This window comes from Microbulbifer sp. ALW1, assembly GCF_009903625.1.
Taxonomy (GTDB): domain Bacteria; phylum Pseudomonadota; class Gammaproteobacteria; order Pseudomonadales; family Cellvibrionaceae; genus Microbulbifer.
This window is the reverse complement of record NZ_CP047569.1, coordinates 962,501-1,020,171: the sequence shown is the minus strand read 5'-3', so window position 1 is coordinate 1,020,171 and position 57,671 is coordinate 962,501. Positions and strand designations below refer to the sequence as shown.

The following is a 57,671-nucleotide window of genomic DNA, read 5'->3' as shown; positions in this document are numbered from 1 at the left end:
AGGCCGGCGACTTGCACGCCGTGTCTCTGCTCGACATTGCCCACGGCGCTACCGAGCGCGGCCTCGGCATGCCATTGCTGGTGCGTTTCGAGAATCTGCTCGACGCCCAGGTTGCGCGCATTAACAACTCCTTCCGCAGCGCCATCGAGAGCAGTGGCTACCGCAACAAATTCCGCGGCGTTTTCCCGATCAAGGTGAACCAGCAGTGCCAGGTGATCGAGGAGATCGCCAAGGCCGGTCGCCAGTTCGGTCACGGCCTGGAAGCGGGCAGCAAGGCAGAGCTGATTGCGGCACTGTCGATCCTCGACAATACCGACGCGCTGATTGTGTGCAACGGCTACAAGGACGAAGAGTTCATCAACCTGGGCCTTCAGGCACAGCGCCTTGGCGTACAGGTATTCTTCGTGGTGGAAACCCCCTCCGAGGTGGACACCATCATCCGCTGTGCCGAGCGCGAAAAGGTAGAGCCGAACATCGGTGTAAGGGTCAAACTTGCCAGCAAAGTGGGCGGCTACTGGAATGCCACCAGTGGCGACCGCAGTATTTTCGGTCTCGGCAGTAACGACCTGATCGCGATGGTGGACAAACTGCGCGACCACGACATGCTGCACTGCCTGAAGCTGCTGCACTACCATCTGGGATCGCAGGTACCGAACATCCGCGACATCCGCACCGGCGTGCTGGAAGCCTGCCGCTACTACGCCGACCTGGTGGAAGAAGGTGCAGCCATGGGCTACCTGGACCTGGGTGGCGGCCTGGCGGTGGACTACGATGGATCCAAGACCAACTACACCCACTCCAAGAACTACTCCCTGGACGAGTACTGCGTGGACGTGGTGGAAGCCATCATGGGCACCCTGGACAGCGAGGGCGTGGAACACCCGGTGATCATTACCGAATCGGGTCGCGCCACGGTAGCCTACTCGTCGGTGCTGCTGTTCAATATTCTGGACACCACCAGCTTCGAACCCATCGAGCTGGAAGAAGACCGCATCGGTGAAGACGCGCACCCGATGCTGAAGAATCTGCAGCACGCGCTGCAGAGTGTGACACCGAAGAATTTGCAGGAAAGTTACAACGACGGGCTCTACTACCGCGATGAAATCCGCGCTCTCTATCTGCACGGCCAGGTAAGCCTGCGGGATCGTGCGCTGGCGGAAAACCTGTTCCTGCAGTGCGCGCAGAAAATTCGCAAACTGCTGGACGAAGTGGAGCAGGTACCGATAGACCTGCAGGCACTGCCCGAGGTGCTGTCCGACATTTATTACGCGAATGTGAGCGTGTTCCAGTCGCTGCCGGATATCTGGGCGATTGATCAGCTGTTCCCGCTGGTGCCGGTACACCGCCTGAATGAGGCGCCGACCCGTTCGGCAATCATTGCGGATATTACCTGCGACTGCGACGGCAAGATCGACCGCTTTATCGATCGCCAGGATGTGCGCAAGACATTGCCGCTGCATCCATTGAGGGAAGGCGAAGAATATATTCTGGGAACTTTCCTGGTAGGTGCGTATCAGGAAACACTGGGTGACCTGCACAACCTGTTTGGTGATACCAATGTGGTGAGCGTGCGGATCGACGAGGACGGCCATGTGGATTACAGCCGTGAGATCCAGGGTGACAGCATCGCCGATGTACTCAGCTATGTAGAGTACTCGCCGCAGGATCTGTTCGAGCGTTTCCGCAAACTGGCGGAAAAAGCGGTAAAAGAGAAGCGTATCACCGCGCAGCAGCGTAAGGATATTTTGCATACTTACACGGCAAGCATGAGCGGTTACACCTACTTCGAGAAATAATCTATTGGTTTCCCCAATAAAAGGAACAGGGAGAAAAAAATGGCCAATGTTCTGATTGTCGGCGCCGGCGGCGTCGGTCAGGTGGTTGCACACAAGTGCGCGCAGGTGGAAGAGGTGTTCGAGAACATCACCCTCGCCAGCCGCACCAAATCCAAATGCGACAAGATCGCCGATATGCTGCCGCGCAAGATCAACACTGCGGAAGTAGACGCCGATAACGTCGGGGAAATGGTCGCGCTGATCGAAAAGGTCAAACCGGACATGGTCATCAACGTGGCCCTGCCCTACCAGGACCTGCACATCATGGATGCCTGCCTGGAAACCGGCGTGCACTACCTGGACACCGCCAACTACGAGCCGCCGGAAGAGGCCAAGTTCGAGTACAGCTGGCAGTGGGCCTACCAGGACAAGTTCGAAAAAGCCGGCCTGATGGCACTGCTGGGCAGTGGTTTTGACCCCGGCGTAACCAGCGTGTTTACCGCCTATGCCAAGAAGCACCACTTCGACCGCATCAAGACCCTAGACATCCTGGACTGTAACGCCGGCGATCACGGCCTGCCGTTTGCCACCAACTTCAACCCGGAAATCAACATTCGCGAAATCACCGCGAATGGCCGCTACTGGGAAGACGGCAAATGGATCACCACCAAGCCGATGGAAGAAAAGCGGGTGTTCGAATTCCCCGAAGGTATTGGCGAAAAAGACCTCTACCTGCTGTACCACGAAGAGCTGGAATCCCTTTCCAAGCACTTCCCGGAAATCGAGCGCGCGCGCTTCTGGATGACCTTTGGTGCCAGCTACCTGAAGCACCTGGAAGTGCTGCAGAATGTGGGCATGACCAGCATCGAGCCGATTGAATTCCAGGGCCAGCAAATTGTACCGATTCAGTTCCTGAAAGCGCTGCTGCCGGATCCGGCGAGCCTGGGTCCGCTGACCAAGGGTAAAACCTGTATCGGCAACATCATCAAGGGTACCCCACAGGGCGGTGGCGAAGACAAGATTTACTACGTCTACAACATCTGCGATCACCAGGAGTGCTTCAAGGAAGTCCAGTCCCAGGCGATTTCCTACACCACCGGCGTACCGGCGATGATTGGCGCCAAGATGATGATGGAAGGCAAGTGGATGAAGCCCGGCGTGTGGAACATGGAACAGCTGGACCCGGATCCCTTTATGGCCGACCTCAACAAGTACGGCCTGCCTTGGCAGGAAACCTGGCTGGACAAGCCTTTCGTGTAAAAACCATCAATCCCGGATCGCGAGATCCGGGATTTTTGCAATAGCCAGAAGCGAAACGAACTCTATGGATCTGACGCCCCGCAAAGACTACTTTGGCGAATTCGACCCCAGCCGTGTGCCTACCCCCTGTTTCGTGGTGGATGAAATCGCCCTGCGCGACAACCTCGAAGTGCTGGCCGACGTGCAAAAACGCAGCGGCGCCAAGGTACTCGCGGCATTGAAAGCCTTTTCCATGTTCAGCATCGGCCATATCGTTGCTGAATACCTAAGTGGCACCTGTGCCAGCGGCATCAATGAAGCAAAACTGGGCTTTGAAGAGTACGGCGGCAGGGATCTCGGAAAAGAGGTACACGTATTCAGTGCCGGCTACAAAGAGCAGGAATTAAAAGAAATTCTGGGCTTTGCCCACCACGTAATATTCAATTCTTTTTCCCAGTGGAAGCGCTACAAAGACATATGCTTGGAAGCGCAAAAACAGCGCCCGGAATTGCAGTTCGGATTACGGATCAATCCGGAGCATTCGGAAGGCCACACGCCGATTTACGATCCCTGTGCGCCCTGTTCGCGCCTCGGCATCGTGCGTTCACTGTTTGAAGGGGAAGACCTGACCGGCATCAGCGGCCTGCATTTCCACACTTTGTGTGAGCAGGATTTCAAACCGCTGGAGCGCACCATCAAAGCGGTGGAAGAAAAGTTTGGCGACCTGATTCCGCAGATGCAGTGGATCAATTTTGGTGGCGGCCACCATATCACCCGCTGCGATTATCAGGTAGAAGAGCTGATCAGCGCGGTGAAAGCGTTTTCCGAAAAACACAAGGTGCAGGTTTACCTGGAACCCGGTGAAGCGGTCGCGCTTTTCTGTGGCGTACTGGTGGGTGAAGTGGTCGACCTGACCTGGAATGGCAAGAACCAGGCAATCCTCGATGTTTCCGCCACCTGCCATATGCCGGATGTGATCGAGATGCCTTACCGCCCGGAAATTACCGGTGCCTGCCTGCCGGAAGAGCTTCCCCACGCCTATCAGTTAGGCGGACAGAGTTGCCTAGCGGGCGATCGCATTGGCGAGTACAGTTTTGCCGAGCCGCTTAACATTGGTGACCGGATTGTGTTTGAAGAGATGGCCTATTACACCATGGTCAAAACCAACACGTTCAATGGCATACCACTGCCTTCCATTGCCTTATGGAATTCGGATACCGATGAATTGCGCGTGATCAAAGAATTTGGATACGAGGACTTCAAGAACCGTCTGTCCTAATCCCGGCATATTTTCTTAAGCACAGAAACAAAATGCGAAGGCAGAGCACCGGGTACAGGTTTTCAGGATCGTCGGCAACAGGGACGTTGCCGACGAAGCGTACAGGGATGTATTCCCAGGGGGACGCCTAGTTCGGTCCTGAAAACCTGTACCCGGTGCTCTGCCGCCACCAAAGGTGAATCAAAACCCATGCACCAAGAAGACCCCAATATTTTCCTCGGCTCTGAAATCGAGCAGCCTAAGCCGGAAGATGCCCTGTTCCATATCCTGCCGATTCCGTATGAAGAAACCGTCTCCTACGGCGGCGGCACCGGTAAAGGGCCCTCATCCATCATCGAAGCGTCCCACCAGCTGGAGACCTACGACAACTTCTCCTATCCCTGCGAGCTGGGCATCTACACCCGCGACGCCGTGGATGTCAGCGGCTCCGCAGAGCAGGTAATGGAAAACATCGCCAGCGCCACCAGCGAAATCCTGAAGCTCGGCAAAATGCCCGTGGGAATTGGCGGTGAACACTCGGTCACCTGGGGCATCATCAAAGGCTACCTGGACGCCGGCATCACCGACTTCGGCGTGGTACAGATCGACGCCCACGCCGACCTTCGCGATCGCTACGAGGGACACAAGCACAGTCACGCCAGCGTCATGCGCCTGGTGTGCGAGGCGGGGATCCCGCTGTACCAGCTGGGCATCCGCGCCTACTGCGAAGAAGAGATGGAAGCGCGTAAACAGTACGGCGTGCACTATCTCGACGCCCACCAGTTGGTGCCGACCCAGGTGCAGTCCATCGAGCTGCCACAAGACTTCCCCAGCAAGGTGTTCTTCACCCTGGATATCGACGGCATGGATCCATCGGTCTTCCCGTCCACCGGCACCCCGGTACCCGGCGGTCTCGGCTGGTACCAGACCCTGAACCTGTTCGAGTCCGTGGCCAAACAGCGCGAGATTATCGGCTTCGACCTGCTGGAATTCGCCCCCATCGAAGGTTTCCACGCCTATGAGTTCGGCGCGGCTCAGCTACTCTACAAGCTGATGGGGATAGTCCAGCGCAACCGCACCTGACCGCCGGGAGAGATTGCCCAATACTCCTGCCGGACGGCCATTGCAGGCTGGCTCCCCTATCACGTATTGATGGCCGGGGAGTCACCTGCTCCGGGCGCGGCGGGCTGACAATTCTTAACGATCAGCCGCCAGCCACCCGTAGCGCAGCGCCCCGATAGCGGTTATTATTTGTTCAATAGTAAGTGCTCGCTTCGCGGGGGATTTAATGAAAAAAGCGGTAAAAATTCTATTGTTCAGCGCAGGCCTGGTGACGCTTCTGTCGTTCGCCTTTGCCGCACCTGCCGATGCACGGGGCTACCATGGTCACGGCCACGGTCACGGATATGGACACCGGCACGGCTACTGGGGACCGCGCTACCGCGGCCCGCGCATCGGCTTTGGTATTGGCGTGACGGTACCGGTATTGCCCGGCGGCTTCGTCAACCTGGCGGTAGGTGGCAACCCCTATTACTACGGCGCTGGCCGCTTCTATCGCCCGGGGCCCGGTGGCTATGTCGTGGTCGCAGCGCCGCTGGGTGCGTCGGTGCTGACCCTGCCCGGCAGCGCGGTGCAGGTACAAATTGGCGGCTTTACCTACTACCAGTACGGTGGCGCCTATTACCAGTGGCAACCGCCGATCAATCGCTATGTGGTGGTTCCGCCGCCGGCTGGCGTGACAACCACGACCACCACCGTCACCACCACAACTGGCCCGGCACCCGGCGGCGCCATGTTCAACCCGGGACAGGTGGTTGAGACATTGCCCACTGGCTACACCGCGGAAGTCATCAACGGCGTGCAGTACTACCGCTATGGCGGCCACTACTTCATGCCCACCCAACGGGATGGCCGCGAGGTCTACGTCGTCGTTCAGGTGTGACCGCTGCGCGAACGCGCAGATAAACCTAGGGGCCCTCGGCGGCCAGCCCGTGATAGCGGGCGAAATCGCCGAGGGCCTTGTTGAATCCGGCCAATAGCCCACTCTTCGGTGTCTCGCACCAGTGCAGCGCCTTGATCCGCAGTATTCCCGCCTCGCGATCCGCCTTCAGGTCCACCACGCCGGCAAACCCGTCCCGATACAGAATTGGCAGACAGAAGTAACCAAACTTTCGCCTGGCCGCTGGCACGTAGCATTCCAGCTGATAGTCGAAATTGAACAGGCGCTTGAGCCGCTTTCTCTGCAAGACCAGAGGGTCGAAAGGTGACAGCAGGCGCACCTTGCGCGGCACCGGCGGCGGTTCACACTCCAGGTCTTCCACCAGAACCAGTTCCTCACCCAGCCTGGCCAGCTCACCGCTTGCCAGCATCTCCTCGACCGCTCCCGCCACCAGCGGCTTGTCGTGTTTGCGCAGGTATCCAATCTCGCCGGTACGCCCTATTCCCTGGGCACGCAAATAGGTTCGCACCAGGTAGCGTCCGTATTCTGCCGGGCTGGCCGCCGCGGTTTCCACAGTTGCGGGCAACAGTCTCTCAGGCAGGTCGAACACCTTCTGGAAACCCTCGCGATGGCTCACCATCAATTCGCCCTCGTGGAACAATTGCTCCAACGCCTTCTTTTCTTCACTCCAGGTCCACCAGCCACCCTTGGTGCGCACGAAATCGCTGGCCCTGAGCGGCCCCTCGGCGCGAATCCGGTCCAGTACAAAACGGCACAGTTTGGCGTTTTTCTCGAACCAGTGTTTCTGTCCCTCGCGAATACTGTCCATGCGCAGGCGCGCAAACCGGTAGTCCTCCATGGGCAGGTAGGCAGCGGCGTGGGACCAGTACTCAAAAATATGCCGTTGCCGCTCTGCATCGGCCAGTGCCCGGATTATCCCGGCTTCGCGCAGCCTCGGCAGCCGGGTGTGCAGCTGGTGCAGATGCGCACGTGTGATCACCTGTATGGCATCCAGCTGCAGCGCCCCGAGATGGCCGATCAAGCCGCCCACATCGTCGGGCCAGGGGTTGTATACATACTGGCGCGCCAACACCAGTGCGCGGGCGCGATCCGCTGGCAGTGGTGGCACTTTGGTATAGGCTTTCAAGAATCACCGCTCTCGTATCTGGCTCAGCCGAAATTGGGATATTACAGAGAATAAACAAGGAGCATCGTATGAACCACCGACAAGGTTCACTGGCGTTACTGGGTATCCTCAGCTGCCTGCCGGGCTATCTGACGGCCGCAGCCTGGACGGAAGGGAAATGGATCGACCTTTCCCACGACTTCGCCAAAGACACACTCTACTGGCCCACGGCGGACAAATTTGCCAAGAGCACGGTATTCGCCGGGGAAACCGACAAGGGCTATTACTACTCCGCCTACAATGTGGCTGCCGCAGAGCACGGCGGCACCCATGTGGATGCGCCGGTCCATTTTGCGCGCGATCATATCAGCGTGGACAAAATTCCCCTGGAGCAATTGATCGGCCCAGGTATTGTGATCCGCGTAGAGGATCAGATCGGCAAGCGGGATAAGTCGGACCGAAACTATCTGATTTCCATCGCCGATATCGAGCGCTGGGAAAAGCAGCACGGCACTATCGAGAGTGGCAGCATCGTCTTGTTCGATACCGGCAGTGCCCAGTACTGGCCGGATGCAGAAAAATATATGGGTACGGCAGAGCGCGGCGAAGCGGCAGTGGATAAGCTGAACTTCCCGGGACTATCGCCGGAAGCCGCGATCTTTCTGGCAGAGAAGCGAGGCGTGAAAGCGGTGGGCCTGGATACCCCGAGTATCGACTACGGCGCCTCGCGCTTGTTCAAAACCCATCGGGAATTATTCAAACGGAATATTCCCGCACTGGAAAATGTCGCCAACCTGAAGGCATTGCCGGACAAGGGCTTCACCCTGATTGCACTGCCAATGAAAATTCGTGGCGGCAGTGGCGGACCAACCCGGGTGGTTGCCTTTCTGCCGGCACGCTGAATGTCCGGCACACTGATTGTCCGGCGCGTTGAATTTTCAGGAGCGTGCCGCTGCGGAGGGTAATACCGCCGCCGCGGACTGTTGCCGGACCAACTGCAGATACAGCACCTGATAGGTTGCCGGCAGGCCTGCCGCAGTGCGCTGGTGCTCGTAGGCTTCGGTCAGCCTGCGCAGTTTTTCCCGGCTCAGCAGTCCCTTGCCGGCCCCGTGATTTACATTGTGAGCGCCAATACTTTTCAGCTCACGCATCAGGGTTTTGACGTTGTCGAAATGCAACGCACGCTGCTCCCTGGTCACCACGCATTTCAGCTGATTGTTCACGCAGGCGCTGTGCCAGTCTTCTGCTGGCAGGAAGCGATTCACATGCACATTCCTGTCTACTGCCGCCCAGCTGGTTTCGAGTTCCTGCAGGGTTCCCGGCAGCAGAGTGGAAATCAGTGCATTCCCCTCGGGTGACATTACCCGACGAATTTCCGCAAACAACGGCGGCAAGCGATAACACCACTGCAGGGCAAAACTGGAAAATACCAGATCGATACAGTTGTCCGCCAACGGCAACTGCTCTGCGTCCGCAGCCACATAGCCGTTACTGACCGGGCGATGTTCGCGGGCATAACCCAGCATCTCCGGGGCCAGATCCAGCGCGATAATGTGTGCATCCGGGAAGCGCTTGCGCAACAGCTCACTGCCGTAACCGGTACCGCTACCCAGATCGAGAATACGTTTTGGCGCCCAGCCGTCGCCGGCGCGGCTGATTAATTCGCGGCACACCGCCCGCTGCAGGTAGGCAGCGGCATCATAACTCTGGGCAGCGCGGCCAAAGGCGCGGGCCACGGAGGATTTTTCCAGCGGCGCAGAATGCAATTCCTGCGCGACAAAACTTTCGATCAGCGCGGCTAAGGTTGCGGGCTGGCTCAGATGCGGGCAGTGACCCGCCCCGGCGATCACTTTTACCTGCGCGCTTGGGATTTTGGTTTCCGGGACTTCGATTTTGTGTACCGCCGCCGGCGGTACCAGCGCATCGCCTTCACCGAAAATATGCAGGGCGGGAACCTCAAGGGTTTTCAATAAGTCGCGGTTATCCAGCTCGCCCAGACAGTCCAGCGCATGGCTCCAGCTGTCGGGGATGGATAACGGCTGCCAACCCTTGAGAATTTTCAACAACCCGCGTATTGCGGAATCACCGCGGGCCTCCAGTCCACAAAAACGCTGCCAGTTTTTTTCCGGCATGGCGCGTTGCGCGCGGCAAAAATCCGCGAAGGTCGTTTCGTCCATGCCCGGCCAATCGTTTCGGGCAACAAAGCTGCCGTTGGCGGCAATGGTGATCAGCGCGCGGACTTTTTGGCTGGTCGCCGCGAGCCGCACGGCCAACATGCCACCCAGAGACCAGCCCAACAGCAGGCAGTCATCGGGCAACTGTGAATCCAGCTGTGCAACAAGCGTTTCGGTATCCGGCCAGGATTCCTCGATGCGCGCACCGAAGCCCGGCAATTCAATATTGGTGACTTTCCCAGTAAGACCTTTCAACTCATCCAGCAGCGGCTGCCAGCAACGGGCATCCCCGCCCCAACCATGAATCAGCGCGATGTTCATGCCGGCACCTCCACAGGCGCAAGCGCAGCAGACAGCGCGCTTAAAAGACCATCAATCTGCGCTTCGCTGTGTGCCGCGGATAGCGTAATACGCAAACGGGCCGTGCCGGCGGGCACGGTCGGCGGGCGAATCGCGCCCACCAGATAACCCGCATTGCGCAATTGCGCGGCCACATCCAGCACTCTCTGTTCACAGCCGAGCACCAGTGGCTGAATCGCGCTGCTGGAGTTTTCCAGTGGAAGATTGCGCTCGGCGGCGCGGCGGCGGAAGTAGTCGATACGCTGCACCAGTGTCTGCTGCAGTGGTGCCTGCTGCATCAGCTCCAGCGCGCGCAGGCACCCGGCAGCTACCGCGGGCGGCATACCGGTGGTGTAGATATAGGTGCGCGCAAACTGGGTAAGGTAATCGATCAGCGCCTGCGAGCCGGCAACAAAGGCACCGGCGTTACCTGCCGCCTTGCCCAGAGTACCCATCACGATGGGCGCAGTATCCTGGTCGAGTCCGGCGGCAGCGGCGCTGCCGGCACTGGGGCATTGTTCGCTGCCCATAACACCGAAGCCATGGGCCTCGTCCACCATCAGCCAGGCATCGTATTTTCGGCACAGCGCCGCCATTTCGGCGAGCGGCGCGATGTCGCCGTCCATGCTGTAAACGCCATCCACCGCCAGCAGCATCCTGCCATCGCTTTTGTTGCGTGCACGCTGTAGCTGGACATCCAGCGCAGCGAGGTCATTGTGGGCGAAACGCAGATACTGGGCGCCACTGATACGACCACCGTCGATCAGGGAAGCGTGATTGAGTTTGTCCTGCACCACGAAATCGCCGCGGCCGACGAGTGCATTGATGATCCCGACATTGGCCATATAGCCGCTGCCAAACAGCAATGCTGCCTCGCGCCCGGTCATCTCGGCGATTGTGTTCTGTAATTGCTGGTGGATTGCGAAGTGACCATTGACCAGGTGGGAGGCAGTGGCTCCCGCGCCCAGCAATGCACCGCGCTGTTGTGCAGCAATCACTTCAGGATGGGTGGCGAGACCGAGGTAGTCGTTGCTGCTGAAGGTAATCAGCTCAGCGCCGTCGACAACCGCTACAGGCCCCGGCGCGGCATCGAGGATTTTGTGCTCACGGTACAACTGCTGCGCCCGGCGCTCGGCCAGGCGCGTGTTGAGAAAATCCTGCAGACTGGACAAAACTGCGGCTGCGCTTACGCCTTGGCGGCGTCGTAGAAGAATTGATCGTTCTGCTGCTCGGCGATCTGTGCCTGCAGCTCTGCTTCCACCGCAGTCTCATCTTCGTACTGCTGGTACTCCTCCGGCTTGATACCGAGGCGGTTAAACAGCTGCATATCCTTGTTGGCTTCCGGGTTGCCGGTGGTCAGCAGTTTTTCACCATAGAAAATGGAATTGGCACCGGCAAGGAAGGCCAGCGACTGCATCTCATCGTTCATGGACTCGCGGCCAGCGGACAGGCGCACGTGGGACTTTGGCATCATGATGCGAGCCACGGCGATACAGCGGATAAACTCAAACGGATCGAGATCTTTGTTGTTTTCCAGTGGCGTACCGGCCACTTTCACCAGCATGTTGATGGGCACGGACTCCGGATGTTCGGAGAGATTCGCCAACTGCATCAACAGACCCGCGCGATCTTTTTCCTCTTCCCCGAGGCCGATAATGCCGCCGGCACAGACCTTCATGCCCGCCGCACGCACATTCGCCAGGGTATTCAGGCGGTCTTCATAGGTACGGGTAGTGATGATATCGCCGTAGTATTCCGGCGAGGTATCCAGGTTGTGGTTGTAGTAGTCCAGGCCCGCATCCGCCAGGCCCTTGGCCTGCTCATCGGTAAGCATGCCGAGCGTCATGCAGGTCTCCAGCCCCAGCGCCTTCACCTCTTTCACCATCTGGGTGACATAGGGCATGTCTTTTTTCTTCGGCGAGCGCCAGGCGGCGCCCATGCAGAAACGGGTAGCACCGCTGGCCTTGGCCGCGCGGGCCTCTTCCACCACCGCTTCCACCTTCATCAGTTTCTCGCGCTCGAGACCGGTATCGTAGCGGGCGCTCTGCGGGCAGTAGGAACAGTCTTCCGGGCAGGCGCCGGTTTTGATGGAGCAAAGGGTACTCACCTGAACCCGGTTAGCATCAAAGTGCTGGCGGTGCACCGTCTGTGCGGTGAACAGCAGATCGTTGAACGGCAGCGCGAACAGATCCAGTACCTGCTGGCGGGTCCAGTCGTGGCGGACCTGGCCGTAAATGGACGAAGCGGAAGACATTTGCGGGTTGGCAGTCACAGGAATTATTCTCCTCGGGCGACGGGACCGGCAGGACTCAAGTGAGACTTCTGAGTCATGGCAACAAGTCACTACGTCGTGGCGCTTCTAGCGCGGGTTTCCATTAGATTCCGTAAAGGCCTGCCAGTGTAGCGGTGGCCCCTTCGCTGTCAACCAAGAGAACCAGCTTTGGTTTACAGGTCCCGTTTTACCGATAGGCGATCAGGGAGGATTGCGATGTCGATACGGAGAATATTGAGCCAGATCGTTGACCGCTCGATCGACCGACACCTGGCACGCTGCCTGCTCTGTGGCTCTGCCGAGGAGGTCCGGTTCGGCACCTGCTCACCTTGCCACCAGGACCTGCCCGCTCTGGGCCACGCCTGCCAGTGCTGCGCGCTACCGCTTGCAGAGGCAACCGACCGGCAATGTGCCGGCTGCCTGCAACAGCCGCCACCCCAGGCCTGCAGCCACGTCTGCTGGTACTACGCCTATCCGGTGGCGCAACTGATACAGCGCTTCAAATACCAGCGCGATTTCTCCGCCGGCCGCACCCTGGCAGAGTTGGCAGCGTTTCAGCTCGCTCCCCAGATAAAAGGCGAACATCGCCCGGATCTGCTGGTGCCGGTTCCCATGCACTGGCGCAAGCAACTGTTCGAACGGGGTTACAACCAGGCCCAGCTGATCGCGAACATTCTCGGTAAACACTGGCGCATCCCGCTGGATAACCGCGCACTGCGCAAAACCACCGCCACAGACAGCCAGCAGAAACTCAGGCGCACCCAACGGCGCAAGAACCTGACCCACAGCTTTGTCGCACACCCGCGGGTCCGGGGCCTGCACATCGGATTGGTCGACGATGTGATTACCACCGGGGCCACCCAGGAAGCGGCAGCACAGAGTCTGCTGGATGCTGGCGCCACACGGGTGAGCAGCTATGCTCTGGCCAGAACCCCCTAACTTTCAACCAATTTGCCCTAGCGACCGCCCGGTACTCCTGTACCGTTTCCTAGACCCAAGTGACCCGTATCGGCACAATAGTCGCCCTTTGCAACCGCTGTGCAAAAAAACACCGGCTGCTATCGTTTATACAAGGTCTCTACAAGAAGGTCGCCTGTGGAAACAGGCGCGACGCACAGGATGAAGTTTGATGAGTGAGTACAAGATGCCCCGCGGCATTGTGATCAGTGGCACCGGTCTGTGGACGCCTCCGGATACCATCAGCAATGAAGAGCTGGTGACCGCGCTCAACACCTTTGCGGACAAGTTCAACCGTGAGAATGCCGATGCCATCGAGGCCGGCGAGCTGCAGGCCAAGCCGCACTCCTCGGCCGAGTTCATTGAAAAGGCGTCCGGCATCAAAAGCCGCTATGTGATTAGCAAGGAAGGCATCCTCGACCCGGAGCGCATGCGCCCCTATATTCCGGAGCGCGCCGATGACGAGCTGAGCCTGCAGGCCGAGATGGGTCTCAAGGCTGCAAAGCTGGCGCTGGAAAAAGCCAACAAGAAGCCGGAAGACATTGACGCGGTTATCGTTGGCGCCTCTTACCTGCAGCGCGCCTACCCCGCCATTGCCATCGAAATCCAGGGCGAACTGGGCATCGACGGTTTTGCGTTTGATATGGAAGTGGCCTGCTCTTCCGCCACCTTCGCGCTGCAGCGCGCGGTGGATGCCATCAGCTCCGGCTCCGCCAAGGCGGTGCTGGTGATCAACCCGGAGCTGGCTTCGCCGCAGGTGGATTACACCGACCGCGACAGCCACTTTATTTTTGGCGACGTGGCGGTTGCCTCGGTGGTGGAACGCAAGGAAAACTGCAACTCCGACACCGCCTGGGAAATTCTCGGCACCAAAGCCAAGACGGTTTTCTCCAACAATATCCGCTCCAACTTCACCTATACCGCGCGCGCTGCGGATGTGGATCCTTTTGGAGAGGGCAAGCTGTTCCGCCAGAATGGCCGCAAGGTATTCAAGGAAGTCTGCCCCATGGCCGCGGAACACCTGGAGAACCAGGTGCAGGAACTGGGCATGGCACCGGCCAACATCGACCGCTGGTGGCTGCACCAGGCCAACATCAATATGAACAACCTGATCGCGAAAAAGCTGATGGGCGACGACGCCAACATTGAGCGCGCACCGATCGTACTGGACCGCTTTGCCAACACCGCCTGTGCCGGCTCGGTAATCGCGTTCAACCTGCACAGCGACGACCTTCCCGTGGGCAGCAAGGGTGTGATCTGCTCTTTTGGTGCGGGTTATTCCATTGGCAGCCTGGCACTGGAAAAAATCGCGGTCTGACACAATGCGACACTAAAAGTGCGACTGTCACACGGCAGTGTTGCCGCCGCACTCGTCACGCTAAAAGTCCTTAACGGTGGGGCAGTACCTGCGCCACCAGTTTCTGGTAATCGGACGTTTCGCGAATAGCGGCCAACTGCGGATCGACTTTCAGAAATACCATCGAATGTGAGCGCTGGTCATAGGCCCGCTGCAACCAGGCTCCAGCGGCCTCGGGACCCGCCAGCGCGAGATAGGCTTTGGCCATTTCGTAGGACGGCAGATAAGCCTCCGGCGTGTTCAGGCCTTCCAGCAAGGTCCCCGCTTCCTCCCGGCTGCCACTGAGTGCCAGCACTCGGGCCAACGAGGCCACACCGATGGCACTGCCGCCCGAGCGCGCGACATTCTCCCGCAGAGACGCGATGGCCCCGGGATAATCACCCATGGCTTCCTGCGTCCACCCTCGCCACAAATAGACCAGTTCGAATTCCGGGTTTAATTCCTCCACCAGCGCCAATTGTTCTAGCGCGGCCTGGTGAGCCCCGGCGTGGTAGAGCACCCATCCCAGCGCCGCATTGGCGATGAGCGACAGCGGATCCAGCTCGGTGGCCTTGCGCATTTCCCGCTCCGCCTCGTCGAACCTGCCTGCCGCCACCAGCAGATTCGCATACCACTGGTGTGCCTTTGAGGAATCGGGTTTAAACGCGATAGCCTGTAGAAAGCGGGCTTCGGCTTCCGCCAGGTCCCAGTCGTGATAAAGCGCCACATACCCCAGGTTAGCCTCAGCAGAGGCATTGGCAGGGTCAAGCTGCAGCGTACGCCGGGCAGCACCGCGGGCACGCGTAAAGGCTTCTACGGGCGGCAGGTAATCGTAAAACCCAAGTACCGCCAGCGCGTCGGCTAACCCCGCCCAAGCAGGCGCGTATTCCGGCGCAAGAGCGATCGCTTGTTCAAAGTATTCAACGGCCGCCTTAAGGTCTCTCTCAGAGCGCCGGTGCCAGTAAAAACGGCCTTTGAGATAGTTGTCGTAGGCCGCCGATGAAATCCCCGCGGCCCGCGGTCCCAAATCCCGCCCGCTTTGCAATTTGCCCGCGAGGGCGCTGGCGACTTGCAGCGCAATATCTTCCTGCACCGAAAAAATATCGGTCAGTTCCCGCTGATAGCTTCGCGACCACAACTGGTAACCGTTACTGGTATCCACCAACCGGACATTGATACGCAACTGCTCGCCATCCCTGCGCACACTGCCTTCTACCAGGGCATCGGTTGCCAGAAGCTTGCCGATACCACGCGCATCGAGCCCGGACTGCTGCAAGGAAAACGACGAGGTTCTGGATACAACATGCAGACCGGGAAAGCCGGACAGGCGGTTCAGAATGTCATCCGCCAAACCATCACTGAAATAGTCCCGCTGATAATCTTCACTGGCATTCACAAACGGCAAAACGGCAACCGATTCAAACTGCCTCGACGTATTCATCCCGCTCTCGGGGAAGGGCACCAGCTGGTAGATAAAAAATGCGAATGCCATCAGTAGGCAGCCAGCTATGACGGCTAGCGGCCGGCGGTGGTTTGGGGAAAGCGGTGTATTTAGCGTGGCGGGTTTATCCGGGGTAACGGTGCCGGTGGATTCTGACGCACCCTTCCCGGTCGTCACCGGCGCGATAAACCGGTACCCCTGCCTGGGCACTGTTTCGATAAAGCGGGAACTGCGTGCGGAATCACCAAGGGCCTGGCGCAATTTGCGCACCAGGGTGTTCAGGTTGTCATCAAGAATGCCACTGACATCATCGGGCCAAAAGTCGCGACACACCTGGTCCCGGGTCACCAGCTCCCCCGGCCGGGCAAGGAGCAACAACAACAGGCGCAGGGGCTGCTCCTGAACAGCCACCACTCTGCCGCGGCGAAGCAGCCGCTGGCGCTCGCTATCGAGCTCAAACTCTCCGAAACACAGTGTCGCCATTCGCCACCCCGGGTCTGGCCTGCTGACTTTCTGCGCCATGCACGCAGTTCATGTGTACCGCTAACTACTTGATTTAAAGGGAAATGCCAGTTCAGGTAAAGATCAGCCGGCAATTCATTGTGACTATTGAGCGGGGTTGGTTGTATAGGGGCGAGTCTCAAGCAGACGTCGAGGCTTTCACAGAGCATTTTACCAATGGGGTCCGTAACGGACCTTGATTGCCCATCCGGGTAACTAATTAGGAGAACAGAAACATGCGTAATTCACTGATTGCATTCGCCCTCATGATCGCCAGTACTGCGGTATTTGCTGGCGACAGCCACCAGTACATTATTGAGCGCACCATTCCCGGCGCGCAGAACCTGACACCGGCTGAGCTCAAGTCCATTTCGCAGAAATCCCGCGCCGTACTCGAATCCCTGGGGCCGGAGATCGTGTGGCAGCAAAGCTATGTGGCCGAGGATAAGTTCTACTGCGTGTATCAAGCGCCCAACAAAGAAATCATTGCCAAGCACGCCAAACTGGGCGGATTTCCCGCCGATAAAATCGTCCAGGTAAGCGGAATTATCGGGCCAGCCTCCGCCGAGGATTGATTGGAGCGGCTGAAAAACCCCGAGGGAGATTGGCGCAACGCCGGTCTCCTTAACCCGTGGTTTTGTGGTCACAGCCCACCTTTTCACGGGCGCTGGCCACAAGCGCTGGTTCCGCGGAACTGGGTCGTCAGCATCTAGTCCGCAGCGAGGCTGGCGGTAAATTCCAGGTTGGGTGGAGAGGCGTTGCCGGGTTAGCATAGCGCCCCATTTTGCACGAGCTTCGCGAGGCTCAACGGAGCGCCGCCATGACCGATTCCGTGAACGACCATTCACACCTGCAACCCTCCGCTCACCCCTACGACGCGCTCACCCCGGACCGGGTGATCGACTGTGTGGAAAGCGTGGGCCTGCTGTCTGACGCGCGCATCTTCCCCCTCAACAGCTACGAAAACCGCGTTTACCAGGTGGGTATCGACGAGTCGCAGCCGCTGATCGCCAAGTTCTACCGCCCCGGGCGCTGGAGCGACGAGCAGATCATCGAGGAGCACCAGTTTGCGCTGGAGCTGGCAGAGGCAGAAATTCCGGTAGTGGCACCGCTGGCATTCGACGGGCGCACCCTGATGGAAGCACACGGTTTCCGCTTTGCGCTGTTTCCCCGCCGCGGCGGCCACCAGATCGAGCTGGACAACTTTGACCACCTGGAACAGGTGGGCACCATGCTCGGGCGTATTCACGCCATTGGCGCAGCGCGGCCATTCAACCACCGGACCAGCCTGTCACTGCAGCGTTTTGCCATCGACAGCCGAGACTTTATTCTCGCCGGCGATTTTCTGCCGCGGGAGAACGTCGAGGCTTACGCCACCGTGACCGCCCATATCATCGAGCGGATAACCCCGTTTTTTGAGCGCGACTGGCCGACCCTGCGACTGCACGGCGACTGCCACAGCGGCAATTTTTTGTGGCGGGATGAAACACCCTGGTTTGTGGATCTGGACGACTGTATCCAGGGCCCGGCAATCCAGGATATCTGGATGCTGATCTCCGGCAATCGCGCGGAGCAGACGGCCTACCTCGATACCGTGGTGGAGGGCTACGAAACCTTCTACCCTTTCGACCCACAACAGTTGCAGCTGGTGGAACCGCTGCGCTGCCTGCGCCAGATGCACCACGCCGCCTGGCTGGCGCGGCGCTGGGAAGACCCGGCCTTCCCCATGGCCTTCCCCTGGTTTAACTCCCCCCGCTACTGGGCGGAACATATTCTGGCCCTGCGCGAGCAACTCTCGGCCCTGCAGGAACCGCCGCTCACCCTGGGCGCGATTTAAGGTGCGACCCCGGGGTGTCAATTAACAAGGAGTAGTACCCGATGGAAACTGTGAAGACCGAAGAACAGGCACAGGACCAACTCTGGAGTGGTATCCGCAAGGACGTGGCGGTGCAGGTGGAGCGCGAGCCGATCCTGGCGAGCTTTCTGCACGCCACCATTCTCAACCACAACACGCTCGAGGCCGCGCTCAGCTTCCACCTCGCCAACAAGCTCGACAGCGCGGTGGCGCCGGCGCTATTGATCCGCGAAGTGATCGATGAGGCGCTGGAAAACGACCCTTCCATTGGTGAAGCCGCGCGTGCGGACCTCAGCGCCGTCGAGCAGCGCGACAGCGCCTGCCACTCCCTGTACGAGCCCTTTCTGTTCTTCAAGGGATTCCACGCCCTGCAGGCCTGGCGCGTGGCCCACTGGCTGTGGCAACAGAATCGCCGCTCGCTGTCGCTGTTCGTGCAACACCGTATCTCGGTGGTATTCGGAGTCGACATTCACCCGGCCGCGCAGCTGGGGCAGGGCATACTGCTGGATCACGCCACCGGGATTGTGATCGGCGAGACCGCGGTGGTGGAAGACAATGTCTCCATCATGCAATCGGTCACCCTCGGCGGCACCGGCAAGGAGTCCGGCGACCGCCACCCGAAGGTGCGCTGCGGCGTACTCATTGGCGCCGGCAGCAAAATTCTCGGCAATATCGAAATCGGCCGCTGCTCGCAGATCGCCTCCGGCAGCGTGGTGCTGAAAGCGGTGCCGGAGAAATCCCTGGTGGCCGGCGTGCCCGCCAAAGTCATCGGCACCGCCAGTTGTGACCAGCCTGCGCTGTCGATGAACCAGTGCGCCTTATCTCAGGTGGATCAATTGCGCTGATTCTGCTGTCACAGGTTGCAACAAATAGATACCGCACAGAAACCGCAGGACTATTCTGTAACCATGAAATACAGTCTCAGCGCCAAAAATCTCGTCTGCCGCAATCTGGAAAACAAAGCCGGATACTGCGCAGATCTTGTTAATCCCAAGCAGAGCAAGGAAATCACCGGCCTGCTGCGTACCGACAGCGGCCTGCTCTCCACCCGCTTCAACCAGGTGGTGAGCAACGCGGTGATGCAGCCGCGCATCCTGCAACGCTTTGTGGTCGACTACTTTGCCGAGCGCCACAGCCCCTTCTCCCTCTGGCACTGCGCCAGCAAACCCCTGGACGATACCGCCCTCGCGGAACTGCACCTGGTGCGCCAGGCGCCACTGATCGCCATGGCCGCGGAAGTGAAGCAGCTGGCTGCGGAAGAAGCTGAAGTGGATGGGCTGGAGATCCAGTGCGTCACCACGGCCGATGGCATCATCGCCTTCGGCGACCTGATCGCCGAACTCCAGGGCAACCCGCGGGAACACGCCCAGATCAAGAAATTCTACCGCCAACTGTCGGAGCTGCCGGAACACAAACACAGCCGCCTGAAACTGTATATTGGCGAGTACCAGGGCAAGCCAGCGGCCACCGGCTGCCTCTTTTCCTCCGCCGACGCCCTCGGCTTCTACGACCTGGCAACCCTGCCGGAATACCGCGGCCGCGGTATCGGCAACGCCCTGTTCCAGCACCTGCTGGGCGAGGTGCTGCACAGCCACCACAAACACGTGGTGGCACTGGTAGGGGAAGATCAGCAGGACCTGTGGCTGAACGCCGGCTTCTACGCCGTGGGCGAGCTCGCCCACTACGACTTCACCCCCGAGCGCGGCAGCGCCCATCTGCCGAATGGTGGTGAACAGGCGCCAAAAGGAATGAGTGACGAAGCGGAAAACGGCGACCTGGACGACGGCCGCCGGAGCGCCTGAAGCGTAGACCGGTTCAGGCGCGTTCGATCGGGAAGGCAATCACTTCATCAATGCGCCCGGCGCCACAAGCCAACATCAACAACCGGTCCACCCCCAGCGCCACCCCCGCGCAGTCCGGCATCCCCGATGCCAGCGCCTGCACCAGACGCTCCTCAAACGGCAACACCGGCTTACCGCTGTCCTCACGGAAGCGGTGGTCCGCCTCAAACCGGCGCTGCTGCTCCGGGGCATCCGTCAGCTCCCAGTAACCGTTCGCCAACTCCATACCACCAACATACGCCTCAAACCGCCGCGCCACCGGCACCCCCAACTCGTCGTCCTCCACCCGCGCCAGCGCCGCCTGGGTCGCCGGGAAGTCGTACACCAGGGTAATCCCCTCGCCCATATTCGGCTCGATATGGTGGCTCATCAGCAAGTCGAGGCACTCATCCCTTCCTGCCGGCTCAAACGACAACTCCAACACCCGCGCCACCACCGCTTTCAACTCCTCAAAAGGCGCCCGATGCGGATCCACCCCCAACTGCTGCAAAAACAGCGCGCGATAGCTGTAAGACCGCACCCGGGAAATCTTCAACAACCAGGAAAGAAACTCCCCCACTTCAATCATCAACCGGTGATCGTCCCAGCCCACCCGGTACCACTCCAGCATGGTGAACTCCGGATTGTGCCGCCCCCCGGCCTCACCATTGCGAAACGCCTTGCCCAGGTAATAGCAATCCCCGATACCTGCCGCGACCAGCCGCTTCAACCCGAACTCCGGGCTCGTCGCCAGATAGGCCGGCGCACCGCTGCAATCGGCAGTAATGGAATCGATATGGGGGTCACTGGTGGCGCAGCGGGACAACACCGGCACCTCCATTTCCAGTACCTGGCGCTCACTGAAAAAGCGGCGGATATCCGCGAGTAGGGTTGCGCGGCGGCGGAGGTTTTCGAGGGGGGCAGTAGGGCGCCAAAGGGATTCAGTCATGAAAATAAAGTAGCTGAAATGGGTGCATCGGCTTGATTGCCAATGACCATTAAACTCCGATGTAAAGGCTAAGCGCTGGGCAGGGGTTTTCAGGATCGTCGCAAACAGGATGTTTGCGCCGAAGCGCCCAGGGATGGGTTCACAGCGTTCCTGAAAACCCCTGCCCAGCGCTTAGCCGCCACAGAACCAGCCAAGTAAATACCACGGTACCAGAACGAAAAAGGGCGAATACCAGAGTATCCGCCCTTCAAAGTCGCCAGATGCGGAAGATCAGTCTTCCTTGGCGCGCCCCAGGTATTCCGCAGTACGGGTATCCACTTTGATGGTCTCGCCGATTTCCAAGAACAGCGGCACCTTCACCACTGCACCGGTAACCAGAGTCGCCGGCTTGGTACCACCCTGGGCGGTATCACCGCGTACACCCGGATCGGTATCGGTAATTTCCAGAATCACATGGTTGGGCGGAGTCACCGCCAGCGGCGCACCGTTGTACAGGGTCACCACGCAGACATCCTGCTCCTTCAGCCACTTGGCCGCATCGCCCACGATATTCGCGTCCGCCTGATGCTGCTCAAACGTCTCCGGCTCCATGAAATGGAAAAACTCACCATCGTTGTAGAGGTATTCCATATCCCGGTCCATCACATCCGCACCTTCCAGGCTCTCACCAGAGCGGAAAGTACGCTCCCATACCCGGCCGGTCTTCAGGTTGCGCAGCTTCACACGGTTGAACGCCTGGCCCTTACCGGGCTTCACGAACTCATTGTCCACAATGGAGCAAGGGTCGCCGTCCAGCATCACCTTCAGACCGCCTTTGAATTCGTTAGTGGAATAAGTAGCCATGAGTTCCTCGAAATATCAGCATTAAGCCGTCAAATTGATTAAACTTCGCGCGGCCCGAAAGGGACCATTCAGCAGCAAACCGCCACCGCGCCAAAAAACAGCCCGCTATGATACAGCACCGCCAGCCCGCCCGTGAAATCAACAGCGTCGAAATCGCCAACTCCGGCGACGAGACCCTGCACCCGCGCCGCTGGCAGGAAGAAATGGCCGACCTGGTGACCGACCCGCAACAGCTCCTCGACCTGCTGCAACTGGCCCCGGAACAGCTGCCACAGCTGACCGCCGCCGCCGGGCTGTTCCAACTGCGGGTACCGCGGCCCTTTCTGAACCGCATTCGCCCCGGCGATCCCAAAGACCCGTTACTGCTGCAAGTATTGCCCACCGGCGCCGAACTACAGCCTACCCCGGGCTTCAGCGACGACCCGCTGGACGAGGCCAACGCCAACCCGGTGCCGGGGGTAGTGCACAAGTACCGCGGCCGCCTGCTGCTGATCACCGCCGGCCAGTGTGCGGTCAACTGTCGCTACTGCTTCCGCCGCGCTTTTCCCTACAGCGACAACCACCTCAGCCGCAGCCAGTGGCAGCAGGCCCTGGACTATATCCGCGCCCAGCAGGATCTGCGGGAAGTGATCCTGAGTGGTGGCGACCCGCTGGTGATGAGCGACCGGCAGCTTTCCTGGCTGGCCGGCGAACTGGCACAGATACCGCAATTGGACAAACTGCGTATCCATACCCGGCTGCCAATTGTGGCGCCATCGCGGATCAACGACGAATTCCTGCAGTGGTTTGGCAACAGTCGCCTGAAACCCGTGCTGGTACTGCACTGCAACCACGCCAATGAGATCGACACTGCCGTGCGCCAGGGTCTGGCCAGGCTCAAGGCCGCGGGCGTGACACTGCTGAACCAGGCGGTACTGCTGAAAGGCGTCAATGACGACCAGGACGCCCTCGCCGACCTCTCCGAAACCCTGTTCGATGCCGGTGTCCTGCCCTACTACCTGCACCAACTGGACCGGGTGCAGGGCGCCGCGCATTTTGAGGTGAGCGACGAACGCGCCCGTGCCCTGGTCGAAGCCATGCGCCAGCGACTCCCTGGATACCTGGTTCCCAAACTGGTGCGAGAAATTCCGGCGGAAAAATCCAAAACCCCGGTTTGACCCGGGCTAACCCCACCCCTCGAAAGAGCTAATGCGCGACCTGTTCGCGAATTTTTCCAACTTTATGTGGGATTTTACCCACACTTTCGTCGCCATTTTCTACAAGCACAATTGTGTAACGACATCCGCTTCGTATACTGCAAGGACATAACACCCGGTTATCGCCATGCAGGAAGCAGCAGAAATTGAGATCGGGCCACGAGCCCGGTCTGGCACCGAAGCCACACCACCAGATAGCAACCCCGCTTACAGCCGCCGGCGGCCAGCCGATGCTATGGCGGATAGTTCGACAGCACCCGACTCCCCCACACAAAGCCCACCCAGCCGAGCCCGGGCGGTACCCGCGCCGAATCTGCTCGAGCGACTTTCTCCCGGGCCCCAGGACCTGAAACAGCTCACGTGCGGCTGCCACAATCACCGCCAGCTCAAACGCTGGATTCGCAGTTATCTGCAACAGAACCCCATTGATCACAAGACCCAGCGCAATGCCGGCACCCTGCGCAGCCTGCTGGCCGAAATCACGCGCTGGACAGCCCCGGCATCACTGCGCCTCGCCAGCCTGGAAATACTGCGCCCGATTATCCTGGCTCACTGCGACCTGCTGGCGCTGTCGCAACTGCAGGGGAAAGACACTGCCAGTCAGGGCCACGGCCAAACCCAGGAACAGCGCCGCGACCTGCTGACCGCCGCCATTCTGTACCAGCATCAGGCCCTCGCTTATACCAGCGCCTGTGTGCAACTGGTGCGGGAGCCACATACGCTCCTCTACCGCCGGCGACTGGCCCGCGCCCTGCACCGGGGCATCGACAGCTATCGCCAACTGATCCAGGTCAGCAGTCACTTTTACCTGGCGACGCCAAAAAATTGCTGGGGACGCATGCAACGCTTGCTGCAGCTGGCCCGCGAACAGCATCTGGCACAGCGCCGGGTCCTGGACCCGCTCGCCAAAGGCCTGAGCGCCGCCAACCCGCTGCGACTGTTCAGCCGCTGGGAAACACCCGCCCACCCCTACCTGCAGGTCGCCCTATTTGCTAGTGCCAACCCCCTGCAACTCGGCGTAAACGAGCAGCAACAATTGTGGCAGTGCTGCGACCGCTGGGCCCGCCAGAGCAACCTGCTGGACAACCCCCAGCCCGGGGCCAAAGGGCTTGTTGCCAGCCTCAAGCTGGACCAGCCCCCGATACCGGCGGTGCGCCTGCGGCATAGCCGGGTGGACATGAAGCACTTCTCGGCACCGCTGGGCTGGTCGATTGACCTCCGGGGGCCATTACAACAACTGCAACGCTGCCTGCGTCGCCCCGGGAAATTGTCACCGGACATGCTGCTGCAGGTTCAGGCCCTGTGGGATGGTGAAAAAGGTCGCGACGGCCAGCGCACACCCGTGGATATTCGCTGCGAGGTCGTCCTCGGAATCAGTGCCATCTGTCATCACCTCAAGCAGGGGGATGAACCAGCCCCGGAACTGACAATGACCTTCGCTCCCGGCGGAAGCGGCCAGCCGGAACAGCGGCTGGTCATGGAGGTGGATTCCATCGACTACCTCACCGGTCGCGCCCTGAAAGATTACGAAGTCTCGATGCCCGGCAACTGCCCCGACAACCACGCCGATAACCACGCCGACGACTACTCCTGTGCACTGCCCAGCGCGCCATCGGTCGGTCGCAGAAATAAAGACACAGCCAATACCCAGAAACGTTACCAGCCCATTGCCGCCACCCTGCTGAATACCAGTAACAGTGGCGCCGGCCTGCGGCTGCCGCCGGATACCCAGGGGCGCCTGCACAGCGGCGACCTCATCGCTCTGCGGGTCAACTCCCGCTGGGAGATTGCCATGGTGCGCTGGCAATACGCACTTCCGGAGCAGTGCCGCGCTGGAGTGGAAATGCTCGGTGGCCATACCAGTGCTGTGCGCGCGCACCGTCATATCAAGGGTGGACGCCGCAGTGATCCCATCGCGGGACTGCTCACCGGCGATGCGGGCCACCCGCCGGAGCTATTACTGCCCACGCCTCTGTTCCAGCAGGGCGATAGGGTGGACATAGTAGCCGCCGGCCAGACCCGCACGGTAACGCTGCACCAGCAAACCCTGGCCACCGGCAGCTTCGCGATTTTCGAGTTTTCCTGAGTTAGCCAAGAGGTATCCAAGAGGCCCCGAAAGGGTCTCTTGACGAAGAACTGAGCACGAAATAACAGTTTATTGTCAGATTCCGGAACCATATCCCAGAGTGCGCAGCCCGCACTTGTTTGCAGTGTTTTCCCCGGCCTACACTAGCCGGTTCGCGGCCCCAGGGATGATGCGGGCAGACAACCGGTACAGCAGGGAAGCGGTATTACAGATTTAAAAGAACAGCACCGCCGCGACGCAGTACAACAGGATTACAATGAGCAGCGACAACACCATCCGCCTTCTTCTGATTAACGACACCCCGGCCGAAGCCCAGCGCCTGGTGAGCATGCTGCACAACGCCGGCCGCCCCAATCGGGCCCAGCACGTCGCCAGCGAAGCGGCCCTCACCAAGCTGCTGCAGGAACACAGCTGGGACCTGCTGATCGCCGCCGAGCAGAGCAAGCAGCTCGAAGCCGCCACCGCTATCCGCACTATCAGCAAGCTGCAGAAAGATGTTCCGACCATTCTGCTCAGTGAGCGCGAGGGCGCACAGCCGGTAGTCGAGGGCCTGAAAAGCGGTGCCCGCGACGTGGTCACCGTCGACGAAGACCAGCACCTGCTGCTGGTGATCCAACGGGAACTTGCTGCCCTGGAGGAGCGACGCCAGGCACGCCTGCACGACCGCCGCTACCACGCCACCCTGAACCGCACCAAGGAACTGCTGGACAGCTCCAAAGATGCCATCGCCTACATTTCCGACGGGCTTATCGTCTACGCCAATGAGTCCTTCGCCGAGCGCTTTGGCTACAAAGACCGCGACGATATCGAATACCAGCCGCTGATCGACATGCTCACCGAGGGCGAGCAGCCAGACGCCCGCGAGTTCCTGCGCCAGTGCGCCATCAGCAACAACGAGGTGGAAGCCCAGGTGTGGCAGTTCACCGCCAAAACCGCGAACGGCACCCCGCTCTCGACCAAAGCCGAAGTGCTCTCAACCGTCTATGACGAAGAGCGCTGCCTGCAGGTGCGCATTGCCGCCAGCAGCGGCAACACCGAAGAGCTGGAAGCCCAGCTCAGCGAAGCCAAAAACCGCGATGCCGCCACCGGCCTGTACAACCGCCAGCGCTTCGTGCAGCTGCTGAACAATGCCATCAAATCCGCCGCTGGCTCCCATCGCACCGGCGGCCTGATGTATATCGAAATCGACCGTTTCGAAGAATCCGTACAGCAGATCGTGGGCGTCGCCGGCGCCGACGATCTGCACAAGAAATTCGCCGAGCTGCTGCAGAGCAGCGTGCGCCGCGGCGATATCGTCGCCCGTTATGGTGAAGACAGCTACTGCCTGCTGATGCCGGAAACCACCCCGGACAGCGCCGAATCGCGCTCCAGGGAGCTGCTGCAGAAAATTGCCGACACCATCTTTGAAGCCGCCGGCAAAACCCTGCATATCACCGCCTCCATCGGCATCTCGCTCCTGAGTGAAACCTCCGGTAATGCCGACAAGGTGCTGGAACAGGCCTCCAAAGCCCACGACCAAGCAATGACGCAGGACAAGGGCAACAACTTTGCTCTGTATGAGCCCGACAGCGAACAGCAGGGCGACGCCGACACCTATCATCGCGCCCGCGTCACCCAGGCTCTGGAAGCAGGCAATCTCAAACTTCTGTACCAACCGATCCTCAGCCTGCAAGGCAGCGGCGACAAGCTGTATGAAGTTCTGGTGCGCCTCGTCGACGGCAAGGAAGAACTCGCCCCCATCGCCTTTTTGGAAGCCCTCGGCGATGCCGGCCTGTCCACCAAAATGGACCGCTGGGTAATCCTCAGTGCGATCAAAGCCGCTGCCGCCCAACGCGCCAAGGGTGAAGACGTCTCGGTATTGCTACACCTCACCGCCGCCTCCCTGAAAGACACCAGCCTGCCCGCCTGGCTCGGCGTGGCCTTCAAGGCCGCCAAAGTGCCGCCCAAAGCCGTCACCTTCCAGTTGCGCGCGGAAGACATCAACAGCCACCTCCACGCTGCGCGCGACTTCGCCAAGCTCGTGCAGGACATGGGTTGCCGTGTCGCCGTCTGCCACTTCGGTACCGGCCTCAGCCCATTCAAGTCACTGGAACACGTCAAAGTAGACATTGCCAAAGTCGACGCTTCCTTCGTGCGCGAAGTTCAGGACGAGGGCGAAGACAGCGAAGCGCTGGTCAAGCTCGTCGGCCAGCTAAAAGAAATCAACACCCAGGTCATCGTTCCCCACGTGGAGCAGGCCAGCATGCTGCCCACCCTGTGGCAGTCGGGCACCGACTTTATCCAGGGCTACTACGTGCAGGCGCCCGGGGATGAAATGGATTTTGATTTCAGTCTGGACTGATCGCTCCTGAGCGCGACGCTTACGCACGCTACCTTTTCCACACAAGCCGGCCAGGTACATAGCCCTCTGCAAGCAATTGACAGAGGGTTTTAACAAACCTGGCGCGGCCGCAACCCGCTCGCACAACAATCTCTTTGCGATAAGACGGCCCTCCGCGCGCCCTTCGCTCTTGCTGCGTACAAACACCCACCCCGTAAACACGCCCACAATCGTGATTGGCAGCATTTTTTCCTACCTGAAAGCAATGTTATAGTCTGAAATTCCGATTACTGGTGGCTACCTGACTAATCTGGAGAAAACACCCTAACTCTCCGGCACCCGAGCCCCCGAACGGAAACTCCCGTAGATTTTATTGGAGTCACGGCTTCCCCTTTGAAGCAAAAAAATAGCCATTGAAATAAGCAATCTAAAAGAACAAAACCAATTCAAACTCAGCTCGATTACTTGTGCGATCCGCATTCCAAATTCTCCCGGTCAGGACTCACCTATTCCCGGCAGGTTTATTTCAGGAGAAACGCCGGAAATCTGATCCGTAATCTAGGGAAACATACATGTTCAATCCGATCGTCAAAGGCCTCGCTTATCTAATCCTGGCTGCAGCCCTCACTGCCTGTGGCGGTGGAGGTGGCGGCAGCGATGACTCAGGTAGCGCATCCGGGGGCAGCACAAGTAGTAGTGGCAGTGGTGGCAGTAGCAGTAGCAGTAGCAGTAGCAGTAGCAGTAGCAGTAGCAGTAGCAGTAGCAGTAGCAGTAGCAGTAGCAGTAGCAGTAGCGGCGGAGGTGACAGCAATCCCCCCGGGGACTACAACCCCTATCTGCCCGCTGGAGACGATGTTGCGCTTTATTACAACTGGAACACCGAACCGGCGCATTTCGAAGATGTCACCATTGGCTCAGTAAGCGCCCGTGCACTGGTATTCCCCAGCGGGGCCAAATATTACTTTGTCTCGGACACCAGCGGCATCTACTACCTCGGCTTCTATGCCCCCGACCTCTACATTGACGGTGTGGGTACCTACACCGTCGATCTCCGCCTGGAGCAAAAAATCCCCCTCTGGAATGCAAGCCTGGAAGCAGGCGATATTCTGGAACAGAGCGGCAGTGGCACCGTCAATATTACGCCGGAATACGGAAACAGGGGATTCACTTACGACGCGGCACGCGGCTACCAGGGAGAGGGCGTAGTCACCACCAGTTACACGGAAGCAAATGCCCATGTTGTCCAATTCGGCATGGAAGCCACCGCAAATATTGACGGTACCCAGGTTATTCTTCAGGTCGCGCATGCTTTCGCTTTCGTGAAGGATCTCGGTATCGCACGACTGGCAGATGCCGATTACGAGTTTCAGCTGACGGACTATACCGGCCCCTACACCGGCGGCGAGAGCTCATCTTCCAGCAGTTCTTCTAGCAGCTCCTCTTCAAGTAGCTCCTCTTCCAGCGGCTCATCCAGTTCCAGCGGAAGTTCTTCCAGCTCAAGCAGCGGCTCATCCGGTTCAAGCTCGTCGGGCTCCAGTGGTAGCTCTGGCAGCAGCAGCTCTGGTGGAAGTAGTGACCCAGACAGCGACGGGGACGGAGTGCCCGACAGCAGCGACACCTTCCCGAGCGACCCGACGGAAACCGAAGACAGCGATAACGACGGCATCGGCAACAATGCGGATACCGATGACGATAACGATGGCGTCACCGACGCTAATGATGCCTTCCCCACGGATCCGAACGAAGTCGCCGACTACGACGACGATGGAATCGGGGATAACGCGGACACCGACGACGACAATGACGGCTACGAAGATAGCGCGGACAATTATCCCTACAACTCTGAAAAATGGGCAAAACTGGCGCTCACAAATAACGAACACAATGTGCTTTACGTGCGCGGCAGCTCAGACAATACCTTCACTTACACTGTCGACATTGCGGCGGAAAATCTCGACTGGTCGCTGGAAGACAAGACCACTGCGGGAATTACCGCGGACGTGACCAGCGGCCACGGGGATGGAAAGGTGGTATTCACCCTGGATATGACACTGGTGTCAGCAGATGCCGTTGCGGAAACAGTGGCCATCACGGATATCGATGCCGGCAATATCGAATATGTAACCTTCAACATTGATGCCCAGCTGCCTCAATTCACTGTTTCCAGTGCCGCACAGGAACTCGACGCCAGCTTTGACTGGGATAGCACAACGCTGACGAATCAGGTAAGCCTGGGTACCGGCAGCAACAGCCATACTGCCGCTGTTTCGGTAGACTTCCCCCTGGCCGACGCTTGGTCCGCAGACGCAGTGATTGAAGTCAGCGAAAACCCGCAGGAAATTGCCTTGAATTTTGATCCTTCAAAATTCCAGGAGGGCACCTATCAAGGCACGGTAACGCTGAGCGCAACGGTTGATGGCGAGGCCATCGAAACCAGTTACCAATTTACCGTCAAAGCATCGAGCAATATCCTGATCGCCCACGACAACGGCATTGGTTTCTCCAGTTTCCCCAGCAAACAAGTACTGGAAAAAGCCATATTGATTGAAGATAGCTATTGGCAGGGCGGAGTGCCCTGGCAGGCCGCTACAAGTGCAACATGGCTGACAATAGATACGTCAGGCGTTACTGGTAGCAACCTGACAATATCCGCCAACCCCGACGGCCTGGAGCTGGATCGACTGCACACTGCCACCATCACCATTTCCTCCAGCGATTCCACGGTGGAGAATACGGAAGAAGTGCAGGTGAGCCTTTGGGTAGGTAGCACAGACCCAGCTCAAACCATCAACGTAGATAGCAGCTACAGTTATCTGATCGCAGACCCTGTCAAACCCTACGCCTATGCGGCAAGTGGCAACACCATCGATGTTTACAACATCTATAACGGGGCCCTGGAAGACACCATCACGCTAACGGCAGATGAGATAAGCTCCCTTGCTATTTCCAGTGATGGCGGAATGCTTTTTGCCACCGACGCAAACCAGAGTAGTGTGACCTCTTACGATCTCTCTCTCGATATCGAAGCAACCAGTGTTTATGCCAAGAACCCAGAGTATGTGCGCTTTGGTCGAGTCAGAGGAAACGCTCTGTTGTTCACTTACTATCGGGAAAGCGAAAGTTCCACTTACGGTCGACTGCAGGTGATCAACGCGGACGATTTATCCCTGATTACAAGCGCAACGGACTATAACTCCGCTTACCGTGACGAGTTAGACGTGAGTGAAAATGGCAAGGTTTACTGCTCCAGTGGACCCGGAGCAGGCTGTTTCGATATACGCTATTCCAGTCTGGCAAATGATATTACTTCGACCCATCGCGCCAGTATTTCCGGCGACACCGATGTGGCCGTCAGCTTCAATGGTGATTTTGTCTATGCGGTTTCAGGCACCTCATACAGCTTCGACAAGTTCGACACCAATACCGGGAGCATTTTGCTTAACCTTCCTGGCGTCGCATACCCCTGCTGTGTGGAGATTACCCCCGGTGACAATCTACTTGCCGGCGCTCGCGATTATTACAACTACGGTGTAGCTGACTACTGGCTCTATGGGAGCGACGGTACCAGCACCACCAGCGGCCATATTTCAACCTACACCAATGAAATCAAGAAAGGTGGGTTTGCGCTTTCTGCAGATGGTTTATCCATCATCAGCGTGACCTCGCAGCCTCAGCTGGTAGTCACCCGCCTTCCATAGCGACTTAAACAAGCCCCGGATCACGCATTCGGGGCTTGGCTTGCCCCGCCCCCTGTATCCCACATCTCGCGACCCGCAAGCGCCCCCTGAAACATTGACACTTCACTCTTTGTTGTCTAACCCTAAGTAAAATCGAATGCGCCCTTTCTGAGGCTACTGCTATTGGGTATTCTGTGCCGCGACGAATTTATCCAATTCCCCCTATCAAAAGCACAACAACAATCACGGAGCCATTACATGCTGCCCCAATTGTTTAACGCCAGCCTCGGCCGCCTGATCGGCACCGGACTGCTCGCCTGCAGCCTCATAACGCTGAGCGCCTGCAGTAAAGATGAAGCCCCGGCAGGCGACAAAGGCACTGCAGATATCCCGCAGAGCGCCACCGAATACACGCCGGAAAACCTCGAAAAAGACGCACCGCTGGCGGACAAGGCCCAGCCGGAATCCGGCGTCGACTACCACTCCTTCGCCAACACCAACGACTATGTCGTCAAACACCTCGACCTCGACCTCTCCGCGGATTTCGACAACAAGATTCTCAAAGGTGAGGCCGTACTCGATATCAAGCGGCTCACCACCAAAAACCCACCGCTGATTCTGGACACCCGCGAGATCGACGTGACCGCTGTGCGCGCCGGTATCGGCGATGGTCTGCAGGACGTGAAATTCAGCATGGGCAAAAAAGACCCGCACCTGGGTACCCCGCTGAAAATCAACCTGCCCAAGGGCGCCAACCGTGTCGCCATCCAGTACCAGACTTCTCCCGGCGCCTCCGGCGTGCAGTGGCTGGAGCCGCAGCAGACCGCGGGTAAAAAACACCCCTTCCTGTTCACCCAGGCCCAGGCCATCCACGCGCGCAGCTTTATCCCGCTGCAGGATTCACCCAAGGTGCGCATGACCTACAAGGCCACCATCCGCACTCCCAAGGAGTTGCGCGCGGTGATGAGTGCCAACAACGATCCGAATGCGGAAATGGACGGTGTATTCGAGTTCGAAATGCCCCAGGCCATTCCCTCCTACCTGATCGCCATCGGCATCGGCAACCTCGACTTCAAACCCATGGGTGAGCGCACCGGGGTCTACGCCGAGCCGGAACTGCTGGAAGCCTCGGCCAAGGAGTTTGAAGACACCGAATCCATGCTGGAAGCCACCGAAGAAAACTTCGGCCCCTACCGCTGGGATCGCTACGACCTGCTGATCCTGCCCCCGAGCTTCCCCTTCGGCGGCATGGAAAACCCGCGCCTCTCCTTTATCACCCCCACCGTAATCGCCGGTGATAAAAGCCTGGTGGCACTGATTGCCCACGAGCTGGCGCACTCCTGGTCCGGCAACCTGATCACCAACGCCAGCTGGCGCGACCTGTGGCTGAATGAAGGTTTCACCACCTACCTCACCAACCGCATCATGCAGTTCATTTACGGCGACCAGCGCTACCAGATGGAAATGGCACTGGGCTACGACGACCTCAAGGCCGACCTGGATGATCGCGAAGACAAAGACGAGATCATGGCTATCGACCTGCGCGGCCGCGATCCCGATGAAGTCTTCTCCAATATCCCTTACGAGAAAGGTTCGCTGTTCCTGTACGAGCTGGAACAGAAAGTGGGCCGCGAAAACTTCGACAAATTCCTGATGGAGTACTTCAACCACTTCGCCTTCCAGAGCATCACCACCGAAGACTTTGTGAAATATCTGGACCAAACCCTGCTGAAGCAGTACCCGGACAAACTCGACCGCGCGCGCATTCAGCAGTGGATTTTTGAGCCCGGTATCCCCGAAGGCGCACCGCACCCGCAGTCCGATGCCTTCACCAAACTGGATCCGGTTCGCGAGCAGTGGCTGAACGGCGAGATCAAGGCCGGCGATATCGACACCAGTGACTGGACCTTCCACCAGTGGAAGTACTTCCTCGACGGCATGCCGGAAAAACTCAGTGAGGAGCAACTGAAGGAACTGGATAGCACCTTCAAACTCACTGATTCCAAAAACAACGAGATCGCCTTCAGCTGGCTGATGATTGCCGTGCGCAACGATTACCAGCCCGCTAACGCGCGCCTGGAAGACTTCCTGGTAAGCATCGGTCGCAACAAGTTCCTGCGCCCGCTGTACCGCAACATGGTGGAAAACGGCAAGACCGACGAAGCCAAGCGCATCTTCGAGAAGGCCAAGCCGGGCTACCACCCACTGACCGTGAAGGTGAACAGCAAGATCATCTACGGCGACTGATCGCCTCGGGCCTTTGCTCGACGCCCTGGCGCTACCCCTGCCAATACCTGAGCTGAGGCCGGGCAATCGCAGCAGACCGGTTGATCGCGGTAGAAATGCCGCTCATCGAAATGCCTCCCACTGTCTACACGGTGGGAGGCTTTTTTTTGTAAGATCGACGACCGTTTCTCGAGGTTTTGGGACTGGCCTGAAAGTTGCTGCAGTTGCTGCCAAACTTTCGCGTCTATGCGCCAAATTACGCACCAAAATTAAGCATCAAAATTAAGCATCAAAATTACGCACCAAGACTTCGAACCACCATAAAGCTCCACCATCAGGTATTTCCCTACATCATGAAAATGATTTCAGTATTCGGACCTGCAGCCCGAATCCTTGGCGCAAGCTGTGCCCTGTTCCTCGCTTCCACCACTGCCACCTCGTTACATGCCCAGGCCCCGAACAGCGCGCCGGTACCGGTGCGCGCGGCACCCGTGGAGCTGGAGCCAATTTCCAATCCGGTGGAAGCGCTGGGCACCGCCAAGGCGTGGGAGTTTGTGTCCCTGCGCGCAGGGGTTACCGAGCACATCAGCCGCATCAACTTTGAAAGCGGGCAGCGGGTCAAGGCCGGCGACGTACTGGTGGAACTGAGCCACGGTGAGGAACTGGCAGAGTTGGCCGGCGCCCGCGCCACCCTGCAGCGCTTTGAACGGGATGAAAAGCGCCTGCGCGGACTGGTAAACAAAAACCTCAGTACCCGCGAGCAGCTGGAAGCGGTGGAAACCCAGGTGGCGGAGACCCGCGCACTGATCGACGGCCTGCAGGCGCGCATCGACGACCGTATTATCCGCGCGCCTTTTGATGGCCAGCTGGGGCTGCGCAATATCAGCGTCGGCAGCCTCGCCACGCCCACCACCGAAATTACCACCATCCAGGAAATCGATCGCCTGAAGCTGGATTTCACCGTGCCCGAACGGCAGCTGTCCGCCATCTCCGGCGGCATGAAAATCGAAGCCGTCAGCCAGGCCCACCCCAAGCGGGTGTTCAACGGCGAGGTGATGATTGTGGAAGCGCGGGTCGACCCGCAAACCCGCGCCTTTACGGTGCGCGCCCGCCTGGATAACCCCCGGGGTGAACTCAAGCCGGGCATGCTGCTGCGGGTGAGGATCATCAGTAATCCACGGCAAGCACTGACCATTCCCGAAGCCGCACTGGTACCGCTGGCCGGCGACCAGTCTGTGTTTGTGGTGAAGCAAACCGAGGGCGGGCACATAGTACAGCGCCGCGAAGTGGAGATAGGACACCGCTACCAGGGCAAGGTGGAAGTGCTCTCGGGACTCGCCCAGGGCGATCAGGTAGTGACCCGCGGCACGCTGCATATTCGCGACGGCCAGGAAGTGTCCGTGCAAGCGGATAACGGAGCGGCCAGCCAATGATCATCAGTGATACGGCGGTCAAACGCCCGGTATTTGCGCTGGTCCTTTCCCTGCTGCTGGTGGTGTTCGGCTTGATCAGCTTCGATCGCCTGGCCTTGCGGGAATACCCGGATATCGATCCGCCCATCGTCTCCATTACCACCAATTACCCGGGTGCTTCCGCGGATATCGTGGAGACCCGCATTACCCGCCAGATCGAGGACCGCATCGCCGGCATCGAGGGTATCAAGACCGTCACCTCCTCGAGCTCCGACGGGCGCTCGCGTATTTCCATCGAGTTCAATATCAACCGCGACGTCGACGGCGCTGCCAACGATATTCGCGACCGTGTCTCCGGGGTGCTGAACAACCTGCCGGTGGAAGCGGATCCCCCCGAGATCGAAAAGGTCGATAGCAGCGACGACGTGGTCATCTGGCTCAATCTCACCTCAGATCGCCTGAGCGTGCCGGAACTGACCGACTACGCCAACCGCTATCTGGTGGACCGCTTCTCGGTGCTGGACGGCGTGGCCCGGGTGCGCGTGGGCGGGGCCAAAGACTTTGCCATGCGCGTCTGGCTGGACCGCGGCGCCATGACCGCACACAACGTCACCAGCGCGGACATTGAACGGGCACTGCGCGCCGAGAACCGCGAGCTGCCGGCGGGATACCTGGAATCCAGCGATCTGCAGTTCACCCTGCGCCTGCAGCGCCAGTTCCAGAGCGCCGAGGACTTCGCACGGCTGGCGGTTGCCACCGGTGACAGTGGCCACGTGGTACGTCTCGGCGATGTGGCGCGGGTGGAACTGGGCTCGGCGGAAGATCGCTCCACCTTCCGCGGTAACGGCGAACCCATGGTGGGCATCGGCATCACCCGCCAGTCCACCGGCAATATCGTGGCGGTAGCGGAAGCGGCCAAGGCGGAAATGGACAAGGTCAACAAGACACTGCCGGACGGCATGCGCCTGAGCCAGAGCTACGATGCCTCGGTGTTTGTGTCCGAGGCGATCAAGGAGGTATATACCACCCTGGTGATCGCGGTGATCCTGGTTACCCTGGTGATCTACCTGTTCCTCGGCAACTGGCGCGCAACCCTGGTACCGGCGGTAACGGTACCGGTGTCCCTGGTGGCCACGTCCATCCTGCTCTATGCCTTCGGTTTCAGCATCAATCTGTTGACGCTGCTGGCACTGGTGCTGGCCATCGGCCTGGTAGTGGACGATGCCATCGTGGTGCTGGAAAACATTTTCCGGCGCATGGATGAATACGGCGAACCGCCGCTGCTGGCGGCTTACCGCGGCACCCGCGAAGTGGGCTTCGCAGTGGTGGCCACTACCCTGGTGCTGGTGGCGGTATTCGTGCCAATCACCTTTCTCGAAGGGGATATCGGCCGACTGTTTTCCGAATTCGCGCTGACCATGTCCGCGGCGGTGATCTTCTCCTCCATCACCGCGCTGACCCTGTCGCCGATGCTGGCGGCCAAGCTGATTCGTCCCAACGATGAACACAATGCGGCCACCCGCTTTATGGACACTGCGCTGACCCGCATTCAGCGCCGTTACCGGGGCGGACTCGATTTTATCCTGCGCCATCACTGGGTCGCCGGCGGTGTGTTTGTGGCGGTGATGGCCTTTGCCGCGCTGTCCTTCCGCCTGATCCCCACCGAATACGCACCGCGGGAAGATCGCGGCTCCTTCTTCCTACTGGTGAACGGTCCCGAAGGGGCCAGCTACCAGTACATGCAGGAATATATGGACACCATCGAGGAGCGGCTGATGCCGCTGGTGGAAAAGGGTTATGTGAACCGCCTGCTGGTGCGCTCGCCGCGCTCCTTCGGCACCTCCGCCACCTTCAACACCGGCATGGTGATCTTCACCCTGGCCCCCTGGGGCGAGCGCCCCTCCGGGTTCGAGCTGATGAATCAGGTACGTGCGGCGGTGAGCGACCTGAGCGGGGTGCGCGCCTTCCCGGTGATGCGCCAGGGCTTTGGTGGCGGTCTCGGCAAGCCGGTACAGTTTGTGCTCGGCGGCAGTAGCTACGAACAGCTCACCGAATGGCGGGACCAGCTGAACCGGGCCATCGACCAGTCCAACCCGGGGCTGCTCGGCGTCGACTGGGATTACAAGGAGACCCAACCGCAGCTGCGCATCAACGTGGATTACGAGCGCGCCGCAGACCTCGGGGTACAGGTGAGCGATGTGGGCACCACCCTGCAGACCATGTTCGGTTCGTTGCGCGCCACCACCTTTATCAACAACGGCGAGGAGTACGATGTGATTCTCGAGGGGGAGCGCGATATGCAGCGCACTCCAGACAGCCTCGAGAACCTCTATGTGCGCTCCACCACTACCGGCGCCCTGATTCCTTTGCAGAGCCTGGTGGAAGTCACCGAGTACGCGGGCTCACCGCAACTGCAGCGCTACAACCGGGTGCGCTCCATTACCCTCGACGCTAACCTGGCGGACGGACTGGTACTCGGCGAGGCACTGGAATATCTGAACCAACTGGTGGATAACAACCTCGAGGGCACTCCGGTCATCGACTACAAGGGACAGTCGAAAAGCCTGGAGGACTCCGGCAACACCATCCTGTTCGCGATACTGCTGGGCGCGCTGGTGGTGTTCCTGGTACTCGCCGCCCAGTTCGAAAGCTTCGTGCACCCACTGGTGATCATGTTCACCGTACCACTGGCGATGGCCGGCGCTTTGTTGGGTCTGCTGCTTACCAATCAGTCGCTGAACATCTACAGCCAGGTGGGACTGATCATGCTGGTGGGGCTGGCGGCGAAGAACGGCATTCTGATCGTGGAGTTTGCCAACCAGTTGCGCGATCGCGGTATGGCATTTGGCCAGGCCTTGCGCCAGGCGGCGGAAACCCGCCTGCGCCCGATCCTGATGACCGGCATCACCACCGCCGCGGGTTCACTGCCGTTGCTGCTGTCCTCGGGCGCGGGCTCGGAAACCCGTGCGGTGATCGGTACCGTGGTGCTGTTCGGAGTGTTGGCCGCCACGCTGTTTACCGTTTACATAGTACCGGTGGCCTACGATGTGCTCGCGCGCCGCACCGGCTCCCCGGGGCAGGTTGCACGGGAGGTGAGTGAACTGGAGGAGCAGCATCCGATGGAAAAGGTCGACTGATGGTAAAGATGAATTAATTGGCGGCTGATTTTGCGCCGGTCTAGGCATACCGGCGCCTTTCTCTTAATCTCTCCCGCCTCACCGCAACTTTTTAGCGCTGCCGCTCGTCTAACCAGCAGAAGCCAAGGAAACACTGGAAGACACAACGCACAGCAGGGAACCTCATGCGTAAATTCATCGTGACAGGACTGGTCATCATTCTGGCGGTGGCCGCCGCCGCCTGCGATCGTCAGGTCTGTTATCGCGAGGGACGCGACAATACACCGCCAATCCCCTTTGCCCAGATTGGCGGTGATTTTTCGCCGGCCCTGAGCTTGCTTATCAACTACTGATCCCCGCCCGCAAGCTCCCCAAACAATGGGCTCATTCCCCGAGTAATTGCGCTATCTGGCGATCGTTCAGACCGAACAGGTACAGCGCAGCATCCAGCCCGAAACCATCAATCGCCTGTGGCGCCTCGGCGCGCACCTTGGGCTTGGCGTGGAAGGCAATCCCCAGGGCACCCAGAGACAGCATGGGCAGGTCGTTGGCGCCGTCACCCACGGCAATGACCTGATCCAGCGGCAGCGCCAGTTCAGCCGCGATCTCCTGCAACAGCAGCGCCTTGCGCGCGCCATCCACAATCGGGTCGATGACACCGCCGGTCAGGGCGCCACCGTTAAATTCCAGCTGGTTGGCGTGCACGAAATCCACCGCCAGGTGATTGTCCTGCAGGTAATGGGCGAAGTAGGTGAAACCGCCGGAGAGAATCGCGGTTTTGCAGCCCAGCGCGCGCAGAGCCAGCAGCAGGCGCTGGGCGCCGGGCATCAGCGGAATCCGTGGGGCGATTTCTGCGAGGCTCGCCTCGGTAAAACCTTTGAGCAGGCTCATGCGCTTGCGGAAGCTCTGCTGGAAGTCCAGCTCACCGCGCATGGCAGACAGGGTGATTTCCGCAACCTGGTCGCCAACGCCGGCGATTTTCGCCAGTTCGTCAATGACTTCCGCCTGAATCAGGGTGGAGTCCATATCGAAACAGGCGAGCTTCGGCGCGCGCTGGGTATCGCCCGCCTGCAATACCAGCTCCAGCCCCAGTTCCTGCCCGAGCTCAAGCAGCGCCAGACGAGCCGCAGCAAACGCGATATCCCCTTCCAGCTGCAGGCGCAGCACCCGGCAGTCCGCACGGCCAGCCAGGATATCCACAGTCACCGGCTGCCACTGGCACTCGCGCAGAAATACCGCGAGCTTTTCCAGTTGCGCGGCTTCGACTTCCGGTGCCAGTACCGTCAGGCACCAGGGCGCGGTCACCGCAGACGGGGTATCGCCGGCAACAGACAGAGAAAAACTCTGCTGGCACAGGCTGGCCAGGGCGGAAAATTCGGGGGAGAGAGCATTTGCGTCCATGGCTGACCCTTGATAGCTGACACTTGCAGGATTTTCGATAAACAGGCCAACGGGCGAAAAAATCACCGGGGCCCGAATTTGGACGCGCATTATAGCCCGGCGCCTTTTTTCCCTGAAGAACTGGGATAAAATCACAGGCTGTTCTGCCCTCACGCCAATAACAAGATGAATAAGCTCTTCACCAGTCTGTCCGACCAGCTCAGCAACCTGCCCCAGTGGCTACACGGCCTGAGTCAGGCCCGGCAGCGCCAGCTGCTCGCCGCCGCCATCTGGATTACCCTTGCCGGCTTCTGCCTGGCGACCCTGGGCCATGCCTATGGCCAGCAAAAGTCCATCGTCCAGGCCCGCGAGCGCGCTAGCGCGACGGCAGCTGCGAAGTTGCTGGCCAGCCAGAGCCTGGAGCAGATTGTGGCGGGCGATCGCATCAGCCTGCAGATGCTGGCACAGCAGGCACTGGCCCTACCGTCGGTGCACGGGGTGACCATTCAGGATGTGGACTCCAGCCCCCTGGCACAGGCGGGCGAGCGGGATCGCGGGGAGATGATCACCGAGCCGGTGGTATTACACGACAGCCTCGCAGGCAGTGTGGCGCTGAACATCCAGCCAGCGGCATCGGTTGCATACCCCTGGGCCAGCCTGCTGCTGTGCCTGATTTTCGCGCTGCCGTTTAGCGCCGCCTGCGCCCTGGCGGTTTCCCAGCTGAACAGTGGAACACCACAGAAACGCAAACCCCTGATGGTTCCCAAAGCCGTGCCCAAGCCGCCGCCGGAAGTGAGCGCAGGCCTCTATCTACGCCCGCTGAACTGGGCACAGCTGGGCAATCAGCTGTCACGTAGTGCGCTTGAGAATTTACAGGGAGAACTGGAGCAGCGGCTGCAACTGCTGACGCGTATCTACGACGCCCGTCCTCTGCCCAGCGCAGGGCCCGCCGTGGGACTGGGCTTTGCCGGCGACGACGCCGCCTTCCGCGCCGTCTGTGCCGGCCTGCTGCTACGAGGACTGCAACAGTCCAGCCGCGCCACCGGCCTGCAGCTGGCACTGGCGGTGCTGCCGACCAAGCCCGAACATTTTGACTTCAGTGGCGAGCAGCTATTGAGCCAAGCGCGCGGTCTCACCCTGCACCCGCAACTGGAAAACGATGACTCGCTGCAAGATAGAATCCAATGCCACCCCACCAGCTGGGGCTCCGAGGTCACGGGCCTGAACCCGAAATTGCAGCAGCTGCTGGACAATCAACTGCAACAGCTGGTCTCCGCCTGACAGGGGCCGCCGCCACCTTTTTGCTGCGGGTAATCGTCCCGCCCGCAGCCGCTCCGCCCTTCTGGTCAGCCCCGCCCCGCTTATATTCCTCCGCCCTATCCAATGCCCCCGTAATTACTTATTGGTTGTTGATATTCACCGTAAATCGTCGTGATCGCACTTTCGTGACACTTAAATAACTTGCACTTGGGTTTCGGTTTGATGCGGAAGTGCTTCCGCAAAACAGCAAGCTGAAAGTGAACAGGTTTACCCGCCCTGGGGCGCGGAGGTTTTCATGAAGCGAACACTTGGAAAAGCAGCCGGTGTATTGGGGACAGCAGCCCTGCTGACACTCACCGGATGTTCCAGCATGGAAGATATGACCGGCACCACAACCGCCGTAAACCTCACCAAGGACAGGCCGGGTTACTACTCGGTCCAAGGGCGTTACTACCACTGCCACGAGAGTGGCCGCTGCCACAACGTGCGGCACCCCAATTACTACCAGCGCGGCGGTGACTACCGAACCGTAAGACCCCCGCAACGGATCCACCAACCCCGCTAACTCAGTTAACCCCGTTTCAAGCCAATGTAGATTCAACGAAAAACCCGGTGCAGCAAGTTGCATGCAGGCAGCGATGCACCCCCAACTCTGCCTCGCGGAGGTCTCGCATGAAGAGTATCGTGAAAAAAGGCCTGTTGGCCGTAACCGTATTCGGCACCCTCACCCTGGGCGCCTGTGTATCCGATGGCTATTACAGCTCCGGTAACGTGGGCTACTCGTCCTACCCCTACTCCACGCCCTACGTTTACCCCTCTGGCAATGTGTCCTTCTACTATTCATCACCGCGCTACTATCGCGGCTATCCCCGCTACTATCGCGGTGGTTATTACCGCTACCACGGCCGTCACTACTATAACCGTCCCGGTTATCGCGGCCATGGTCGCCACTACTACAACCGTCCGGGTCACCATTACAACCGTCCGGGTCACCACTACAACCGCCCAAGTCACCGTCCCGGTCGCCCCAGTCATGGCGCACACCATCGCCATGGAGGCGGTCGTCATCGCCGTTAACCACAACAGCTCGACCCGGGTATGAGGCCTAAAGTCATAGTTGGCGTCATACCTTGGTCATACAGACCCGCCGCTCCCGCCGCTGCTAGGATTCCCCTAAAGAATAACTAGCCAGCCGCGGGAGTTTGCTGTGCAACAGGATCAATCACACGCCGTACTGATTACCGGATCCACCAGCGGGATTGGCCTCGCCATCGCCCATTGTTTTGGCCGCGCCGGTCACCATGTGATGCTGCACGGGTTGGCCGATGCGAAAGCGGCCCAGACCCTGCTAGCAGAGTTTGCCAGCTACAGTGGCAAGGTCGGTTTCAGTGACGCGGACATTGCCAGCGAATCTGGCTGCGCGCAGCTGGTGGCCGAAACCCGGGAGGCCATCGGCAACCCTTCGGTACTGGTGAACAACGCCGGCATACAGTACACCGCTCCCGCCCATGAATTCCCCGCTGACAAATGGCAACAGATTCTAGCCATCAACCTGAACGCGGGCTTTTACCTGAGCCGCGACTTGCTGCCGGCCATGCGCACTGCCAACTGGGGGCGCATCATCAATATCGCCTCGGTACACGGCCTGGTGGCCTCGGAGCACAAAGCAGCTTACTGTGCGGCAAAGCACGGCCTGGTGGGCCTGACCAAGGTACTCGCCCTGGAAAATGCCGAACACAACATTACCGCCAACGCCATTTGTCCGGGCTGGGTGGATACACCTTTGATCCAACCACAAATTGAAACCATTGCCCGCGAGCAGCAACTTGATCTGGATGCCGCGCGCAAGGAACTGGTCGGCGCCAAACAACCCATGGCAAGGGCCACTAGCCCGGAAGCCATCGGTGAACTGGCGCTGTATCTGTGTGGAAGCTTCGCCGGCACCATTACCGGTGCGGCCCTGCCGGTGGACGGTGGATGGAGCGCACAGTAGTATCCCTAGCACCCGGTTCTTTTATTCTTCAGGGTGCTGCCGTGAATTACCAATTACTGATCGCCGATGACCATCCGCTGTATCGGGATGCACTGACGACAACCCTTTCCAATCATTTTTCCAATTCTGATTTGTTGCAGAGTGAGGATCTGGATTCCACTCTGCAGCACCTTGCCGCTGCCGAAATCGATTTGTTGCTGCTGGACTTGAATATGCCCGGCAGTGAGGGCTTCAGCGGCCTGGCCCGCATCCGCAATGATTTTCCGGCGGTGCCGGTAGTGGTGGTATCCGGCAGCGACAAACACTCGGTCATTCAACAAGCCGCCGGCCTCGGCGCCAGTGGTTTTCTGTCGAAGACGGCGCGGCCGGACGAAATTCTGCAATGTATTGAATGCGTACTGGCGGGGGATCAGTGGTTTAGCGAAGAGGCTTTGCAGGCAGAGAGCGAAAGCGCCCTTGCAGAGAAACTGAATCAGCTGACACCACAGCAGCTGAAAATTTTCCAGATGATTGCCCAGGGTATGTTGAACAAGCAGATTGCCTTTGACCTGGATATCACTGAACCCACCGTGAAAAGTCATGTGACCGCAATTTTACGCAAACTGGAACTGCGGGATCGCAAGCAGCTGATTCGTGAAGCTCAGGCGTTGATTCAGATATAAGTTGCGCGCTTCGTAGCTTTTTGTACGAAGATCTTTTCTACCGATTGTGGCGGCGACTCACTGGGTACGGGTTTCCAAGACCGCGCTAGGCGCCCCTATGAACCCATCCCTAGGCGCTGCGTCGCAAACATCCTGTTTGCGACGCTCCTGAAAACCCGCCCCCGGCACCCCACCTTAGTAACTTACCCCTGTACTTAGTAAGCACAACTAGCTATCTCGCTTACGAAGTCATTAATTTCGACTTGAAGGACAGGTGGCGGGGATCCGTTTTTGAAAGCGTCGGCGACAGGGACGTCGCCGACGCAGCGTACAGGGATGTATTCACAGCGGTTTCAAAAACGGATCCCCGCTGCCTGGCCGCCACCATAAGCGGCCAAAGCACCAAACCAGTACCACAGTGTCATATGCCGTGAAGATATTCAGCAACGTGGCGATAAACCCGATCGCTGGCATCGGGAACAAGACTCTCAATATTCAAAAACGCATGAATCATATCGCCAAAGTGCAGATGCTCTGCATTGGCGCCACCTTCACGCACCTTGCGCACATAATCCACGCCCTCATCCCGCAATGGACAAAACTCAGCAGTGAGCACCAGGGTAGCCGGTAGTTTTGCCGTGAATTCGCCGTGCAGCGGTGAAGCCAGGTAAGGGTTTTGCGAACCCTGAAAATAATTTTCGAAGTACCAGAGAATTTTTTCTTTTTCCAACAGATAACCGCGACCATTCTCCTCGATCGACAGCGTCTGCATGGTGTAATCCAGACTGGGATAAATCAGCACCTGAGCGTCGATGGAATTTGGCTGATGCTGCAACAGTCGGCTGGCCGATGCACAGAGAGCGCCACCGCCGGAGTCGCCCATCAAAATCCAGCGACCGTTGTGCGAAATACCCTTTTTGTCCAGCGCGGCACCCAGGTGACGCACCACACTGATCAAATCATTCAAGCCTGCGGGATACGGGTTTTCCGGAGCCAGCCGATACTCCACCGAAACCAGCGTGCGACCACAGGCCTCAGCGAAGCGGCGGCAGATCGGGTCATACACGGAGACACTGCCCGCCATATGACCACCACCGTGGCAGTAAATAATCGCCGCGCCTTCGCCCCTGTTTTCAGGCTGGTAAATGCGCACCGGCACCGGGTATTCACCGCCGTGCACCAGAGTTTCACTTACCGCCATTTCCGGACCCGGGTCGACAAAATTTTTCGTCAGGTTCGCCAGGCTTTCACGGGCGGAGATCGGTGTGGGTTCGAAACCGGCGGCTTTCAGGTTTGCCACCTGGGCGTTGACCGCAACCAGCCACTCGCCCAGTTTCGGGTTCAAGGTAGATTCAGGCTGCGGCATTGTCGGCCTCCAGATCTTTTGCCGTAGTTACCGGTTTTTTTCCGCTTTCCGGTAACAGGAATGAAAAAACGAAAAGCGATGCGGAACAAGCCACCGCAAAATAGGCGGCGGAAGCGGGCTCGCCGGTGACATCTGCCAGTACGCCAGCGGCATACATCAACGCAGTTTCCACACCGTAGGAAATGGACCAGAACATGGCAAAGGTTACGGTGATCCGTGCAGGGGTCATACCCGGCAGCTCCTGCGGCAGGGTAACCAGCGCCGTCATCGGCAGGAACATGCAGAAACCGGCCAGGGCGGCAGCGGCGTAGGCAATTACCGGATCGCGACTGGTGACCATCAGCGCGGCGAAGCCCACCAGGGCCAGGCCAGCGTAGCGCAGAACCGGCACGCGTAATGGGTAGCGCTTGGTGACAATGATGCCCGCTACCGTGCCGACCATGCCCGCGGCGATCATCACCGCGGAGAGATGGCTACTCGCAACCGCGAAGCCATCGATCAATGGGAAGAGGGCGAATACCGCGATGTAACAGAAAAGCACGCCGCAATACGCCAGCGGTAACCACCAGTTGAAAGACTCCTTCACTCCCTGTTTCAGGCCGTATTCTTCCGCCGGTTTGTCCGCACCTCCGGACAGGGAAAAGTTTTCCGCACTCAGCCACCAGAGCACCCCCAGTGCCAGCACCATCACACCGTACAGCACCACCACCGACTGCCAGCTGCCGAGCCAGGCGGTAAGCGCAGTGGTGGAAAGTAGCGCGAGGAGGTTGCCGGTATTGAATGCCGCGGCGTTGATGCCGTTGATCAGCGGGCGCTCTTCCGCGGAGAAGTAGTGCAGTACCACCGGCGCAAAGTAGACGATCGCCAGGGCGCCGCCAAGGCCCAGGGCCAGGCGCGACATCAACCAGCCAGCGTAGCTGCCTGCCAATGCGCCCAGACCGCCGGCGGCGATCAATACAATCGCCAGCGCGAAGGCGCGCTTGGCACCCAGGCGCATTAACAGTGCCGCGGCAGCAAGGTTGCCGGCGATTTTCGCCAGGGTGATGACATTGCTGCCCCAGGTGGCATTGGCAAAGCCCTCTTCACCAAACGACGACTGGATCGCCGGCGTCAGGATGGCGCCCGACACCCAGCTCGCGGCGAACAGCGCGTAGGCGCTGAACATCAGTATTTCCAACAGGTATTTTTTCATCGCTTAGATACCACTTCTTATTCTTTAAATTTCCGAGGTTCAGACTGCGCCGCCGGTGCGGCCCTGCCTATACGACCTTGGTCGCACTCTTGGTGTTGTGCCCGCCGGAGGGCACCGCGCGCTTCTGCTGCAGCAGCGCCCTGAGCGCCGCCGGGCGCAACGGCTTTTGCAGAAACTGCCAACCGGCATTCTGAGCACGGGTTTTGACTGTGTTGGTGTTTTCCGCGGAGATGATCACGCAGGGGACGGTGTGCCCACTCTCATTTTCCCAGCGCGCGATCAGCTCGGCGGCGAGATCAATACCGTTATCGCCATCGTCCAGGTGAAAATCCATTAACAGCAAATCCGGCGAAGTTGCCGCTAGCGCCTCGCTGCGATTCTGCGCGCAATACACCGTGCAGCCCCAGCCACTCAACAATGCGGCCATGGCCTCGAGTATCGATGGCTCGTTGTCCACGCACAGAATCCGCAGGTTCAGGGCCACACCGCGTCCGCCCATGGTATTGGCCGGGCGCACATTGCTGACCCGGGCGCGCGCCCTCAGCAGGGTCACCTTGAACACACTGCCGCGACCTGGCACCGAGGCCAGTGCGATAGGGGAATGCAATAGTCGACACAGGCGCTCCACGGTGGCCAGACCGAGACCATAACCGTGCTGTCTCTGGCTCCCATTCGCGCCATCATTTTTGGGTGTCAGGCGACAGAACTCGCGAAAGATCGCCTGCTGCTGCTCCGCGGCAATACCCACTCCGGTATCCCAGAATTCCAGGGAAACACTGCCGCCCTGTTTTCTCGCGCCGACCAACACCCCACCACCCTGAAGGGTGTACTTGACCGCATTATCCAGCAGGTTCTGCACAACCCTGCGCAGCATTTTTTCGTCGCTGTGCACCCACAAATGGCTGCGGCGATAGCGCAGGCGGATATTGCGGACGCCGGCGGCGAGTCGCGCCTGGGCCACGGCGTCGTCGAGGATGCTGTCGAGGGAAACCGGCGCGAAGCTGGGTTTGATATCCCCGGCATCCATGCGCGCAATCTGCAGCATATCGGTGATCAGCTGTTCCGCGGCGGCGAGGGCGCTGTCGGCGCGGCTGAGCAACTGGCGGTTGCCGTCTTCCAGCTCGCGCGCGGCGAGGGCATCAATAAACAGGCGGCTGGCATTGAGCGGCTGCACCAGATCGTGACTGGCGGCGGCAAGGAAGCGCGTTTTGCCCGCGCTGGCGGCGTGCAGCTCACTATTCAGCGTTTGCAGCTCTTCGTTCACGCTTTCCAGTTCCGCAGTGCGGTGCGCGACTTTCTGCTCCAGGGAATTGCGAATCTCGGTCAGCTCGCCGAGGGCGCGCTGATAATCGGAGACATCGGTATAGGTGGTTACAAAGCCGCCGCCGGGCAGCGGGTTGCCGCGGATCTCCAGTACTACACCATCGGTGCGGTGGCGCTGTACCCTGTAGGCGGTTCCGTTGCGCAGGTGCTCCACCCGCTTCTGCACATGGTCTTCCACCACCCCGGGGCCACACTCGCCGCGACGGGCGTTGTAGCGCACCAGCTCCGCCACCGGACGTCCCACGTAAATCATTTGCGGCGGGTAGTGAAACAGTTCCAGGTAGCGACGGTTCCAGGCCACCAGGTTGAGGTTGGCATCCACCACCGAGATACCCTGGTCGATATTGTCGATACTGCTCTGCAGCAGGCCGCGGCCAAACTGGTAAATATCCGAGGCCTGGTCCAGCTGCTGCGCAGCGATTTCCGGCTGACTCAACTGCTGCACCAGACGGCGGGCACTGGTACTGCCAACGATGCCGGCGAGGATTTTCTCTACCGCCGCTCGATAATCTTTGGCCGCAGTGGAACCGGTGCGTTTGCTGTCGGCGTTTTTCAGCAGGGGCGCGAGCGCGCGGTCGGCCGCATCTTCACCCACAAAACGCGCCAGTAGCTGTCGCAGACGAGCCCGATCGACGGGCGCCAACTGGGTACTGGCACTGGCCGGTAGCCAGTGTTGTTGCAGCAGGGACACCCCGATTAACGCCAGCCCGTTCACGCCCAGGCCAAATACACAACTGATGCTCAGCGGGCTCCACTCAAGCCCGAGCAGGCCACCAATCCAGTCCGCCCGTCCCAGGGCGGCCGGCAGCGCGGACAGCGCCCAGATCGCCGTTCCCAGCAACAATCCGACCAGTACGGCGGAAGCGCGCAGTCGCGGCCAGCCCGACGGCCAAGTGACCGCGGCGATCATTGCCGGGGCCAGCTGCGCCACCAGCGCCAGTGACAGCAACCCGAAAGTCCCCAGTCTCACCCCGGGACCGATCAGTTCGCTGACCCCGAATGCCGCCAGCATCAGTAGGCCGATGATCACCCGTCGCACCCGCCGCAAGTCCGAACCCAGCGCTTTGCCCGCAGGTCGTTGCTGCAGGCGCTGCAGCCACCAGGGCACGATCATGGTGTTGGCGATCATCGTGGACAGGGCAATGGTGGCGATAATGACCATGCTGGACCCGGCGGAGAGGCCGCCGACAAAGGCCAGCAACGCCAGCCAGGACGAGCCACTCTCCAGCGGCACTCCCAGTACGAATCTTTCCGGGTTGGCGTAGCCAGCACCTTCTCCACCGGCACCCGGTAGCCACAGAAGACCGCCATAACCCACCACCAGAATGGCGGCAGACAGGATGCCGAGATACAGCGGGATCAGCTTGCGCACCGGGCCTATATCGCGCTCGTCGTCGCTCTCGATCATCAGGATGTGGAACTGGCGCGGCAGGCAGAAGATGGCCGCCATCCCAAGTACGACGACCGCGAAATAGCCGGTGTCCGCCGGGCGCGCTTCCGCCAGCGCCGCCACCCGCTCGCTATCGAGGGCCACCCGAGCGAGGTCGGCCGCTCCATCAAACGCGCGATCCAGCACGAACCAGGCCACCGCAATCAGCGCCCCGATCTTCACCAGCGCTTCAAAGGCCACTGCCAGCAACATGCCGTTGCGGTGCACACTGCTGTCGATATGACGGGTGCCGAACAACAGTGCAAACACCCCGAGAGTCACGCTCACCACCGCGGTGACAATGGAGGCGCTGGAGTCCGTAGTGTCGCCTCCCTGAGCCAATAACAGGAAGCTGTCGGCCACCGCGCGCAGCTGCAGCGACAGATAGGGCACCACTGCCACTACCGCCAGCAGCGCCACTGCCGCCGCTAGCCACTGGGAGCCGCCGTACTGGGCGCTGATGAAATCCGCAATGGAGGTGGAGCCCTGCTGCTTGGAAAGACGCACAAAGCGCATCAGCAGGGGTGCGCCGAAGATAAGCATCAAACTGGCGCCGACAAACGTGGGCGGGAGAATCCAGCCCTCTTCAACGGCCTGGGCCGGGGTACCAAAAAACATCCAGGCACTGGTGTAGGTACCGGCCAGGGCCAGCAGCAGGGGCTTGATGGGACGAATACGCGCAGCCGGCAGCCGGTCACCCCAAAAGGCGATGGCAAACAGCAATAACAGGTAGATCAGGCCTACGGCGGCCAGTAAAGTAAGGCTGAACAATTGGCGCCTCATTCATTATTTTGTTTATGATGAACAGGTTAACCGATCGTGTGTTTTTTGTCCTGCCTACTGCGTCCGACCAACGTCATACCTTGGTCTAGCAGGCAAGGACAGCATCAGCCGATACAGTGCAGATCCGTAACTTAGATAAAAACCATAAACTGGTGATCGGAGAGAGCCATGCGCAAAACTATAAAATTCAATCCCCTTGCCGTAGGTGTCATGCTCGCCTGCGGTGCCAGCCTGTCTTATGCAGATCCGCAACTGGAAGAAGTCACCGTAACCGCGCAGAAGCGCGAGCAGTCCATGCAGGAAGTGCCGGTGGCGGTTACCGCGATCAATTCTGACCAGCTGATGCAGAACGGTATCAGCGACCTGACCGACATTCAGAAGCTGTCCCCCAATACCACGCTGCAGGCCAGCCGCGGCACCAACTCCACCCTGACCGCCTTTATTCGCGGTATCGGTCAGCAGGACCCGCTATGGGGCTTTGAGCCGGGCGTCGGCATTTACATTGATGACGTCTATGTCGCCCGCCCCCAGGGTGCGGTGCTGGACATTCTCGATGTAGAGCGGGTGGAAGTACTGCGCGGCCCCCAGGGCACCCTTTACGGCAAGAACACCATCGGCGGCGCGGTGAAATATGTCACCAAGAAAATGACCGGTGACACCGAGCTGAAAATTGGCGGCGGCCTCGGCTCCTACAACCAGCGCGACCTGAAAATTGCCGGCTCTACCGCCATCTCAGATACCGTCAATATCGGCGGCGCCATCGCCAGCTTCCAGCGCGACGGTTACGGCGAAAACGTGATTACTGGCAAAGACCAGTACAACAAAGACATCATCAGCGGCCGCTTCGCCGTGGAATGGAACCCTTCCGATACCGTCTGGGTACGCCTGGCCGGTGACAAGACCGTAGACGAGTCCGCCGCCAAGCACGGCCATCGCTTTGCCCCTGGCCTGGGTGGCGAGCCGGTACTCGGCAGTATTTACGACACCGAATCAAATATGACCTCGGACAACCTGGTGGAAACCAGCGGCATGTCCCTGATCGCTGAATGGAACATGTCTGACAGCGTTACCCTGAAGTCGATCACTGCTTACCGCCAGGGTGAAACGGAAACGGCTATCGACTTCGACAGCACCAGCCGTCCGGACTTTGACGTTCCCGCCTACTACGAAGACGACCAGACCACCCAGGAATTCCAGCTGATCTGGCAGGGCGACAACGCCGACCTGGTAAGCGGACTCTATTACTACACCGGCACCGCGGCGGGCGCCTTCGACGCGGTACTCGGCTATATCAACCTGACCCAGCAAGTAGCTGGTTCCGTGGACACCAAGAGTCTTTCTGCCTACGCCCACTACAACTGGCAATTTGCTGAAGACTGGAACCTGAGTGTTGGCGGCCGCTACACCCAGGACGATAAAGATGCCGAGGTCTTCAAGGCGAACTTCGCTGGCATCTACAGCCCACTGTTCGCAGATAAGTACAATCCTGGCCAAGACCCCGCCATTTTCTTGGGTGCATTAACCGATTACGAGAACAGCGACAGCTGGGGACAGTTCACCCCGCACCTGGGCGTGGATTATCAGGTGAACGATGACACCATGCTGTACGCGAAATACAGCGCCGGCTTCAAATCCGGTGGTTTCGACATGCGCGGTGATGCAAGCAAATTGCCCTCCACAGTGGACGGCTTCGATCCCGAAACAGTGGACACCTACGAATTCGGTGTGAAATCCGATCTGCTCAACAATCGTTTGCGCCTGAACGCAGCAGCCTTCCGCGCCGATTACAACGACATGCAGGTGACCATTCAGCAGCTCAATCCCGGCGGAGGCTTCTCCAGTGCCGTGCTGAACGCCGGCCAGGCGCGCATTCAGGGCCTGGAGCTGGAAGCCACCTTGGCGATGACCGACAACCTGTTGGCCAACTTCACCCTGGGTCTCGCAGATACCGAATTCCTGGAATTCATTTCCGGTGGTGTGGATGTTTCCAATGAACGTGACATGCAGAATACGCCAGACACTACTGCAATGTTCCAGCTGAACTACTCAATGCCTGTGGGCAACGGTGGCGAACTGGTATTCCTGCCGACAGTTTCCTACCGCGCGGATACCCAGATCTTCGAAATCCCGAGCATCCTAGACCAGGAGGCCTACACCCTGGTTGATATGACAGCGACCTACTACAGCGCTGACGGCAACTGGAACCTGGGGCTGGCGGGCAAGAACCTGACCGACGAAGAATACCGTGTCGGTGGCTACGGCTTCGGTGGCGCTTTCGACACCGGCTTCTATGGCGCCCCAAGAACCATCGCTCTCACAGGCAACTACAACTTCTAACAGTCCATCTCTCGCACAGTTGCGACTTGCACCGTCATCGCACTTCTTATTGGGGCCCACCGGGCCCCTTTTTTGTGCCTCTTCCCCTGCACCCCTTCCCCAGCACCCCACAACATCCGTGTGGCGCGACCCGGGTCTTTTAGGCGCACACTTACTTTTATTGGCGCATAAATGCACACTTTGGCAGCTGGCTCTTCTACGCTGAAAAGTGAGGGCGGCAGTGAAGCCGCTGCTCAACCAGCCACCGAGGTATAAGCGTGCAGAAATTCAGTAGTATTCTGCTGGCTGTGGCGATAGCGACAGGAGTTGTTGCCGGTTGTACATCAACCGAGCCCAGGGAAAGTCAGGCAACACGCGCGTTCAGTAGCGCCGTGCCCCCCCACATGGACCCCGCACACATGTCGGTGCGGTCCACCACCAAGCGCAGAAGTAGTAGCCGCGACACACCGCGCTCTCTCAACGTCAATGGCACCCGGTTCCGCTGTTTCGAGCAAGAGCTGGAGTCGAAGGTCGTGGTGCGCTGCGTGCGCCAGCCCACTTAGCCCAAGCGCTCTCCCGAATACGCCGGCGTCTGCGCCTACCGGAAACTGTGATCATTTCCGCGGCAGCTTGTCGCTTCAAACCACTCGAGAAGCATTGGACCAACTAAGCTTGGTCTATCTGCAAGCAGGGAGCGGAATGGAATGAACAAGCTGATTCCGGTGTGGCTCGCGGGCCTGGCCATCGTAATCGCCGGCTGTATGAGCATGGATAGCACTGACTCGGGGCCAAGCCAAACTCCGGGCTCCATGGCCAGTGTGTGCGGTGACAAGTGGGAGATGCGTCTGCTGCGTATCAACGGCCAGGCAATCCCCATCGATCAGCCCCAAGAGTTCACTTTCCTGTGCAACGCCGATGGCCAAGCCATGGGTAAAAGCGGCATCAACACCTACCGCGGCACTTTACAGGTCACCGCCAATGGGCAATTGCTGTGGAATACCGCGAGCTTTGCCTCCACCAAGATGGCCGGTCCACCCCAACTGATGGATCAGGAGAACCAGTATCTGCGCGCGCTCTCCGGCTCCCGCCAGGCATTTGTGAAGAGCGGTGGAGGCCGCCTGATACTGCGCGACGAGCCCGGTGATATTTACATTGAATATATCAAGGCAGAGTAATAAGCCACTGTCCATTCCCTGCCGCCTGGCCGCCAATTGACAGGCCCGATTAGACCGTTTGAGTCACAGACCGTGAACGCCAATTGGTGTTAAATGGCGCAAACGGCCACCGGATAGAACTCATGCACCGCCTGTACTCGCTATTGTCTTTGTCTCATCGAAACTCTCTGGGCAACACTCGGCCTCCCGTTATCAACCGGGCGGCGCTGCTGTTTGCCTGCGCGCTTCTTGCGGCCTGCAGCAGTGGCACTTCCGAGATCTCCGAGTCTTCTGCCAGCCTCACCGCAAACGGCAAAACTTCCATCTGCGATCGTCAGTGGCTACTGGAAAGCCTGTCCGTGGATGGCCGCGAACACAAACCTCGCATGTTCTGGCAAAAAATGTGGCGAGATAGACCCTATCTCGGCTGCGACAAGCTCGGCTTTGTCCGCGGCAGTGCCGGCTCCAACCCTTATCTGGGCAAATTCGCGCTGGAGGACAGCGGTGATATCCGCTGGCTCAAGCCCCCGAAAATCTCCCGCATGAGCGGCCGACGCAAGAGTAGTGAGCTCGAAAAAGATTTTATGCTGGCACTGCCCCGGGTTAACCAGGCTTATAGTGAAAACGACAAACTGGTCCTGCAAGGCAGTGACGGCACTCGCCTGGAATTCACGCCAAGCGGTGAAGCTGCCTCGCGCTAGACCACAGCGCCCAACTGTAAACAAGCAAAATCCAGCAATAAAAAAAGCGGCCACAAGGGCCGCTTAAACACCATTCAAGAAGGGTCTCCATTCGCAATGCGAATGTCGATTCCAATCCTCCAAGCGGAGGTACTTCCAAATACGGAAGTATAAAAAACACCAGAAAATTGGTGCGATGCAAAGAGAGAAGAACAACGAAAACCAATTCAGTTGTGCGATGAAACAACTGGACAAGCAAAATTTCGTTGTGGGAATAGAGTAGTTGTCAGACGTGACAAACTGATGACGAGACGGGAATTTTTCCTATTTATCCAGCGCGTTTACGGGCGGGTACGACGCTGGTGCTGCTCCAGGTTCTGCAGACGCTTACGTTCACTTTTCCTCAGCAAGACATAGGTTGCCCCCAACCCACCATGCTGTTTTTGCGCACTGTGGAAGGCGAGTACTTCCGGCAATTGCGGCAACCAGGCGTTGACGCAACTTTTCAATAATGCAGGTTGCTTACGTCCCTCTCCCTTTCCGTGAGTGACCAGTGCACAACGCACATCCGCTTCGACGCAATCCCGAACAAATTGATAAATGGCCCTGCGTGCCATTTCGATGGTGTGGTGGTGCAGATCCAGGCGAGCATCCACGGTGTACTTTCCCAACCGCAAATTGCGGTAGACGCCGTTCTGTACCCCATCGCGCTTGAATTCAATCGGGTCCCAGGGGTCCACCGGGTCGACAAATTCCTCACCCAGAGGATTCAGCTCACGCGCGGTCTGTGCAGTAGCCGCTTCTCTGCGAGCACGCTGATTCAGGGGGTCACCCGCACTCTTCTTCTGGCCGGCGTGCAGCGGCGCCTGCTTGTGCCTGGTGGCCAGCGGCTGCACATCCCCCAGTGCGCCCATTGCACCGTGAAATTCATCCAGTTCGCTCTTATCCACTACTGCCCCACTTACCTCAGACCTGCACACCCGGCGAACCGACATCAGGGATCCAGAAATAGATCCACCGCCAATTCACCAGCCTTTTCGGGATTGTGCGCATATTGAGAGAAATCTTCCACCCCGCGTTCGTGCAGCAGTACCTCGTCGATCAATTGGGCACCGCTCAGCCCTTTGTTATCCGTAATCAGGACTTCATAAGCGGCATCCGCCATCACCATAGGTTTGCGGCTCTGCTCAAACATCTCGCGACTGCCCACTGCAAACTCGATCGCAGCAGTCGCCACCAAGGTGCGCGGCCACAGGGTCGCAACGCTGATATTGGTCTTCTTCAGTTCTTCAGCGAGCCCCATACTGAGAATGGTCATCCCAAACTTGGACAGCGCATAGGGGGCAAAGGGACCCAGCCAGTGCGGCTGGAGGTTGAGTGGCGGAGACAGGCTGAGAATATGGCCGCAGTCGGACTGCTTCAGATAAGGGATCGCCAAGTGTGCGGTGAGGTATACCGCGCGAGCGTTGATATCGAGCATCAGATCATAGCGCTTGGGCGGCGTTGCCTCGACGCTGGTGAGGTTGATCGCTCCGGCATTGTTGATCACCGCATCGATACCACCAAAAGTCTCTGCGGTCTTTTTCAATGCCGCGGCGACCTGATCCTCTTCCCGCACATCTACCTGCATGGGCAACGCCTTGCCTCCGGCGGCCTCCACCTCTTCCGCAACCGTATAAATAGTACCCGGCAGCTTGGGATGGGGCTCAGCCGATTTCGCGGCGATCGCAATGTTGGCACCGTCAGCCGCACACTTGAGCGCTATTGCACGTCCGATACCGCGACTGGCACCGGTAATGAAAATGGTTTTACCCTTGAGAGCGCCAGTGTTCTTTGTGAGGGTAATTTCGTCGCTTTCTTTGCTCTGATCGCTCATGGGCACTCCCGATAAATGGTGGTGACTGGGTTATTGCCCCTGCGGTAATTCATCCTCGTTGACCACCGCAGGGCAATAGATGTCTTTGAAGGCTTGCGGCATGCGCTTGGGTTTACCGCTGGAGAGTTCGATACAGACCATCTGCCAACTAGCACGTAACACCAGCGCCTCATCGCTAGCGCGGAAAACCTGGAACTTACGAGTCATATTGAGGCGACCATCCACCATCGTCAGCCAGGTACCGATCAGTAACTCATCACCCTCTCTAGCCGCCAGTATATAGTCGTACTCCGCCTGACGAATGGCCATTCCCCGATCCATCGATTGGTAATTGGTGACATCCAGCCCCAGCGCCACACTGTGGGACCAGGCTGCACGCTCACACCAGCGGACATACTCTGCATTATTTGCGTGGTGCAGGCCGTCCACGTGCTCCGCTTTGACCTGCACTGTGTGGATAAAAGGCTTGGGTAATTCCCACTGCATAGCTTTTCCCCAGGAGAATGAATTCTTTGTGAATAAGTTTCGGAGCGAAACTCAAAAATCATTGCCGTTGATTGTACGCCTTTCACGACTTGTCTTGGAGGCTGGGGAAAACCCAGTTACTCACAGAAATCATGGATAGAGTTGTGAATAAGTTTGGGATAGGCGGTTTGAGTGGCGTGGTTGCTGGGTTTCGGTAACCGTTTAAAAATGCGTCGGTAACCTGGTGGTCATTTATTGGTAGTAAATGGCGATAAAAAAAGCCCTGAGCGCGTTAGCGGTCAGGGCTTTTTTTGTTTGATCGTGGTGCTGTGCTGGCGGCGGGGTCGCGCACGACTCACATGGCAGCGCGTTGCGCTGCAGGGTAGTGGCAGTAATTCATCGAATCCAAAATAAAAAAAAGGCCACCCGTTTGGGTGGCCTTTTCTTTTATTTAGATGCCTGACGATGACCTACTCTCACATGGGGAATCCCCACACTACCATCGGCGATGTTGCGTTTCACTTCTGAGTTCGGCAAGGGATCAGGTGGTTCCACAACTCTATTGTCGTCAGGCAAACTGGCTTGGGTTGGCTTGGTCTTATGGGCTTGTTGCCCTGCGCCGCCTGTTATCGCTGTTTGCGTCGGTCATTCTGGTGACCGGCGATAACCCCAAATAAGTCGGTAAAACACTCTGTAGTAATACACCGCAAGTCGATCAATCGAACGTTGCGTCTCTCGGCTTACAATCCGCTGATCATCTCGATCAGTCAATCGTTAGTAACCATCTCTGTTGTATGGTCAAGCCGCACGGGCAATTAGTACTGGTTAGCTCAACGCCTCACAACGCTTCCACACCCAGCCTATCAACGTGGTAGTCTTCCACGGCCCTTTAGGACTCTCAAGGAGTCAGGGAAATCTCATCTTGAAGGAGGCTTCCCGCTTAGATGCTTTCAGCGGTTATCCCGTCCGAACATAGCTACCGGGCAATGCCACTGGCGTGACAACCCGAACACCAGAGGTTCGTTCACTCCGGTCCTCTCGTACTAGGAGCAACTCTTCTCAAATTTCCAACGCCCACGGCAGATAGGGACCGAACTGTCTCACGACGTTCTAAACCCAGCTCGCGTACCACTTTAAATGGCGAACAGCCATACCCTTGGGACCGGCTTCAGCCCCAGGATGTGATGAGCCGACATCGAGGTGCCAAACACCGCCGTCGATGTGAACTCTTGGGCGGTATCAGCCTGTTATCCCCGGAGTACCTTTTATCCGTTGAGCGATGGCCCTTCCATACAGAACCACCGGATCACTATGACCTACTTTCGTACCTGCTCGTCATGTCTGACTCGCAGTCAAGCGCACTTATACCATTATGCTCATTGCATGATTTCCGACCATGCTGAGTGCACCTTCGTACTCCTCCGTTACTCTTTGGGAGGAGACCGCCCCAGTCAAACTACCCACCATACACTGTCCTCGATCCGGATAACGGACCAGAGTTAGAACCTCAAACATACCAGGGTGGTATTTCAAGGATGGCTCCACAATGACTGGCGTCACTGCTTCAAAGCCTCCCACCTATCCTACACAAGTAGGCTCAAAGTTCAGTGCAAAGCTGTAGTAAAGGTTCACGGGGTCTTTCCGTCTAGCCGCGGGTACACTGCATCTTAACAGCGATTTCAATTTCACTGAGTCTCTGGTGGAGACAGCTTGGCCATCGTTACGCCATTCGTGCAGGTCGGAACTTACCCGACAAGGAATTTCGCTACCTTAGGACCGTTATAGTTACGGCCGCCGTTTACCGGGGCTTCGATCAAGAGCTTCGCTTACGCTAACCCCATCAATTAACCTTCCGGCACCGGGCAGGCGTCACACCCTATACGTCCACTTACGTGTTTGCAGAGTGCTATGTTTTTAATAAACAGTCGCAGCCAACTGGTCACTTCGACCGCCAAC

At 58.9% G+C, this 57,671-nt stretch carries 43 protein-coding genes and 2 rRNA genes (2 of these 45 running past the window's edge); 29 read left to right on the top strand and 16 right to left on the bottom strand.

Annotation, left to right across the window (positions count from 1 at the left end):
* The 5 genes from speA to GRX76_RS04160 form a co-directional block, all read left to right on the top strand.
* Positions 1-1,796, top strand: the 3' portion of a protein-coding gene (gene speA, locus GRX76_RS04180; protein WP_160152154.1) for a biosynthetic arginine decarboxylase. Its footprint begins 127 nt before the window's first position; 1,796 of the gene's 1,923 nt are visible here — the last part of the coding sequence; its start codon lies beyond the left edge, outside the window; the stop codon is at positions 1,794-1,796.
* A 39-nt stretch (positions 1,797-1,835) separates the two neighbouring features.
* A complete protein-coding gene (locus GRX76_RS04175; protein ID WP_160152153.1) occupies positions 1,836-3,035 on the top strand; it encodes a saccharopine dehydrogenase family protein in 1,200 nt (399 codons plus the stop codon).
* A 64-nt stretch (positions 3,036-3,099) separates the two neighbouring features.
* A complete protein-coding gene (gene nspC, locus GRX76_RS04170; protein ID WP_160152152.1) occupies positions 3,100-4,293 on the top strand; it encodes a carboxynorspermidine decarboxylase in 1,194 nt (397 codons plus the stop codon).
* Positions 4,294-4,482: 189 nt separating this feature from the next.
* Complete coding sequence (speB, locus tag GRX76_RS04165; protein WP_160152151.1) at positions 4,483-5,355, top strand: agmatinase; 873 nt, start codon at positions 4,483-4,485, stop codon at positions 5,353-5,355.
* Between the two features lie 205 nt (positions 5,356-5,560).
* A complete protein-coding gene (locus GRX76_RS04160; RefSeq protein WP_160152150.1) occupies positions 5,561-6,214 on the top strand; it encodes a DUF6515 family protein in 654 nt (217 codons plus the stop codon).
* A gap of 25 nt (positions 6,215-6,239) precedes the next feature.
* Here the strand turns inward: GRX76_RS04160 and GRX76_RS04155 are convergent, their stop codons facing one another.
* The gene (locus GRX76_RS04155; protein WP_160152149.1) at positions 6,240-7,358 is read right to left on the bottom strand and encodes a winged helix-turn-helix domain-containing protein; all 1,119 of its coding nucleotides are present in this window, start codon (positions 7,356-7,358) and stop codon (positions 6,240-6,242) included.
* Between the two features lie 68 nt (positions 7,359-7,426).
* On the opposite strand from GRX76_RS04155, the gene GRX76_RS04150 reads away from it, so the two are divergent.
* Positions 7,427-8,239 (top strand): cyclase family protein, encoded by an 813-nt coding sequence (locus GRX76_RS04150; protein ID WP_160152148.1) that lies wholly within the window; start codon positions 7,427-7,429, stop codon positions 8,237-8,239.
* 36 nt (positions 8,240-8,275) lie between these two features.
* On the opposite strand, the gene bioC is transcribed toward GRX76_RS04150, so the two are convergent.
* From bioC to bioB, 3 genes are read right to left on the bottom strand one after another with little or no spacing between them, the layout of a single operon-like run.
* A complete protein-coding gene (bioC, locus tag GRX76_RS04145; RefSeq protein ID WP_160152147.1) occupies positions 8,276-9,832 on the bottom strand; it encodes a malonyl-ACP O-methyltransferase BioC in 1,557 nt (518 codons plus the stop codon).
* Entirely contained in the window at positions 9,829-11,022 is a 1,194-nt protein-coding gene (gene bioF / locus GRX76_RS04140) for an 8-amino-7-oxononanoate synthase (RefSeq protein WP_201276905.1), read from the bottom strand. Before bioF ends, bioC begins: the two co-directional genes overlap by 4 nt.
* Before the next feature lie 14 nt (positions 11,023-11,036).
* Positions 11,037-12,104, bottom strand: coding sequence for a biotin synthase BioB (gene bioB / locus GRX76_RS04135; protein ID WP_160154800.1), 1,068 nt, complete (start codon positions 12,102-12,104; stop codon positions 11,037-11,039).
* Between the two features lie 234 nt (positions 12,105-12,338).
* Between bioB and GRX76_RS04130 the strand changes: the two genes are divergently transcribed.
* Positions 12,339-13,061: a ComF family protein gene (locus GRX76_RS04130; protein ID WP_160152146.1), complete on the top strand. Its 723-nt coding sequence runs from the start codon at positions 12,339-12,341 to the stop codon at positions 13,059-13,061.
* Between the two features lie 190 nt (positions 13,062-13,251).
* On the top strand, positions 13,252-14,397 hold the full coding sequence (locus GRX76_RS04125; protein WP_201276904.1) for a beta-ketoacyl-ACP synthase III: 1,146 nt from the start codon (positions 13,252-13,254) through the stop codon (positions 14,395-14,397).
* 70 nt (positions 14,398-14,467) lie between these two features.
* Here the strand turns inward: GRX76_RS04125 and GRX76_RS04120 are convergent, their stop codons facing one another.
* Entirely contained in the window at positions 14,468-16,339 is a 1,872-nt protein-coding gene (locus tag GRX76_RS04120) for a tetratricopeptide repeat protein (RefSeq protein ID WP_160152145.1), read from the bottom strand.
* 254 nt (positions 16,340-16,593) lie between these two features.
* On the opposite strand from GRX76_RS04120, the gene GRX76_RS04115 reads away from it, so the two are divergent.
* From GRX76_RS04115 to GRX76_RS04100, 4 genes are all read left to right on the top strand, one after another.
* Positions 16,594-16,932 (top strand): DUF4242 domain-containing protein, encoded by a 339-nt coding sequence (locus tag GRX76_RS04115; RefSeq protein WP_201276903.1) that lies wholly within the window; start codon positions 16,594-16,596, stop codon positions 16,930-16,932.
* A gap of 245 nt (positions 16,933-17,177) precedes the next feature.
* Entirely contained in the window at positions 17,178-18,194 is a 1,017-nt protein-coding gene (locus GRX76_RS04110) for a serine/threonine protein kinase (RefSeq protein WP_160152144.1), read from the top strand.
* A gap of 41 nt (positions 18,195-18,235) precedes the next feature.
* Positions 18,236-19,057, top strand: a complete 822-nt coding sequence (gene cysE, locus GRX76_RS04105; RefSeq protein WP_160152143.1) for a serine O-acetyltransferase — start codon at positions 18,236-18,238, stop codon at positions 19,055-19,057.
* 63 nt (positions 19,058-19,120) lie between these two features.
* Entirely contained in the window at positions 19,121-20,014 is an 894-nt protein-coding gene (locus GRX76_RS04100) for a GNAT family N-acetyltransferase (protein WP_160152142.1), read from the top strand.
* A 13-nt stretch (positions 20,015-20,027) separates the two neighbouring features.
* Here GRX76_RS04100 and epmA read toward each other — a convergent pair whose 3' ends face one another.
* Both epmA and efp read right to left on the bottom strand, forming a co-directional pair.
* Positions 20,028-20,981: an EF-P lysine aminoacylase EpmA gene (gene epmA / locus GRX76_RS04095; RefSeq protein WP_160152141.1), complete on the bottom strand. Its 954-nt coding sequence runs from the start codon at positions 20,979-20,981 to the stop codon at positions 20,028-20,030.
* A gap of 270 nt (positions 20,982-21,251) precedes the next feature.
* On the bottom strand, positions 21,252-21,824 hold the full coding sequence (efp, locus tag GRX76_RS04090; RefSeq protein WP_160152140.1) for an elongation factor P: 573 nt from the start codon (positions 21,822-21,824) through the stop codon (positions 21,252-21,254).
* 107 nt (positions 21,825-21,931) lie between these two features.
* Between efp and epmB the strand changes: the two genes are divergently transcribed.
* The 8 genes from epmB (at position 21,932) to GRX76_RS04045 (ending at position 38,210) form a co-directional block, all read left to right on the top strand.
* The gene (gene epmB / locus GRX76_RS04085) at positions 21,932-22,981 is read left to right on the top strand and encodes an EF-P beta-lysylation protein EpmB (protein WP_160152139.1); all 1,050 of its coding nucleotides are present in this window, start codon (positions 21,932-21,934) and stop codon (positions 22,979-22,981) included.
* Between the two features lie 166 nt (positions 22,982-23,147).
* Positions 23,148-25,106, top strand: coding sequence for a hypothetical protein (locus GRX76_RS04080; protein WP_160152138.1), 1,959 nt, complete (start codon positions 23,148-23,150; stop codon positions 25,104-25,106).
* A 256-nt stretch (positions 25,107-25,362) separates the two neighbouring features.
* Positions 25,363-27,447, top strand: a complete 2,085-nt coding sequence (locus tag GRX76_RS04075; RefSeq protein WP_160152137.1) for an EAL domain-containing protein — start codon at positions 25,363-25,365, stop codon at positions 27,445-27,447.
* A gap of 551 nt (positions 27,448-27,998) precedes the next feature.
* Entirely contained in the window at positions 27,999-31,124 is a 3,126-nt protein-coding gene (locus GRX76_RS04065) for a thrombospondin type 3 repeat-containing protein (protein WP_201276902.1), read from the top strand.
* 237 nt (positions 31,125-31,361) lie between these two features.
* Positions 31,362-33,350 (top strand): M1 family metallopeptidase, encoded by a 1,989-nt coding sequence (locus GRX76_RS04060; protein WP_201276901.1) that lies wholly within the window; start codon positions 31,362-31,364, stop codon positions 33,348-33,350.
* Between the two features lie 332 nt (positions 33,351-33,682).
* The gene (locus tag GRX76_RS04055; RefSeq protein ID WP_160152135.1) at positions 33,683-34,762 is read left to right on the top strand and encodes an efflux RND transporter periplasmic adaptor subunit; all 1,080 of its coding nucleotides are present in this window, start codon (positions 33,683-33,685) and stop codon (positions 34,760-34,762) included.
* Entirely contained in the window at positions 34,759-37,878 is a 3,120-nt protein-coding gene (locus GRX76_RS04050; RefSeq protein WP_160152134.1) for an efflux RND transporter permease subunit, read from the top strand. The genes GRX76_RS04055 and GRX76_RS04050 overlap by 4 nt, the downstream gene beginning before the upstream one ends.
* A gap of 164 nt (positions 37,879-38,042) precedes the next feature.
* Positions 38,043-38,210, top strand: a complete 168-nt coding sequence (locus GRX76_RS04045; RefSeq protein WP_160152133.1) for a hypothetical protein — start codon at positions 38,043-38,045, stop codon at positions 38,208-38,210.
* Positions 38,211-38,241: 31 nt separating this feature from the next.
* Here GRX76_RS04045 and serB read toward each other — a convergent pair whose 3' ends face one another.
* On the bottom strand, positions 38,242-39,258 hold the full coding sequence (gene serB / locus GRX76_RS04040; RefSeq protein ID WP_160152132.1) for a phosphoserine phosphatase SerB: 1,017 nt from the start codon (positions 39,256-39,258) through the stop codon (positions 38,242-38,244).
* Positions 39,259-39,423: 165 nt separating this feature from the next.
* Between serB and GRX76_RS04035 the strand changes: the two genes are divergently transcribed.
* The 5 genes from GRX76_RS04035 to GRX76_RS04015 all read left to right on the top strand — a co-directional run bounded on the left by GRX76_RS04035 (position 39,424) and on the right by GRX76_RS04015 (position 43,152).
* The gene (locus tag GRX76_RS04035; RefSeq protein WP_160152131.1) at positions 39,424-40,518 is read left to right on the top strand and encodes a hypothetical protein; all 1,095 of its coding nucleotides are present in this window, start codon (positions 39,424-39,426) and stop codon (positions 40,516-40,518) included.
* Positions 40,519-40,792: 274 nt separating this feature from the next.
* Positions 40,793-41,062: a hypothetical protein gene (locus GRX76_RS04030; protein WP_160152130.1), complete on the top strand. Its 270-nt coding sequence runs from the start codon at positions 40,793-40,795 to the stop codon at positions 41,060-41,062.
* Between the two features lie 107 nt (positions 41,063-41,169).
* Positions 41,170-41,574 carry a hypothetical protein gene (locus GRX76_RS04025; RefSeq protein WP_160152129.1) on the top strand — a complete coding sequence of 135 codons (405 nt, stop codon included), beginning with the start codon at positions 41,170-41,172 and terminating at the stop codon, positions 41,572-41,574.
* A gap of 130 nt (positions 41,575-41,704) precedes the next feature.
* Positions 41,705-42,490, top strand: a complete 786-nt coding sequence (locus tag GRX76_RS04020) for a 3-hydroxybutyrate dehydrogenase (RefSeq protein WP_236250542.1) — start codon at positions 41,705-41,707, stop codon at positions 42,488-42,490.
* A 41-nt stretch (positions 42,491-42,531) separates the two neighbouring features.
* Positions 42,532-43,152 carry a response regulator transcription factor gene (locus tag GRX76_RS04015; RefSeq protein ID WP_201276900.1) on the top strand — a complete coding sequence of 207 codons (621 nt, stop codon included), beginning with the start codon at positions 42,532-42,534 and terminating at the stop codon, positions 43,150-43,152.
* Between the two features lie 400 nt (positions 43,153-43,552).
* On the opposite strand, the gene GRX76_RS04010 is transcribed toward GRX76_RS04015, so the two are convergent.
* The 3 genes from GRX76_RS04010 to GRX76_RS04000 form a co-directional block, all read right to left on the bottom strand.
* Complete coding sequence (locus GRX76_RS04010; protein WP_160152127.1) at positions 43,553-44,497, bottom strand: alpha/beta hydrolase; 945 nt, start codon at positions 44,495-44,497, stop codon at positions 43,553-43,555.
* Positions 44,484-45,689: an MFS transporter gene (locus GRX76_RS04005; RefSeq protein WP_160152126.1), complete on the bottom strand. Its 1,206-nt coding sequence runs from the start codon at positions 45,687-45,689 to the stop codon at positions 44,484-44,486. The genes GRX76_RS04010 and GRX76_RS04005 overlap by 14 nt, the downstream gene beginning before the upstream one ends.
* A gap of 67 nt (positions 45,690-45,756) precedes the next feature.
* A complete protein-coding gene (locus tag GRX76_RS04000) occupies positions 45,757-49,212 on the bottom strand; it encodes a PAS-domain containing protein (protein WP_160152125.1) in 3,456 nt (1,151 codons plus the stop codon).
* Positions 49,213-49,392: 180 nt separating this feature from the next.
* Here GRX76_RS04000 and GRX76_RS03995 point away from each other — a divergent pair, with 180 nt between their 5' ends.
* The 4 genes from GRX76_RS03995 (at position 49,393) to GRX76_RS03980 (ending at position 53,395) form a co-directional block, all read left to right on the top strand.
* Complete coding sequence (locus GRX76_RS03995; RefSeq protein ID WP_160152124.1) at positions 49,393-51,561, top strand: TonB-dependent receptor; 2,169 nt, start codon at positions 49,393-49,395, stop codon at positions 51,559-51,561.
* Positions 51,562-51,959: 398 nt separating this feature from the next.
* Entirely contained in the window at positions 51,960-52,103 is a 144-nt protein-coding gene (locus GRX76_RS03990; RefSeq protein ID WP_160152123.1) for a hypothetical protein, read from the top strand.
* Between the two features lie 141 nt (positions 52,104-52,244).
* The gene (locus GRX76_RS03985) at positions 52,245-52,715 is read left to right on the top strand and encodes an META domain-containing protein (RefSeq protein ID WP_160152122.1); all 471 of its coding nucleotides are present in this window, start codon (positions 52,245-52,247) and stop codon (positions 52,713-52,715) included.
* 122 nt (positions 52,716-52,837) lie between these two features.
* The gene (locus tag GRX76_RS03980) at positions 52,838-53,395 is read left to right on the top strand and encodes an META domain-containing protein (RefSeq protein WP_160152121.1); all 558 of its coding nucleotides are present in this window, start codon (positions 52,838-52,840) and stop codon (positions 53,393-53,395) included.
* A 320-nt stretch (positions 53,396-53,715) separates the two neighbouring features.
* On the opposite strand, the gene smrA is transcribed toward GRX76_RS03980, so the two are convergent.
* The 5 genes from smrA to GRX76_RS03955 form a co-directional block, all read right to left on the bottom strand.
* The gene (gene smrA / locus GRX76_RS03975; protein ID WP_236250541.1) at positions 53,716-54,324 is read right to left on the bottom strand and encodes a DNA endonuclease SmrA; all 609 of its coding nucleotides are present in this window, start codon (positions 54,322-54,324) and stop codon (positions 53,716-53,718) included.
* 44 nt (positions 54,325-54,368) lie between these two features.
* Positions 54,369-55,250, bottom strand: a complete 882-nt coding sequence (locus tag GRX76_RS03970; RefSeq protein WP_160152120.1) for an NAD(P)-dependent oxidoreductase — start codon at positions 55,248-55,250, stop codon at positions 54,369-54,371.
* A 30-nt stretch (positions 55,251-55,280) separates the two neighbouring features.
* Positions 55,281-55,736 carry a thioesterase family protein gene (locus GRX76_RS03965; protein ID WP_160152119.1) on the bottom strand — a complete coding sequence of 152 codons (456 nt, stop codon included), beginning with the start codon at positions 55,734-55,736 and terminating at the stop codon, positions 55,281-55,283.
* A gap of 436 nt (positions 55,737-56,172) precedes the next feature.
* A 5S ribosomal RNA gene (gene rrf / locus GRX76_RS03960) occupies positions 56,173-56,288 on the bottom strand.
* 221 nt (positions 56,289-56,509) lie between these two features.
* Positions 56,510-57,671: ribosomal RNA gene (locus tag GRX76_RS03955) — 23S ribosomal RNA — on the bottom strand (it continues 1,719 nt past the right edge of the window).

Excerpts from the sequence above, each read along its gene's own strand:
- speB (WP_160152151.1), top strand. The coding sequence starts at position 4,483 with ATGCACCAAGAAGACCCCAATATTTTCCTCGGCTCTGAAATCGAGCAG.
- GRX76_RS04115 (WP_201276903.1), top strand. The coding sequence starts at position 16,594 with ATGCGTAATTCACTGATTGCATTCGCCCTCATGATCGCCAGTACTGCG.
- GRX76_RS03980 (WP_160152121.1), top strand. The coding sequence starts at position 52,838 with ATGCACCGCCTGTACTCGCTATTGTCTTTGTCTCATCGAAACTCTCTG.
- efp (WP_160152140.1), bottom strand. The coding sequence starts at position 21,824 with ATGGCTACTTATTCCACTAACGAATTCAAAGGCGGTCTGAAGGTGATG.
- GRX76_RS04030 (WP_160152130.1), top strand. The coding sequence starts at position 40,793 with ATGAAGCGAACACTTGGAAAAGCAGCCGGTGTATTGGGGACAGCAGCC.
- GRX76_RS04125 (WP_201276904.1), top strand. The coding sequence starts at position 13,252 with ATGAGTGAGTACAAGATGCCCCGCGGCATTGTGATCAGTGGCACCGGT.
- GRX76_RS03990 (WP_160152123.1), top strand. The coding sequence starts at position 51,960 with ATGTCGGTGCGGTCCACCACCAAGCGCAGAAGTAGTAGCCGCGACACA.
- GRX76_RS04150 (WP_160152148.1), top strand. The coding sequence starts at position 7,427 with ATGAACCACCGACAAGGTTCACTGGCGTTACTGGGTATCCTCAGCTGC.
- GRX76_RS04120 (WP_160152145.1), bottom strand. The coding sequence starts at position 16,339 with ATGGCGACACTGTGTTTCGGAGAGTTTGAGCTCGATAGCGAGCGCCAG.
- GRX76_RS04110 (WP_160152144.1), top strand. The coding sequence starts at position 17,178 with ATGACCGATTCCGTGAACGACCATTCACACCTGCAACCCTCCGCTCAC.
- GRX76_RS04035 (WP_160152131.1), top strand. The coding sequence starts at position 39,424 with ATGAATAAGCTCTTCACCAGTCTGTCCGACCAGCTCAGCAACCTGCCC.
- GRX76_RS03970 (WP_160152120.1), bottom strand. The coding sequence starts at position 55,250 with ATGAGCGATCAGAGCAAAGAAAGCGACGAAATTACCCTCACAAAGAAC.
- epmB (WP_160152139.1), top strand. The coding sequence starts at position 21,932 with ATGATACAGCACCGCCAGCCCGCCCGTGAAATCAACAGCGTCGAAATC.
- GRX76_RS04160 (WP_160152150.1), top strand. The coding sequence starts at position 5,561 with ATGAAAAAAGCGGTAAAAATTCTATTGTTCAGCGCAGGCCTGGTGACG.
- GRX76_RS03985 (WP_160152122.1), top strand. The coding sequence starts at position 52,245 with ATGAACAAGCTGATTCCGGTGTGGCTCGCGGGCCTGGCCATCGTAATC.
- GRX76_RS03995 (WP_160152124.1), top strand. The coding sequence starts at position 49,393 with ATGCGCAAAACTATAAAATTCAATCCCCTTGCCGTAGGTGTCATGCTC.
- GRX76_RS04080 (WP_160152138.1), top strand. The coding sequence starts at position 23,148 with ATGCAGGAAGCAGCAGAAATTGAGATCGGGCCACGAGCCCGGTCTGGC.
- GRX76_RS04010 (WP_160152127.1), bottom strand. The coding sequence starts at position 44,497 with ATGCCGCAGCCTGAATCTACCTTGAACCCGAAACTGGGCGAGTGGCTG.
- bioC (WP_160152147.1), bottom strand. The coding sequence starts at position 9,832 with ATGAACATCGCGCTGATTCATGGTTGGGGCGGGGATGCCCGTTGCTGG.
- epmA (WP_160152141.1), bottom strand. The coding sequence starts at position 20,981 with ATGACTGAATCCCTTTGGCGCCCTACTGCCCCCCTCGAAAACCTCCGC.
- bioB (WP_160154800.1), bottom strand. The coding sequence starts at position 12,104 with ATGTCTTCCGCTTCGTCCATTTACGGCCAGGTCCGCCACGACTGGACC.
- GRX76_RS04005 (WP_160152126.1), bottom strand. The coding sequence starts at position 45,689 with ATGAAAAAATACCTGTTGGAAATACTGATGTTCAGCGCCTACGCGCTG.
- GRX76_RS04100 (WP_160152142.1), top strand. The coding sequence starts at position 19,121 with ATGAAATACAGTCTCAGCGCCAAAAATCTCGTCTGCCGCAATCTGGAA.
- serB (WP_160152132.1), bottom strand. The coding sequence starts at position 39,258 with ATGGACGCAAATGCTCTCTCCCCCGAATTTTCCGCCCTGGCCAGCCTG.
- GRX76_RS03965 (WP_160152119.1), bottom strand. The coding sequence starts at position 55,736 with ATGCAGTGGGAATTACCCAAGCCTTTTATCCACACAGTGCAGGTCAAA.
- GRX76_RS04050 (WP_160152134.1), top strand. The coding sequence starts at position 34,759 with ATGATCATCAGTGATACGGCGGTCAAACGCCCGGTATTTGCGCTGGTC.
- GRX76_RS04060 (WP_201276901.1), top strand. The coding sequence starts at position 31,362 with ATGCTGCCCCAATTGTTTAACGCCAGCCTCGGCCGCCTGATCGGCACC.
- GRX76_RS04130 (WP_160152146.1), top strand. The coding sequence starts at position 12,339 with ATGTCGATACGGAGAATATTGAGCCAGATCGTTGACCGCTCGATCGAC.
- GRX76_RS04075 (WP_160152137.1), top strand. The coding sequence starts at position 25,363 with ATGAGCAGCGACAACACCATCCGCCTTCTTCTGATTAACGACACCCCG.
- nspC (WP_160152152.1), top strand. The coding sequence starts at position 3,100 with ATGGATCTGACGCCCCGCAAAGACTACTTTGGCGAATTCGACCCCAGC.
- cysE (WP_160152143.1), top strand. The coding sequence starts at position 18,236 with ATGGAAACTGTGAAGACCGAAGAACAGGCACAGGACCAACTCTGGAGT.
- GRX76_RS04175 (WP_160152153.1), top strand. The coding sequence starts at position 1,836 with ATGGCCAATGTTCTGATTGTCGGCGCCGGCGGCGTCGGTCAGGTGGTT.
- GRX76_RS04055 (WP_160152135.1), top strand. The coding sequence starts at position 33,683 with ATGAAAATGATTTCAGTATTCGGACCTGCAGCCCGAATCCTTGGCGCA.
- GRX76_RS04045 (WP_160152133.1), top strand. The coding sequence starts at position 38,043 with ATGCGTAAATTCATCGTGACAGGACTGGTCATCATTCTGGCGGTGGCC.
- GRX76_RS04065 (WP_201276902.1), top strand. The coding sequence starts at position 27,999 with ATGTTCAATCCGATCGTCAAAGGCCTCGCTTATCTAATCCTGGCTGCA.
- GRX76_RS04025 (WP_160152129.1), top strand. The coding sequence starts at position 41,170 with ATGAAGAGTATCGTGAAAAAAGGCCTGTTGGCCGTAACCGTATTCGGC.